A 57,671-nucleotide genomic window follows, 5' to 3' on the forward strand; every position below is an offset into this window, starting at 1 on the left:
GTTATGTGGGTCGGCCGGGATTGACGGCGCAGCGGTTTGTGGCTGATCCGTTTGGTGGGGGCCGGTTGTATCGCACGGGTGACCGGGTGAAGTGGGCTGCCAGCGGTGAGTTGGTGTTCGCTGGGCGCGCTGATGAGCAGGTCAAGGTGCGTGGGTTCCGGGTCGAGCCGGGTGAGGTCGAGGCGGTGCTGGCCGGGCATGAAGCGGTGTCGCAGGCGGCGGTGATCGTGCGGGAGGACCGGCCCGGTGACAAGCGCCTGGTCGCGTACGTCGTTCCCGCCGAGGGCCAGGGCGACTCCTCGCTCAGCCGGCGCCTGCGCGAACACGCCGCCGACGCCCTGCCTCCGTACATGGTCCCCGCCGCCGTCGTGATCATGAGCGCGCTCCCGTCCACGGTGAACGGCAAGCTCGACCGGGCCGCCCTGCCGGCCCCCGACCTCGCCGGCGTGCTGACCGAGCGTGGCCCGGCCACCTTCGCCGAGGAGGTGCTGTGCGGCCTGTACTGCGAGGTACTGGGCCTGGAGCGGGTGAGCACCGACGCGTCGTTCTTCGAGATCGGCGGCGACTCGCTGCTCGCCATGAAACTGATCGCCCGGATCCGGGCCGTCTTCGACGTCGAGCTCGGCATCTACGACCTCTTCGCCGCGCCCACGATCCTCGAACTCGGCGGCCGCATCGATGAGGAACGGGAGAAGACCGGCCAGGGCACCCGGCCGGCACTGACCGCGGGACCCCGGCCGGAGCCGATCCCGCTGTCGTACGGCCAGCAGCGGATGTGGTTCCTCAACCGCATCGAGGACGCCCGCGGCCAGGCCGGCTACAACATGCCGCTGGGCCTGCGCATGAGCGGCGATCTGGACATCGCCGGCCTGAAAGCCGCGCTGCGCGACCTCGCCGACCGGCACGAGATCCTGCGGACGATCTACCCGGACGTGGACGGCGAACCGCACCAGCAGATCCTCGACGGTGACGCCGCCTTCCCGGAACTGACGATCGTCCGTACGGCCGAGGACCGGATCCAGGCCGAGTTCACGGCGGTGGCCGACACCCGCTTCGACCTGAGCACCGACCTCCCGTGGCGGGTGACGTTGCTCGAACTGGGGCCCACCGACTTCGTCCTGGTGATCGTGACGCACCACATCGCAATGGACGGCTGGTCCATGGGTGTGCTGGGCCGGGAGATCGGTGCTGCCTACGCGGCCCGGTCCGAGGGCCGCCGGCCCGAGTGGGAACCCCTCCCGGTGCAGTACGCCGACTACTCGGTGTGGCAGCGCGCGGCCCTGGGCGACCTCACCGACCCGGACAGCCTGATCAGCTCCCAGATCGGCCATTGGCGCAACGTACTGGCGGGTGCTCCGGACGAGATCATCCTGCCGTTCGACCGGCCGCGCCCGGCCATGCCGTCGTTCCGGGGCGGCACGGTCCCGGTGGAGGTGAACAGCCGTACCCACGCCCGCCTGGTGGAGATCGCCCAGCGGGGCCGGACCACCATGTTCATGGTGGTGCAGACCGCGCTGGCGATCCTGCTCTCCCGGATGGGCGCCGGCAAGGACGTCTCCATCGGTACGGTCATCGCCGGCCGGGCCGACACCGCGCTGGACGGACTGATCGGCTTCTTCGTCAACACCCTGGTGCTACGCACGGATCTCAGCACGGCCACGACCTTCAAACAGCTGCTGGACCAGGTCCGGGAGACCGACCTGACGGCGTTCGACAACCAGGATCTGCCCTTCGAGCGGCTGGTCGACGACATCAAGCCGACCCGGTCGCTCGGGCGCAACCCCCTCTTCCAGGTGGCCCTCGCGATGCAGACGCTCGGGCCCGCACAGGGTGGGGGAGGAGGCGCGCTCTGGGATCTGCCGGGCCTGCGGGTCCGCCGGCTGGCCGGCAGTGAGGAGTTCCTGACCGCACGTACCGATCTCTCCGTCGATCTCGGCGAGCGCCGCGACGGATCGGGCAACCCCGACGGCATCGCCGGCATCATCCTGTACGCGGAGGATCTGTTCGACGAGCGGACCGTCCGGGCTTTCGCCGATCGCCTGGTGCTGGTGCTGGAGCAGATCGCGGCCGATCCGTCGAAGCGGCTGGACGCGATCGAGGTGCTGGACCGGGTGGAATGGTCCCGGGTCGTCGGCGAGTGGAACGACACGTCGTGGCCGGTGCCGACGGAGACCCTGGCGAGCCTGTTCGAATCCCAGGTGCGCCGGTCACCGGACGCGACGGCCCTGGCCGGTGAGCAGACCGAGCTGACGTACGCCCAACTCGACGTCGCCGCCAACCGGATCGCCGCCGAACTGCGGTCGAGGGGTGCCGGGCGGGGCGACCGGGTGGCGCTGCTGATGCCGCGGTCGACGGACGTGTTCACGGCGCTGCTCGGCGTGGCCAAGGCCGGCGCGGCCTTCGTGCCGGTCGATCCCGACTATCCCCAGCAGCGGATCGCCTTCGTCCTGAACGACGTCGCACCCACTCTGGTGGTGTGCATCGCTGCCACTGAGCCGCTGCTGCCGCCCGGCATGCCGCGCCTGGTCCTCGACGACCCCGAGGTGACGGCGTCGATCAGCGCCCGCTCCGGTGACGTCGTCGCCGGCGGCGCCGGTGTCGACGACATCGCTTACGTGATCTACACCTCGGGCTCGACCGGCACCCCCAAGGGCGTCGCGGTCTCGCATCGCGGCCTCGGCAACCTGTGCACGAGCCTTGTGGAACGGCTGGACGTGACGCCGGACGCGCGTGTCCTCCAGCTCGCCTCCCTGAGTTTTGACGCCTCGATCTGGGAGCTGTGCATGTCGCTCCTGACCGGTGCCACCCTGGTGGTGGTCGGTGGCGATCAGCTCCCGCCGCACCGGTCGCTGGGCGAGGTGACCGAGAAGTTCCGGGTCACCCACATCAATACCCCGCCCACCGTGCTGAGCACCGCCGACGAGCTTCCCGACTGCGTGCGGACGATCGTGGTCGGTGGTGAGGCATGCCCGCCCGCGCTGGTCGAGCGCTGGTCCGGCCGCCGGCTGATCAACTCCTACGGCCCGACCGAGGCGACGGTGGGCACCACCATGAGCCAGCCGCTGACCGAGGTCACCTCGGGCACGGTCTCGATCGGCCGGCCGCTCTACAACCTGCGCACGTACCTGCTCGACGAGTTCCTCCAGCCGGTGCCGACCGGCGTCACCGGTGAGCTCTACGTCGCCGGGCCGGCCCTGGCCCGCGGCTACTTCGGCAGGTCGCGGCTGACGTCCGGCCGGTTCGTGGCGTGCCCGTTCGGGACCGGGGAGCGGATGTACCGTACCGGCGACCTGGCCCGGTGGACCGACGGCGGTGAGCTGCTCTTCGCCGGCCGCTCCGACGAACAGACCAAGATCCGCGGGTACCGGATCGAGCCGGGCGAGGTGCAGGCCGTCCTGACCGGGCACGATTCGGTGGCCCAAGCCGCGGTCGTGGTCCGGGAGGACCGGCCCGGCGAGCGCCGGTTGGTCGCCTACATCGTCCCGGCAGATCAAGATCAAGACCTTTCGGCGGTACGGGAGCACGCCGTCGCCCATCTGCCGGACTACATGGTTCCGTTCCTGGTGGCGATCGACTCCCTACCCGTCACCGTCAACGGCAAGCTCGACATCGCGGCACTGCCCGAGCCGGACCACGTCGCCTCCGCCGGCCGTGACCCGGAGACTCCGCTGGAGGAGTCGCTGTGCGCCCTGTTCGCCGGGTTGCTGGGTCTGGAGCGGGTCCCCGCCGACGGTTCGTTCTTCGAGTTGGGCGGTGATTCCCTGCTGGCGATGCGGCTGATCGCCCGGATCCGCTCCGCGCTGAGTGTGGAGGTGAGCATCCGCACCGTCTTCGCGACGCCCAGTGTCGCGGGGATCGCGGCCGCCATCGAGGCCTCGGCCGGGACCGTTCAGACGGCGTTGACGGCGCGGGAGCGTCCGGCGGTGCTGCCGCTCTCCTACGGCCAGCAGCGGATGTGGTTCCTCAACCGGCTCGAACGGGCCGACTCCAAACCCGGCTCCGCCTACAACATGCCGATGGCGCTGCGGATCTCCGGTGATCTGGACGTGGCCGCGCTGGAGGCTGCCTTGGGTGATGTCGCGGAGCGGCACGAGGTGCTGCGGACGATCTATCCCGAGGTGGACGGGGTGGCGTGCCAGCAGATCCTGGACGGTGCCGCGGGCCGGCCGTCGCTGCCGGTCAGCGAGGTTGCCGAGAGTGATGTCTCGTCGGTGGTAGCGGCGTTCTTCGGTCGTGGCTTTGACTTGAGTGTCGAGTTGCCGTGGCGGACTCGTCTGCTCTCGGTGGCGCTGGGTGAGTTCGTGCTGGCGATCGTGGCGCATCACATCGCGTTGGACGGCTGGTCGATGGGTGTGCTGACCCGGGATCTGCGGGCGGCCTATACGGCCCGCCGTCAGGGCCAGGCCCCGGCCTGGACCAGTCTGGACGTGCAGTACGCCGATTACGCCCTCTGGCAGCGCGAGGTCCTGGGTGACCTGGATGACGAGTCGAGCCTGATCGCGGGCCAGTTGCGTCATTGGCGGGAGGCTCTGTCGGGTGCCCCGCAGGAGCTGGCGTTGCCGTTCGACCGGCAGCGCCCGGCTATCCCGTCGATGCGGGGTGCCGCGGTGGATCTGTCCGTCGACGCGGGGACGCATGCGCGGTTGGTCGAGTTGGCGCAGCGCAGCGGTTCGACCATGTTCATGGTGGCGCACGCCGCGCTGGCGGTGCTGTTGTCGCGGATGGGCGCGGGCATCGACATTCCGTTGGGTACGTCGGTGGCGGGTCGTGGTGACGCGGCACTGGACGATCTGGTCGGTTTCTTCGTCAACACGCTGGTGCTGCGTACCGACCTGTCCGGCGATCCCACCTTCACCGAACTGCTGGCCCGGGTGCGGGAGACCGATCTGGCGGCGTACGCGAACCAGGAGGTCCCGTTTGAGCGGCTGGTTGATGAGCTGAGCCCGGTGCGGTCGCTGGCGCACAACCCGCTGTTCCAGGTCATGTTCGTGGTGCAGAACCTGCCCAAGGGCTCGGGCGGCGGCCTGAACCTGCCTGACGTGCTGGTCCGCCCGTTCACCGGCGAACCGGGCGAGGCGACCGCCAAGTTCGACCTGTCGGTGACGCTGGTCGAGCGCCGCGACGAGGACGGTCGTCCGGCGGGCATCAACGGCGGCATCCTGTACGCCACGGATCTGTTCGACGAGTCGACGGCCCTTTCGCTGGCGGATCGTCTGGTCGCGGTGCTGACGCAGGTGGCCGAAGATCCGCAGCTCACGCTCAGTCAGGTCGATGTGCTGACCGGTGCGGAGCGGGCGTTGGTGACGGGGGAGTGGAACGACACGGCGGTGCCGGTGGCGGCCGTGTCGGTGCCGTTGATGATCGCTCGGTGGGTGGCGGAGACGCCGGATGCGGTCGCCGTCCGTGGTGGTGGCCGGTTGTTGACGTATGGGCAGTTGGATGGTTGGGCGTCCGGTGTCGCGGCCGGGTTGGCCGGGGCTGGTGTGGGCCGGGGGGATCGGGTCGGGTTGTGTCTGCCGCGGGGTGTGGAGATGGTCGCGGCGATGCTGGGTGTGTGGCGGGTCGGTGCGGCGTTCGTGCCGCTGGATCCGCAGCTTCCGGCGGCGCGGCGTGAGTTGATGGCCGCGGGCACGTCGCTGGTGCTCTCCGACTGGGACCCCACTTGGGAATCGGGCGGCGAGGTCCCCGCAGTCGTTCTTGACGGCCGTGATCTGGCGTATGTGATCTACACGTCGGGTTCGACCGGGACGCCGAAGGGTGTCGCGGTGGCGCATGCGGGTGTGGCGAGTCTGGCGCAGGTGATGGCCCCGGTGCTGGACGTTTCCGCAGGCACTGCCGCGTTGCAGTTCGCGTCGTTCAGTTTCGACGCCTCGGTGCTGGACGTGGTCACAGTCCTCGGCGCTGGCGGCACGCTGGTGATCGCTGACGATGAACAACGCCGTGACATGGCCGCGTTGTCGCGGCTGGTGCGGGATGCGGATGTCCGGGTGGCCAGTGTGGTGCCGTCGTTGCTGGCGGCGTTGGATCCGGCGCAGGTGGCGGGGATCCGCCGGTGGGTGCTGGGTGCGGAGTTCTTGAGCGCGGATCTGGCGTCGCGGTGGTCGGCGGGTTCGCAGGTGTGGAACACCTACGGTCCGACCGAGGCCACGGTGATCACGACTGCGGCGCCGGTGACGCTGCCGGTGTCGGGTGCGGGTCCGTCGATGGGCCGGCCGATCGGCAATGCCCGGGTGCTGGTGCTCGATGAGTTCCTGCAGCCGGTCCCGGTGGGCGTGGTCGGTGAGGTATACATCGGTGGTCTCGGCCTGGCGCAGGGGTATGTCGATCGTCCGGATCTGACCGCTCACCGGTTTGTGGCCGATCCGTCGGGTGTCGGTGGCCGGTTGTACCGCAGTGGTGACCTGGCCCGCTGGGACCGTGAAGGGTTGCTGCATTTCACGGGTCGTTCGGACGATCAGGTGAAGATCCGTGGGTTCCGGATCGAACCCGCCGAGGTCCAGGCGGTGCTGCAACAGCATCCGCAGGTCGCGCAGGCCGCCGTGATCGCCCGTGACAACCAGCTGATCGGCTACCTGGTCGCCGCCGGCAACGAGCTGGACGTGGCCGCGGTGCGGGAGTTCGCTGCCGAGCGACTGCCGGAATACATGCTGCCCACGCTGCTCGTGCTCGATGCCCTGCCGCTGAACGCCAACGGCAAACTCGACCGGGCGGCTCTCCCCAACCCCAACCTGCCCACCACCGGCCGGGCCGCGGCCACCGCGACCGAGGAGATCCTGTGCGAGCTGTTCGCCGAGATTCTCGAGGTGGAGAGTGTCCCCGCTGACGCGTCGTTCTTCGAACTCGGCGGCGACTCCATCACGGCGATGCGGCTCATCGGCCGGATCCGGTCCGTGCTGGATACCGAGATCAACGTACGGGCGCTGTTCACCACACCGACCGTGGAGGCGGTGGCGGCGCTGCTGACCAGCCAGGCGGGAACCGAGGACCTCGGCGAGATCCTGCCGCTGCGGCCTGAGGGCGACGGGACCCCGCTGTTCTGCTTCCCGCCGAGCTCGGGGCTCAGCTGGTGCTACACGAGCCTCGCGCAGCGGCTGCCGGTGGACGGTCCGGTCTACGGCCTGCAGGCGCGCGGCTTCGGCGAGGGGGAGACCCTGCCGGAGAGCATCGAGGCGCTGTCGGCCGAGTACGTCGACCGGATGCGGACCGTCCGGCCAGCCGGACCGTACCGGCTGCTGGGCTGGTCGTTCGGTGGCGTCGTGGCGCACGCGGTCGCGACCCGCCTGCAGGAGCTGGGCGAGACCGTCGAGCTGCTGGCGATCCTCGACGGCTATCCCGTCACCCCGGAAAGCCGGCCGCGGCCGGCACCGGAATCGCCTGACCGGCCCCGGCCCGAGAAGCCGGCCGAGCCGCTGATGGACGGCGGTGTACTGACCGAGATCGCGCGGGTCAACGCGAACAGCCATGAGCTGATGAGCCGATTCGAGCCCGCCGTGTACCGCGGCGACCTGTTGCTCTTCGTCGCGGAGGGACGCCCGTCGGCTCCCGGCGGTGATGATGCGGCCGAGCCGGTTCGGCCCGCGCCCACCGAGGACGACGCGGTGAGTGGCGAGCCGATCGAGGGCCGCGCCGCGCTCGTCGAATCCGCTGTCGGCGACCCGGAAATCTGGCGGCCCTACGTCGACGGCGACGTCGAGACACATCGCCTCGGCGTGCCGCATCACGCCATGTTGAGTGGCATGGCGCTGGACGACCTGATCCGTGTGCTTCAGAAAGGGCGCGATAGTGATGGAGACAACGCCGACGGCTGATGGAGAAATGGAGCGTGCCGGGGAATCCGGTGCGGTCGTCGATACGCCGGACCCGCCGAAACGGTCCCGGCCCCGGTATCTGGTGCCCGTCCTGGTGGCACTCGCCGTTCTCGTGGTGGCCGGCAGTTTCGGGGCCGGAATATTCCTCGGAAGGTCCCCGGAAACCGACAACGTCGCCGGGGCCACGGCCGGCCCGAGCGCCGATCCGCGTTTCACCGAGGCGATGAAGTTCGTGACGTGCATGCGGGGAAATGGGGTTTCCAATTATCCGGCCCCGCAGCCCAACGGCGAGTTGCTTCTCACCAACGAAAGCGGAGTGGATATCGCGTCCAAGGCGTATCAGAGTGCGGAATCCGCCTGTAAATCGTTCCTTCCCAGCGGCATGTCGCAAGGAGGGGAACAGCCCGGCGGGGCCGGCGGTCCGGCTGGGGCCGATGCGGCGTCCGGGCAGCCGTCACTGCCTGCGCGTGACCTCACGAAATACGTGAAGTGCATGCGGGGCGAGGGCGTCACGCAATTCCCTGATGCCGATGCGCTCGGCAACTTCAGCGATGTCGATCCCAACTGGCCCGGGTTGCAGGACGCGCAGGCCAGCTGCGCGAAGTACCTGCCGCCGGGCTCACCCGGGGCACCCCGGTGAGCTAGCTCACCCCGCCCTTTCCCGGTTCGTCGGCCTGCTGCCGACGGGCCGGGAATTGCCTGTTCAGAGGGTTTTCCGGCGCTGTCGGGGCAACGGTCTCCGAGCGCCGGCAGAGACGGTTTGCCGTGAAACGTCGCTGAAACCGGTCCTCCGGTAGAAAAGTCGTCGGGGCAAGAACCCCGGTCGCAACAGGAGGACAAGATGTTCACGATCAAGAGCGCCAAAGCGTCGCGGACCGGATGGTTTCGCAATACTGGTGTCGTCGCTTTCATGCTGGTGACGGCCGCGGTCAGCGCGGGCTGCAACAAGGATTCCGGCGATGGAAACAATTCGGTGGCGTCGTTGCCGGACAATTCCACCGCGTCGGCGCCCGCCGTTTCCGGAAGTGGTACCGGGGACCTCGCTGCGTACGCCAACTGCCTGCGGAGTAACGGTCTCCCGGACTTCCCTGACCCGGAGAACGGCGCTCTCGCCCTGCCCGACGGGGTCAACCCGAACTCCAAGGAGTTCAAGGACGCCGAGGCGAAATGCGTCCAGTACAAGCCCGAGGGCAAGCCGCAGAACGGCGGCGACGCGGGCAAGCAGACCTGGTCGCAGGAGGAGAAACTCAAGTACGCGAAGTGCATGCGTGAGAACGGCGCGACCGGCTTCTCCGACCCGGACGCCAACGGCGACTTCGCCAACCGCAAGGGCGATGGCCCGGACCCGGATTCGGCGCAGTACAAGGCCGCCGAAGAGGCGTGCAAGCAGTACAAGAAGAACATCCCTGAGGACGCGCCGCAGGGTGGAGCCGGTCAGTGAGCCAGACCGAGGTCTCCACTGAAACCGAGGCCAGCGCGCCGGTAGCGAACGGCTACCGGCCGCGGCCCCGGTCGCGACGCCGGTGGCCGGCGGTGGTGACAGTCCTGCTCCTGCTGAGCGCCGGGGCCGCGACAGTCGTGGTCCTTCGCCCCTGGGAGAAGGACGCCGAGCAGGCGGCGTACCAGAACAAGACGGCGTTCGCGCTGGCGGACGTCACCAAGGGCGATATCTCCGCGACCTCGCTGCAGAACGGCAAGCTCGGCTACGCCGGCTCCTACAAAGTGGTCAACAACGCCGACGGCAAACTCACCGACGCGCCGTCGGCCGGGCAGGTGATCAAGTCGGGGAAGCCGATCTACCGGGTGGACGGCAAGCCGGTGATCTTCATGACGGGGTCCTACCTGCCGGCGTACCGGGCGCTCAACTGGGGCCTCAAGGGCGCCGACGTACAGCAGCTGAACGCTGCCCTGGTGGCGTTGAAGTACGCCACCAAGAGCCAGATCGACCCGGACTCCGACTACTTCGGCAAGCAGACCTACTGGGCCGTGTGGCGCTTCCAGAAGGCCGTGAAGCTGGAGAAGACCGGTTCGGTGCCGCTGGGACAGGTCGTCTTTCTGCCGGCGAAGGAACTGCGCATCACCTCGGTCGCCGCGACCGTCGGCGCCGGCGTCACCCCGGGAGCGACCGTCCTGGAGGCGTCGTCCACGGAACGCCAGGCCACGCTGAAGCTGAACGCGAGCCAGCAGTCGCAGGTCAAGGTCGGTGACAAGGTGACGGTCACGATGCCTACGGGCAAGTCGACGCCGGGTGTGGTGTCAGCGGTCGGCAAGATCGCGTCCACCGTGGGCGACAAGACGACCGTCGACGTCTTCATCAAGCTGTCCAAGCCGAAGGAGACCGGCGCCCTGGACAAGACCCCGGTGCAGATCGCCATCGTCTCCGACGTGTCCAAGGACGTCCTGTCGGTTCCGGTGAGCGCGCTGCTGGCCCTCGCCGGTGGCGGGTACGCGGTCGAGGTGGTGGACGCCGCTGGGGCACACACCCTCGTGCGGGTCGAGACCGGACTGATCGATGACGGCGCAGGCCGGGTCGAGGTCTCCGGTGACGGCCTGGCCGAGGGACAGAAAGTCGCGGTGCCGGCGTCATGATGGGAAGGCGGACGGCCACGGACGAGAGGGAAGTCGCGGAGGAGGCGGTCACCGCACCGCCCCGCGACGAAACCGCACCGCCGCGCAGCGAACCGGTGCTCCAGCTGGACAACGTTCAGAAGATCTACCCGGGTCTCTCCCCGGTGGTGGCACTGGACGGCGCCAGCTTCACGATCCGTCGTGGTGAGCTGGTCGCCATCGTGGGCCCGTCGGGCTCCGGGAAGTCCACCCTGCTGCAGGTGATGGGCACTCTGGACAGGCCGACCGCCGGGACGGTCCGGGTCGTCGGTGACGACGTGGCCCAGATGTCCGACCGCGATCTGGCCTGGCTGCGGGCGACCCAGATCGGCTTCGTGTTCCAGCAGTTCTTCCTGGCCGACTACGCCACGGCCCTGGAGAACGTGGCCGACGGGCTGTTCTACTCGGGAGCCCGGTACCGCGACCGGATCAACGCGGCTGACATCGCACTGCAGCGGGTGGGCCTCGGTCATCGGATGCACCATCGTCCGGCCGAGCTGTCCGGTGGTGAGCGGCAGCGGGTCGCGATCGCCCGCGCGCTGGTCGGTAACCCGGCCATCGTGCTGGCCGACGAGCCGACCGGAAATCTGGACAGTGTCTCCGGCGGGTCGGTCTACCAGTTGCTGCGCCAGCTCAACGAGGAGGGCACGACGATCGTCGTGATCACCCACGACCGCGATCTGGCGGCCAAGCTGCCGCGCCGCATCGAGGTGCTGGACGGGCACATCGTCGCCGATGTCGCTCAGGACGAGCACCAGGCCTCAGGGGAGGGGGACTGACATGCCGGCGACGGCTACTGTACGGCTGCACCCGGTCGACCTCGCCAGGGTGGCGAGCGTGGGGTTGCGTACCAGGCGGGTCCGCGCCGCGTTGTCGGCCCTGGGCATCGCGATCGGGGTGGCGGCGATGGTCGCGGTGCTGGGCCTGTCCGCCTCTTCCCAGGCCGGCCTGCTGTCCGAGATCGACAAACTCGGCACCAACCTGCTCACGGTCGAGCCCGGCCAGACGATGTCCGGCGAGACGGCGAAGCTGCCCAAGGACGCGGTGCCGATGATCTCGCGGATCGGCCCGGTCCAGAACGTGCAGAGCACCGGCGAGGTCACCGCCAAGGTGTACCGCACCCAGTACATACCGGAGGTCAACACCAACGGTCTGTCGGTACACGCCGCGAGCCTCGGCCTGCCCGCCGCCGTCAGCACCTCGGTCGCTCAGGGGGAGTACCTCAACGCGGCTACCGCGACCCAGCCGGTCGCCGTGCTGGGTGCCGACGCGGCGCGACGGCTGGGCATCTACCACCTGATCCCGAACCAGCGGATCTGGGTCGGTGAACAGTGGTTCTACGTCGCGGGCATCCTGAACCCGGCGAAGCTGACTCCGGAGATCGACACCTCGGTGCTCATCGGATACGAGTCGGCAGCGCGCTACCTCAACTTCGACGGCTACTCCACCAAGGTGTACGTGCTGTCGCAACCCGACCAGGTCACCTCGGTCTACAACGTGCTCGCCGCGACGGCCAACCCGGCCACGCCGGACGAGATCACCGTCAGCCGGCCGTCCGCGGCGCTGATCGCCAGGGCCGCCGCCCAGTCCGCGTTCAACGGACTGTTCCTCGGTCTCGGTGCGGTCGCTCTGCTGGTCGGTGGGATCGGTGTGGCCAATACCATGGTCATCTCGGTGCTGGAACGCCGCTCCGAGATCGGGCTCCGGCGGGCCCTCGGTGCGACTCGGGGTGACATCCGAACCCAGTTCCTGTCCGAGGCGATCCTGCTCGCGGCGATCGGTGGCGCGGTGGGGGTAGGTGCCGGGGTGCTGGCCACGGTGGCCTACGCCCAGGTCAAGGGCTGGGAAACGGTGGTACCCCCACTCGCGTGGGCGGGTGGGCTGGGTGCCTCGATGCTCATCGGTGCGGTGGCGGGACTGCTGCCGGCCCTCCGCGCGGCCCGAATGGCACCGACCGAGGCGCTCCGAACGGCGTAGGCCGTAGCCCGCGGCAATGCGGTGTGACGAAACGGATCCGGGAAACAGCCCGGAGGATCACACCGCTCGCCGTGGTTTCCGAATGTTGATTCTTGCTGCGCGGAGGAAGTTGTGTTTCGAGCAATCTGCTTGTTCCTCGGGGGTGCCGGCATCGTTGTTCTGTTGAGTTCCTGTGGCGGAACATCATCGAGCCAGGAGCACCCGGCATCATCGGAGGACCAGGCCAGGGCGGCACCTTCGGCATCTGCTTCCGAAGGCCGGCCGACGTTTGCGGCGTGCATGCGCCGAAACGGGGTGGACAACTTCCCTGACCGGGCCTCGGACGGTGGATACCACTTCGGTTCACCGAACGACGTCGACCCGTTCTCGCCGGTTTATCAAGCCGCCTACGAAGCGTGTGAAGACCTTATTTGAGGACGCGAGTGCGGCAGGATCCCGCCCCACTCCGTTCATCTCTGCGCCGGTTGATCTCCCCCGTGCCGGCCAGGGTCGGGCTGGTTGGACTGCCCCGGGGCAGTCCAACCAGTTCGCATTGTTCCGCCGCGTGACGGTCAGTTGGACAGCATTGTCCGATCCTCAGTGGCCATGTGATCCTGTATCGGGCGGGAAGTCGTTCCCATTACCGGTTCTGGAGAAATTAGGAACCGAGTTCGCTACCGCCCGAAATCAGGCTGCACAGGCGTCATTCGATGGTGTCGTGGCATACGCGCGAACCGAGAGGTAGGCCATGAGCGCGGTTCAGGAAGAAGAATTCGACGTAGTAGTGGTGGGCGGTGGCCCGGCGGGGTCGACTCTCGGCTCGCTGGTGTCCATGCAGGGGCATCGCGTGCTGATCTTGGAGAAGGAGACCTTCCCCCGGTACCAGATCGGGGAGTCGCTCCTGCCTTCGACGATCCATGGGATCTGTGAGCTGCTCGGAGTGACCGAAGAGCTCGCGCAGGCCGGTTTCCCGCGGAAGCAGGGCGGCACCTTCCGCTGGGGTGCCAGTACCACCCCGTGGAACTTCTCCTTCTCCGTGTCGCCGAAGATCGCCGGGCGGACGTCGTTCGCGTACCAGGTCGAGCGCAGCAAGTTCGACAAGATCCTGCTGGACAACGCGGCTCGTAAGGGTGCCGTGGTCCGGGAGAACAGCGCCGTCCTCGACGTCTTCGAGGACGGCGGCCGGGTGGCGGGAGTCGTCTACCGGGACGTCGACGGTGCCGAGCACCGGGTGCGCGCGACCTATGTGGTGGACGGTTCGGGCAACACCAGCAATCTCTACAAGCGGGTGGGTGGAACCCGGGAGTACTCCGAGTTCTTCCGCAGCCTCGCGCTCTTCGGGTATTTCGAGAACGGCGCGCGGATGGACGAGCCGTACCGCGGCAACATCTTCTGCGAGGCGTTCCCGAGTGGCTGGTTCTGGTACATCCCGCTCAGCGACACGCTGACCAGCGTCGGAGCCGTGGTCCGCCGGGAGGACGCGGCGAAGATCCAGGGCAACCCGGAGACCGCGCTGAACAACCTCATCGCCGAGAGCAGCACTGTCAAGGGGTTCCTGTCCGGTGCCACCCGGGTCACCGAGGGACAGTACGGCGACATCCGGGTACGCAAGGACTACTCGTACCACAACACGTCCTTCTGGCGTCCGGGCATGATCCTCATCGGTGACGCGGCCTGCTTCGTCGACCCCGTCTTCTCGTCCGGCGTTCACCTGGCGACCTACAGCGGGCTGCTCGCCGCCCGGTCGATCAACAGCGTTCTGGCCGGTACGGTCGACGAGAAGGACGCGTTCGACGAGTTCGAGGCCCGCTACCGCCGTGAGTACGGCGTGTTCTACGAGTTCCTGATGTCCTTCTACGACATGCACGTGGACGAGAACTCCTACTTCTGGTCCGCCAAGAAGGTCACCAGCAGCAGCCACACCGAGCTGGAGTCCTTCGTCGAACTGGTCGCCGGCATGTCCACCACCGGCTTCGAGCTCAACGACGCCGAGGCCGCAGCCGTGCGCTTCAAGGAGAACTCGACCGAGTTCTCCGACGCCATCGACACCATGAACGCCCAGAACGAGCAGAACATGGCGCCGCTGTTCAAGTCCGCGGTGGTCCGGAAAGCCATGCAGGAAGGTGCCCAGGTGCAGACCCGGGCGCAGCTCGGCGAGGACGCGGGCGACGAGTCGCCGCTCTTCCAGGGCGGCCTGGTCGCGTCGTCGGACGGGCTGTTCTGGGTACGTTCCGAGTGATCCGGCGCCCGCACCGGTAAAGCGATTGACCGGTACGAACGTTCCAAACTTGAAAAGCAAGTGACGTGGCCGGGTCCGGCGGTGTATCGACGCTTTGTCAACACCGCCGGACCCGGCCACGCCCGTGTGCTGCCCCATCTTCGCTGACCGCTATTCGTCATACCGCGGACACCGGCGTGACGCCTTTTACCCAGAGCTGGTCATGCCTGCCGGCGACCGGCGATCACCAGCATTCCCGGGTGCGTTCACGATCCAATGGAATCGATCATCCGGAAGGTGATCACAGGGCTTCGGAGATCGTTTTCGCCAGTGTGTATCCCGAGCCCGAAGGTACCCCTGTCGGCGCCGGTGTCGGATATCCGGCATGCCTTCCCGCATCGCATCGCGGATGCCACTTCCTTTAACGCCTGTGTGCAATTTGTGAACCAGCTGTCCGGAACCTGTGCAATGACAAACCCGGCATCTTGGGCTAGGGGTTGAGGGCCTGATGCCGCTCCGTGGGATAGGGGTTACTCAGCGCCCGGCATCGATGTAATTTCGGACGGCTGGTAAAGCTTTCACCCGCGGGTGGCGCTTTGAAGCCCGGCGCGGGAAACTGACGGAAAATGCGGGGGGGAAAAGATCATGGATCCTGTTCTGACGATGTGACTCTGGTCCCGCCGCGGTGGCTGTGGACCGGCACGCGATCAGTGCTCTCGTCCACGAATGCCGCAGCGGCCGGCTGAGCCTGCGTATATCTATTTCGTCATCTGGCTGTGTGAGCCTTGTCACCGGTGCCAGCGGGCTGCGGCTGATCGTCGCGCCCTGTCCTGGAGTGTCCTGCGCGGAGACCGATCATCTGCTCCGCCCGTCTCGGCTGCCCGGATAACACCATCTCCGGTGCCGCGTACGACCCGGACACGAAGCCGAAGGCGAACCGTCAGTTGAGTCGGCTGGGCCTCTCTGTTGCCCAGCCATCGCGGCCAAGCTTTGACTCACGCGCGCGTAGGTTCCCGCCGCGTGCGCGTCACTCGTTTAGGAGTTTCCTTGACACCCGAGGAAGAGGACATCAACCGGCAGCCTGTCGTTCAGATGGAGATCGGTTCACTCAACACGAGCGGATCACCCAGGCTCGCTGGTGCCAACCCGATGCATGTGGAGACGATGGTCGCCGTTCAGGGAGAGTTGCCCCCGATCCTGGTGCACCGCCCGACGATGCGTGTCATCGACGGAGCGCACCGGATCGAAGCGGCGATCCGGCGCGGCGAGACGACGATCGCCGGTCGATTCTTCGACGGTCCCGAGGACGAGGCGTTCGTCCTGTCGGTGTGGCTCAACGTCTCCCACGGACTACCGCTGGCCCTCGCCGACCGCAAACGTGCGGCGGAGCGCATCGCCGTCTCGCATCCGCAGTGGTCGGACCGCCGTGTCGCCGCGGTGACCGGAATCTCGCCGGGCACCGTCGCCGACATCCGCCGGCGGGTCGCCGGCTCGTTCGCTCCCGACAGCAGCCGGATCGGTCAGGACGGCCGGGTTCGACCGCTGGACTGCAGCGCGGGCCGCCTGCTCGCCGGGCGGCTGATGACGGAGAACCCCAACCTTTCTCTCCGTCAGGTCGCGAAGGCCGCGGCGATCTCTCCGGAAACCGCCCGTGACGTCCGCAACCGCCTTCTCAGCGGCGCCGACCTGGTGCCGGCCCGGCGTACCCGGGACACCCCGCAGGTGACCGCCAAGAGCAAGACCCGGGGCCGCAACTCGCCCCTGAACCTCGTCCGTAACGGTGACCGACAGCAGCCGGTGATCGATCATGCCGTCGTCGTCAACCGGCTCATGGGTGACCCGGCGCTGCGTTACACCGACACCGGACGAAACCTGCTGCGGCTTCTGACCCTGCACGCCCGCTGGACCCAGGAGTGGGAGAGCATCGTCGACAACGTGCCGCCGCACTGCACCGACGTGGTCGCTGATCTGGCCCGGCAGTTCGCCAGCCTGTGGGCGGACTTCGCCGTGCGGGTCGGCCCGGGACAACGGGTGGCGAGTTGACGACCTCTGTTGAAGCGATCTGATCGCTGACTCGGTGGCCGGCCGTTCGGTATCGACGGTTCGGCCGCCGAGTCGTCGGACCGGAGCCGGCACCCCGGTGGGAAGGGGGCATCGGAACAAAGCCACCCCGTACGGTCCAATGACCGATCCGGTACATCTGTCGCCAGCCGGCGCACGGATCGGGTGACGCCCGGCATCGACAAGCGGGGTAACAGACTGTCCAACTGAAACGGTTACCAGCGGCTGGACGGTTCGGGACCGGACGGGTGGCGACGTCCGCACCTTCCCGCAGGCATGTCCGGCAGTCGGTACGGGGCGGCCGACCGATCCTGTGACCAGCGCCTACGACGCCTGGGCGGGGCCCGGGACAGTGACTCTGACGATGTTCTGTGCTTACCTCCAGAGATCTTTGAGGTTCCCGGCGCCGATCCAGGATGTTGCACTTGACCTGGGAAAAGTCGGCTGTGTCCGCGGTAGATCAGCGTTTCCCTCATTTGCGACGCTTCGGTAGGATTCGATCCCATGCGGTAGCGATGATGTCCGGCGGGGGAGCCTGTGACACTGAGTAGGCGGAACTCGACATTGCTCTTGTTCGATCAGGTGTGCCAGGCGTCCACTCGGGATGGCAGGGGCGCGGTGCTGCTCATCAGCGGTCCGGTGGGTAGCGGCAAGACGGCCCTGTTGCAGGAGATGGCGGCATGTGCCGGACGCCGGGACGGCCGCGCTTTCGTGGTCACCGGCTCGGCACGCGAGCGTCTGCATCCGTACGGCGTTCTCGCGCGTCTGATCCAGTCGATGTGCGTGGCCGGAATGGCGGATCCACTTCCCGGCGGCCTGGGCGCCGACGAGGACTTCTTCGAGATGATGCACCGGGTGAGCGCCGCGTTCCGGGACTTCTCCGCCCGGTGTCCGGTCGTCGTCGGCGTCGACGACGTCCACTTCGTCGACGAGCCGTCGCTGCGGGCCCTCAGTTACCTCATCCGGCGGATCGAGACGACCGCCGCGGTCGTGGTCGTGAACGAGAGCACCTCGTATGAGCGCGACATGGTGGACTTGCGGGCCGAGTTGCTCCACCTGCCGTTCTGTCACCGGGTCCGGCTCGCCCCGCTGACCCGCGACGACATCGCCGAGCAACTGCACCAGCGCCTCGGCGCCGGATCCGGCGGCGCCTACGCGCGGTTCTGTGCCCAGGTCACCGGCGGGGTCCCGCTGCTGTTGCAGGGTCTGATCGACGATCTCGTCACGGCGCCCGGCCCGGTCGGTGGTGAGCCCGGCCCGAATTTCCGGCAGGCCGTGCTGCGCGGCCTCCACCGGTGCACGTCATCGACCGCCGAGGTCGCGCGGGCGATGGCGGTCCTCGGCGACTTCGCGGCCCCGGAACTGGTCGCCGAACTCGGCAGCGTTGACGTCGCCCTGGTCGGCGAGAGCATCCGGGACTTGCGGGAGATGGGCCTGCTCGAACGGAAGTCGTTCCGGCACCCGCACATCCGTGCCGCGGTGCTGGCCGGCATCCCCGGGCCGAGTCTGCCGGAGATACACAGCCGCGCCGCCGTGCTGCTGCATCAGAGCGGCGCGCCGGCGCACGCCGTGGCGGAGCAACTGATCGCCGCGCAGGACGGCGGCAAGGCGTCGTGGCGGGTCAGCATCCTCTGCGAGGCGGCCCGCGAGGCGCTGGCGTCCGGTGACGTGGACAGCGCGGTGCTCAGCCTGCGGCACGCCGTCAGCGCGAGTGCCGACGAGTCGCAGCGGGCCTACGCCGGCGTACATCTCGCGGAGGCGCTGTGGCACACCGATCCCAGCCGGGCGGCGCGCGGGCTCGACGAGCTCGGCAAGGACGCCCGGGCCGGCCTGATCACCGGCCCCGAAACCCTGATCGCGGTCAACCAGCTGCTCTGGTGGGGTGAGTTCGCACAGGCCGATGAATTGCTGTGGCTCGTCGACGATGAGGACTACGGCGACTCCACCCTCGCGCACCTCTGGACCCTGTTCTGCCAGGTGGGCGGAGGCGCGGGACTGTGCGACGAGAGCCGCCCACCGGTCGACTCGCAGCTGGCGCAATCCGGTGCGATGGCGGCGGCCGCCTACCTCAGCTCGGCGGCGAGCCTGATCTTCGACGGCGCGCCGACGGATCGGCCCGACCGGATGCTGCTGGGCCTCCGGGCCGGAGCGCCGCTGACGCCCGCCCTCTACGCCCTCGTCCTCCTGGTGCAGACCGGGCGGTTGGACGAGGTGGTCTCCTGGTGCGACCGGTTGCTGAAGGAGGAGTGGATCCACCGGTCGCCGATGCGGCGGGTGATGATCAGGACGGTCGAGTCGGTGGCGCTGCTGAGGTCCGGCGACAGCAGCGGTGCTCTGCGCGGTATCCGGGAGGTGTTCGGCACCGTACCGCCGGCGGCGTGGGGCGTGGTGGTGGGCCTGCCCATGTCGGTCGCGGTTCGTGCCAGCACCGATCTGGGCGACACGCACGCGGCCCGGTCGTATCTCGCGGTTCCGGTGCCGCCCGCGATGTTCGACACCCCGTTCGCGGTGCCGTACCTGCTGGCCCTCGGCTGGTGCCACCTGGCCATGGGCCATCCGCAGAGCGCCCTGATGTACGCCCGGTCCTGCCTGGGGCTGACCGCGAAATGGGGCGTCGACGCCACCGGGATCGCGGCCGGGCCGCTCGGGCTGGAGATATCCCGGCCCCTGCCGCCGGCCGCGGAGCCGGTGGACTCCGATGAGGAGGCCCCCGGCTGGAACCGGCGGGAGCCGTCGCCCGCGGCCACTGACGACAGCGCCGGACTCACGGACGCCGAACAACGGGTCGCCGCGCTCGCCGCGGCCGGCAGCACCAACCGCCAGATCGCCGAGCGTCTGTTCATCACTGTGAGTACCGTCGAGCAGCACCTCACCAAGGTCTATCGCAAGCTCAACGTGCGCAGCCGTTCCGGACTGCGGTGAGCCGGCTACTGATCCGCGCCCGATTTATTCGAGATTCTTCCGCCTGGGCGGTTGGACAGTCGTTTGACGCTGATGAATTTTGAAACCTAACGTCTCGGTGTCAGGTCGCTCGGAATTCCTCGGAGGTTTCGAGATGACTGCCCAGCCGGTCAAGAAACTGTTGTCGTCCAAGCGGCGCATGTGGGCCAGGACCTCAAGGAACGTGCCCGCCGTGACGCGGCGGGGCACGCCGGCGTCCTCGTTCGGCGGCCGTGGCCGGCCCGGATGGCCACGGCTCACCGAGCGGTTCGGTTTCAGCAAACCGGTGATCGCCGGGGTCGACGGGTACGCCCTCGGCGGCGGCTTCGAACTGACCCTCGCCCTGCGATCTGATCATCGCCTCCGACCGGTCGGAATTCGGGTTGCCGGAGGTCCGGCTGGGCCTGGTCCCGGCCGCCGGCGGAGTGTTCCTGCTGATCCGCCAACTGCCGCAGAAGGTGGCCATGAGCCATCCGCTGACCGGGCGGCGGATGGACGCCGGGACCGCCCATTCGTACGGCCTGATCAACGCCGGCACAGCACCGACGCGGTCGAAGGGCCGCGGGCCTTCGCGGAGAAGCGCTCCCCGAACTGGTCCGGGACCTGACCTTCAGGAGACTTCGGTTCGAATTGAGGAGTCGTCAGATGACGTTCCAAGCACCCCCGGCATCGCTCGGTGGACATTCGCTGCTCGTGTTCCTGGTCGCGGTGGCGACCCTGCTGCTGGTCGCGCAGCTTCTCGCCCGCCTCGCGGAACGGGTTCACCTGCCGGCCATCGTGGGCGAACTGGCGACCGGCGTGATCCTGGGGCCCTCACTGCTGGCCCACATCGCGCCCGGGGTGACCGCTTGGATCTTCCCGCGTACTCCCGAGCAGATGCACCTGCTGGACGCGGTCGGCCAGATCGGCATCCTGCTGCTGGTCGGCCTCACCGGAACCCACCTGGACGTCGCCATGGTCCGGCGGCGTAAGGCCACCGCCGCGCGGATCAGCCTGGGGGGCCTCCTCCTGCCGCTGGCTCTCGGCCTCGGCGTCGGCTATCTGCTCTCCGGTTGGCTCAGCGGTGACGTGGTGGACGACAGACTGGTCTTCGCCGGCTTCATGGGCGTCGCATTGTGCGTGACCGCGATCCCGGTGATCGCCAAAACCCTCTCCGACATGCGGCTGCTGCACCGTGACGTGGGCCAGCTGACCCTGGCGGCGGGCACGATCGACGACGCGGTCGGCTGGTTCCTGCTCTCCGTGGTGTCGATGGCCGCGACCGCCGGGCTGAGCGGGGGCAACATCGCGAAGGCGGTCGCCTATCTGCTCGGCTTCGTCATCTTGGCCGTGCTCGTCGGCCGGCCGCTGGTCCGCCGCGTCATGCGGCTGGCCGACCGCAGCGAGGCGCCCGGATCCAGCATCGTGGCCGCCGTCGTCGTGGTCCTGGTGGGTGCGGTGATCACCCAGGCGCTCGGCATGGAACCGATCTTCGGCGCCTTCGTGGCCGGCATCCTGGTCGGCCTGCCCAAGGCGGCGAACCAGGCGAAGCTGGCGGCGCTGCGTACCGTCGTGCTCAGCGTGCTGGCGCCGCTCTTCCTGGCGACCGCGGGCCTGCGCATGGATCTGACCGCGCTGGTCGACCCCAAGGTCGCGCTCGGTGCGGTGGTCGTTCTGTTCGTTGCGATCGTCGGCAAGTTCGCCGGGGTGTACGCCGGTGCCAGGCTGAGCCGGCTGAGCCGTTGGGAGGGCCTTGCGATCGGCGCAGGCATGAACTCCCGCGGCGTGGTCGAGGTGGTGGTGGCGCTCACCGGCCTACGGCTGGGCGTCCTGAGCACCGCGACGTTCACGATCGTCGTGCTGGTCGCCGTCGTCACGTCGGTGATGGCCCCGCCAGTGCTGCGCTTCTCCTGCGCACGCATCACCCAGAACGAGGACGAACGGCTTCGCAAGATCGATCACGACACCTGGAGCGGTGTTTCCGTCGCCCGCGAGGCATCGTCGAGCGCGGGCGAGAAACCCTGACAATCGCCGCCCGCTGGACGGTCTGGAGGCGGCGATCCGGGCCGAGCGGGCCGCCGCCCACGGGCGCTCTACCTGGTGCCCGACCACGCCAACCCGTCCGGCTCCAGGCTGTCGGTCCCGGACCCGGAGCGTCTGTTCGACCTGGCGGCGCTGACGGGCCTGCTGATCCTCGAGGACACCCCGTACCGCCTGGTCAGCCCGGGTGAGGCGGTGCCGACACCGAAGGCGCTGGACCGGCATCGTTCGGTGGTGCATCTCTGGTCGCACTCGAAAACGATCTTCCCGGGCACGCGGGTGGGCTTCGCCATGGTGGACCAGACGACGGCCGGATACTACGGCGATGCGGCTCTCGGTCGGTTACCTGTCACCCGAGGAGATCGACGAGGGCATCACCCGGCTGGTGGCCTTCATCGACGCCGAGACCAGTCGCCATCGGGGCCGGCCGGCGACCTCCCGGCGGGGCGTCCGGCAGGCCGTCCGTGGGGCTGTCCAAGCAACGAATTACCCCTAGTTGGACGATGGAGACCTATGACATTGAAATACGCACGATCGACCACCTGGAGGTATTCACCGAGGGCGCCGACGCGGCCGCCGCCCGGTTCTGCACCGGATTCGGCTTCACCGCCCACGGCCGCGGGGGCCCGGATACCGGGCGGTGGTCGGGTTCGCCGTCGACGACGCCACCGCGGCGTTCACCGAGGCGGTCGGGCGCGGTGCCGCGCCGGGCTCCTGCGTGACGTGGACCACCTGGCCGTCTGCCTGCCGCCCGGGCAGCTGGACGACGCCGTCGACCGGCACTGCCGGGTGTCCGACTTTGAGCACGCCTTCGAGGAGCAGATCTTCGTCGGGCGGCAGGCGATGCTCTCCAAGGTGGTGCAGAGCCGATCCCGGGGCGTCACCTTCACCATCATCGAGCCGGACCTCACCCACGACCCGGGGCAGATCGACACGTTCATCGCCGACCACGACGGTGCCGGCGTGGCCAACCCCATGGCGTCGTGCAGCTCGGCGGTGAACACCGCCGTGCCTCGGCCTCGCCCCCGGCGGCCAGACCCTACATCAGCGGCCGCGTTCTCCCCGTCCGGGTGCAGCCGCCGTTGGTACGCCACCGGGGCGGCGGCCAGGAATGGTGCCACCGGCCGTCCCAGCAGCGTCGAGGCGGTGTCGCAGGAGGAGACGTCGCGCAGCACGCGAGGCACCACGAAACACCCGGTCCAGCGCGGCCCGGTCGGCGTCCAGCGTGGTTTCCCGGCCGCTGCCCCCGGCGACGAAGTCCCACACCTCACGAGGCAGCACGGTGTCCGGCGTCGCCGACGCTGCCGGACTTCGGCGCGGTCGTGAAATCCATCCGGCCCTCCTCGGCTTCCGTCCCGGGTCGGGAGGCACGTGGCGGACTGTAGGCGCGAGCGGGCATGTTGGCGAACATCGGCTGGACATGGTGCGGTGTAACCGGAGCCGACGATCGAGGGCGGTGGTGTTCGATGGTTCGCAGTCTGCTCGTGATCGGAACGGGCCTGGTGGGTACGTCGGTGGCGCTGGCGGCCCGGCGCGCCGGGGTCACCGTCTTCCTGGACGACATCGACGCTCACGCGGCCCGGCTGGCCGAGGCGCTCGGTGCGGGCCTGGCCGAGCCGCCCCGGCACCCGGTTGATCTCGCGCTGGTCGCGGTGCCGCCCGCACAGGTCGGCCCGGTGCTGCGGGACGCGCAGCAACAACGGGCGGCTCGCAGCTACACCGATGTGGCCGGGGTCAAGGGTGAACCGGAACGCGACGTGCTGCGGCTGGCCCCGGATCCCGCGGCGTACGTCGGTGGACACCCGATGGCCGGCCGGGAGCGATCCGGCCCGATGGCCGCCACCGCGGATCTGTTCCTCGGCAAGACCTGGGTACTCTGCCCGTCCGAGCGGACCGGCGCGGAGGCCTTGGCGAGCGCTACCGCGCTGGCCGAGATCTGCGGAGCGGTGCCGCTGCGGCTGGACAGCCGGGCGCACGACGGCCTCGTGGCGCTGACCTCGCACGTCCCACATCTGATGGCCAGCCTGACCGCGGCCCGCCTGCACGAGGGCCCGGCCGGCACGGAGCCGATGGCCGGGCAGGGCGTCCGGGACGTCACCAGGATCGCGGCCGGTGAGCCGGGGCTGTGGACCGACATCGTCCGGTCCAACGCTCCGGCGATCGCGGCCGTGCTCCGTGCGGTGTGCGGTGACCTCACCCGGTTGCTGGCCGCGGTCGAGGTCCTCGCCGGGCCCGGTGCGGGGGCGCGGGGCGAGGCCTTGCGTACGGTCACCGACCTGCTGGAACGAGGAGCGGCCGGTACGCTCCGGACCCGGCCGGCCGCGGCCCGTACCCCGCTCCGGGTGGTCCTGGACAGCACCCCCGGCGACCTGGGTCGGCTGTTGTGGACCGCGGCGCCGTACGGCGTGACCGCGGACCCGGCCGGGACCGAGTTCGACGACGACGGCCGCCTGGTGGTCCGGCTCGAGGTCCCCGACGCCGCCGCCACTGCCGTGGTGGCCGAGCTTGCGGCGGCCGGCTGGTCCGCCGACCGCTGCGCCCACTCCGCCACGGCACGCTGACCAGCGGCTCGGGGACACGAGTAGCGTTCCTTTCGCATGATCGACTCCAGCCCCTCGTGAGCTCCGGAGACCCGGATCGCCGTTTGGGGGCGTCCGAATGGCTCGCGAACGTTCGTTACCGGCCAACTCGTCCACGCGCCGGAGCACCACCTGCGGCCAGTGCCGGGCTGACACCGGCAACGGCACTCGCCACCGCCAACCGTGCTCCAGAAGTCCACCCGTCACTCGTATGGGTGGCTGGTGAGACATTCCGGCCGTCTGCGCCCTCAAACCAGGCAACCGATGTTCGCCTGCGGTCCATGGTCCTGGAGCGCATTCCACAGGAGGGGCCTCTCATGAAGCCGATCCGTACCGTTGTCACCGTCCTGACCACCGTGGGGCTGGCTCTGGCGGCGTCCGTTGCTCCGGCGGCCGCAGCCGGGGAGACGACCCGCACCGGGTCACTGACCGGGACCGTCCGCATCTACGACTTCTGCGGTCCCAATGTCTCAAAGCGCCTGGCCGGCACCTACGACTACGCCATGCCCGGCAAGCTGATCATCGGTAGTCCGATCACCGATGAGCCGAACAGGTTCCACCTGGCGTTCGCGACCAACGACCTTGCAGCGGTCGGGGCGGTGGGCCTCGACTCGGCGGTCCGGCTGAACGCGGGCAGCGGCCCGGTCACCCTGACCTACTGGCGGCTGACCACGAACGGCACCAGGTTCACCGGCGAGCTGACCGACCCGCATCTCAACGAGGCCGCCGCGATCAACCTGTTCAACAACCAGCAGCCGCTCATTCCCTGTCGACCGGAGATGGGCCAACTACCGATGCCGCTGGCGCTGGCCGCCGGTTCCCGGATCTCCGGCACAGCGGACTCGTTCGACCTGAAGGCGGTCACCACCGACGGCATGACAGAACTCGGTCTGCACTTCACGGCCTCGTCGTAGTGGCCGGCCCAGACGATGCCTGCCCGACCGGCAGAGTCGTGCAGACGATCTATCGCGTACTCACTCGACGTTGCCGCGGGCGGTCTCCGGTGGGAACGGTCAGCTCGGCGAGCATGTTGCGTACTCGCTCGCCGTCCGGATGACGCAGGTCGGTGCAGATCTCCAGCGCGTCCTGCCATGCCTGGCGTGCCAGGTCAGCCTGACCAGCGGCCCGTTGTGTCTCACCCAGGTGTATCAGGGTCTGCGCCAGGTAGTAGCGGTGGCCGAGGGCGCGGTACAGCACCATGGCTTGCTGATAGCAGTGCACCGCCCCCGCGTGGTCGTCGAGATGGTGCAGGGCGAAACCGATGCTGTCCCAGGCGTCAGCGGCACCGTCGTCGTCACCGATTCGGGTCATCAGGGCCAGCGCCCGCTGACAGTGGGCGCGAGCCTCGACGTAGTCACCGAGCAGTGCGTACAACCAACCGAGTCCATTGAGCAGGCGGCCCTGAAGGAACGCGTCGTCGACGGATGCGGCCATCTGCAGGGCCAGATGTAAGTGTTGCATGGCGCGCTCGGGGTCATCCTGCCGCTCGAACGTGATACCGATGATCTGTTGCGTCCGGGCCGCCGCCGCGGTGTCGGCCAAGTCGCTGAACCCCTTGTACGCCTGTTCCAGATGGTGGCGCGCCTGTACATGATCTACATCCACCATCGCCCGGCCTAGGAAGTGGTGCATGTACGCCAGTGCCACCACGTCCCCGAGTCGCTCCGCCGCCCGCAGCCCCCGACGGTGGGCGGCAATCGCCTCGTGCCAGTTGCCCCGGCGGTGAAGGAAGGTGTGCATGTTTGCCGCCAACTGCCAGACGTGCGTGTGGAAGCCGCCCTCCGCGGCGAGCCGCGTGACGGCGAGCAGTGTGGCGATCTCAGCCGTGAACCAGTCGGTCGGGTCGTGTTTGGCGGGTGGAACGACGGGTGCCGGACCTGAGAATGCCGGAACCATCGGTGGCCGGCGGTGCACTTCCATCGCCTGGGCAGCGGCGTGACTGGCCTGTAGGTAGTGGTCGAGCATCCTCCGCACCGCCGAGTTCCGCTCCGACGGAGTTTCGGTCCGGTCGCCGAGCTCGCCGGCATAATCTCGCATGAGATCGTGGACCGCGTAGCGCCCGGGAGCGACCTCGGTGATCAAGCTGGAGTCGACGAGCTCCGTCAGCGCCGCTCGGGCCTGTTCTACGGTGCTGCTCGCCAAGCTGGCCGCCGCCGTTTCGTCGATGTCCGGGCCCGGGTGCAGGCCCAGTAGCCGGAAGAGTCGTTGCGCCAAATGCAGTTGTCGGTACGACCAGGAGAAGACGGTCCGCACGTCGCTGACCGCGTCGCCGCCCTGCAGCCGGTCAAGCCGATTGTCGGCGCCGCCCAACTGCTCAACGATGCTGGCCAGAGAGAAGTGCGGACGTAGCATGGCGCGGGCGGCGACAACGGCGAGCGCCAGCGGGAGGCGGGCGCAGCAGTCGATCATCGCGTCGACCGCCGCGGGTTCGGCGACCACCCGGCGCGCACCCAGCCTCGCGGTCAGGAGCGTTCGCGCCTCGTCGCGGGTGGGTAGATCCAGGGGGACGGCGATCGCGCCCTCCACGGCGACCAGGCTGGTGAGCTGTCGCCGGCTGGTGACCAGCACCAGACAATCCGAGGTGCCGGGGATGAGCGGACGGACCTGTTCGGCATCGCGGGCGTTGTCGGCCAGCACGAGTATTCGCCGGCCGGCCAGGACAGTGCGGTAGAGGGCGACCTGCCCGGCGAGGTCTGCGGGGATCTTCCCCGCCGGGACTCCCAAGGCTTGGAGGAGGCCCAGGATCGCCGCACCGGGGCTCACGGCGGCCCCGGCCGGCCCGAATCCTCGTAGATCCACGAAAAGCTGCCCGTCCGGAAACCGGTCCGCGTTCTGGTGGGCCCAGTGGACGGCAAAGGTGGTCTTGCCGACGCCGGCGGTGCCCGATACCACGACAGCCCCGGGTCTCCCGTCGTTCAGCAGGGCAGTCAACTGGTCCAGGTAGGCGCCGCGACCGGCGAACGTCGACACCGGAAGTGGAAGTCCGCGCGGTACGCGGGCCTGTGCCGGATCGTCCAGCACCGGCGCGGTCGGTTCATCCGGATCGGTGGGCGTCTCCGCCGGCTCCATGATGCTCGCGCAGTAGTCGTCCCGTTCCTGCCCGGAAAGCCTCAGCGCGTCCGCCAGTAGCCGAACGGTGGCCGGTCGGGGTGTCCTGCGTCCTGTCTCGATGGCCCGGACTGCTCGGGAGCTGACGCCCGCCCGTTCCGCGAGTTCCTCCTGCGAAATAGCCAGCCGGCCGCGGTATGTACGCGTCAGTTTTCCGATCAACAGTGTCCCTTTCGACGACCATTTCGATGCTTGGACATCGAAGCGACAAGGTCGCTCACAGGTGAGACCGGCACCAAAAAGATCCATTCAAAACGTCCGGTCGACGTCCGGTGGACGTCCTGTTCACGCGGTCGACCTTATCCGACAGTAGATAGGTCTTCACCGATCGGTGAGACATCCCACATAAGACCCATGGGAGGGTTTTAACGTGCGCAAAATGATCCGGGCCGCCGCGCTGGCCGCGCTTACCCTCATCGCTGGCGCCGCCGTGCAGACGGCCGCGACAGGAGCGGCGCATGCCGACTACAGGGACTGCCCCGATCGCTACCTCTGCCTCTGGGGAGACGGCAACTATGAGGGCCGTTACACGTTCTATCCCGAGGGCAACCTATTCGTACGCAATATCGGCGATCGTATGAACGACCTCACCACCTCGATCTGGAACCGCACCGGTCGCACCGTCTGCTTCTACAACGACATCAACTACCAGGGCCAGCTGTTCTGCATGGGCGCAGGCGGCTCGAGCGCCAACGTCGGCTCCGGCGCAAACGACCGGATCAGCTCTTTCCAGCCCTTCTGACCGACGGTCCGGTCGGCTGGCACCAGGCCGTCACCGCCGCCGGCGGCGAGCAGACGAAGCGCCCGGTCGACCCTCGCGGGGTCGACCGGGCGCTTGGCGTGGGTAAATTTCGCCACGACCATAATGCGACGTCGACAGAATCCGAACGCGACGACTGGATCGAGGTGTGCGATCCGCTCAAGATCAGCCATTCAGAAGCGGCTCGCATCGCACCAGCGGGTTAACAAGAGAACGTATCGGGTCGTCAATGGTGAACAAATCGAGGGCCTCTGGCGGCCGATTTCATCCGCGACGGCCCCACCTGTTTTCTGACGGACCTGCTGATTTTCGCTGACGGCACGATCGAATGCCGGGACCGGGCAGATCTCGACGAATATGACAGAAGCTGGGGTCGGGATGGGTCGCCACGCATCTCGAACCGGATATGCAAGCTTCGGCTCACCATCTCGCGAGCCGGCGCTTCGACGAGCCGTAGATGTGGGCGACAGCCGAGGAACCCATCGGAGAGGCCGCCGACGAGATCGATCGACTGCGGCTGCAACGCACCCGGAACCCGCTCGACGAACTCGGCTTCGATGCCGAGATGGTTAATGAAGGGGATGTTGACCACCCTCTTCCGAGCTCATGATCCTCGCAGATCGGAGGTGCAGGCCAATGCCGTCGCCTCGCTGGCCCCGCGCCCGGACGGGGTGCCGGCGGATGGTCCGGCGGCACCCCGGTATGCGGCCCTCAGGCCGTACTGCAGGCGGTGCCGTTGAGCGTGAATGTGGACGGAGTGCCGGTGTTTCCGGCGTGGGTGGCTTGGAAGCCGACGGTTACCGATCCGCCGGCCGGGATGGCGCCGTTGTACGCCGCGTTCCTGGCGGTCACCTGGCCGGAGGTCGGCGAGTAGGTGGCGTTCCAGCCGGAGGTGATGGTCTGCCCGGCCGGCAGGGTGAAGACCAGCGACCAGCCGTTGACGGCGGCGGCGCCGGTGTTCGTGATGACGAGGTTTTCGGTCAGGCCGGAGTTCCACGCGTTCACAGTCGCCGCGACGCGGCACGCGCCCGTGGCCGGCGGGTTCGACGGCGGGTTCGACGGCGGTGTGGAGGTCGGCGGGGTGCCGCCGGTGAGGCCGAAGAACGAGATCGCGTACGCGGCCATGCCGGTGGCCGGCAGGCTGTGCCCGGCGCCTTGGATGCTGTACGCCTCCACCTGAACCGTCCCGGAGCTGTCGGTGTAGCGGCGGCGGTTCCAGCTGGACTGCGGCGTGTCGGTCGAGGCCGGTGTCTGGCTCAGCCCGAACACGTTGGTCCATTGTTCGATCTCTTCTTGCAGCAGCGAGTACGGCACGAGGGTGTCGCTGGTGCCGTGCCACAGCTGCACGCGTGGGCGCGGGCCGGTGTAGCCCGGGTAGGCCTGCCGGACCGCGTCGCCCCACTGCTGCGGGGTCCGGTCCATGCCGCCGCCGGTGCATTTGCTGCTGCCCGGGGGATAGTCGGCGGCGTTGGCGAAACAGGTGAACGGTACGCCCATGAACGCGGCCCCGGCTTTGAAGACGTCGGGGTAGAGGGCGAGCATCTCGTTGGTCATCATGCCGCCGGACGAGCTGCCTGTCGCGTAGACCCGGTTCGGGTCGCCGCCGTACTGCCGTTCGGCGTAGGTGACCATCGAGACTATCGACACCGGATCGCTGCCGCCGCCGCGGCGTTTGGCGGCGTCCGACCAGGTGTCGAAGCAGTTGCCGAAACCGGCCTGCTGGGTGGCGGTGGGATAGATGACCAGGAACCCGTAACGGTCGGCCAGTCCGGCGAATTCGCTGCTGGAGTAGAAACCCGGCCCGGAGCCGCCGCAGCCGTGCATGGCCACCACGATGGCGGGGTTGGCCGGGCGGCTGTCCGGGACGTAGATGTGCATGCGCATGCCGCCGGGGTTGTCGCCGAACGCCGTGACCTCGGTCAGCGAGGCGGCGAACGCGGGCCGCGCCGCGGGGACGGCCAGCCCGGCGACGGCCAGCGCGGTCGCGGCGGCGAGCAGGAGCGTTCTTCGGATCTTCATGGCTTGACTCCTTCGTTTCCCGCACGCAGACGGGGATGGCCGCCCGCGCGGAGGACGGCGCGGAGGCTGCCGCTGTGGCAGGTGGGGATAGGGGCACACATGGCGCGCCGGCCGAGAGAAGGCCGCGCCGAGGTGGTGCATGACATGCCGCGGTAACCGGTCCGCCACCATTGCGTGACACATATCTTTCACCTGGGTCAGGAAACTGTCAATCGACGATCCTCGATCAAGTAGGGTTGCGAACCCTTAGAGTCGTCCATGTGACCAGCCCGTACGACATCGACGAGATCTTTCCGCAGGACTCGACCGGCCCGGTGCGGCTGCCGCGGCGGCAGGCCGGCAACTCGCCGCAGGGCCTGGCGGTCACCTTGCTGGCGGACTACACGCTGCGGTCGAGAGCCTGGCTACCGTCCGCGGCCATCGTTGCCCTGCTTGCCGAGGCCGGGGTCAGTCAGGCGGGCGCCCGGACGGCGATCAGCCGGCTCGCCCGTCGCGGCGTGCTCGAGAGTCACCGCCAGGGCCGGCGCAGCTCCTATCGGCTGACCCCGGCGGCCGCTGCCTTCCTGGTGGTCGGTGGCTGTGCCATCGTCTCGCCGGTCGGAACGCGGCCGTGGGACGAGCAGTGGACGCTGATCGCCTTCTCGCTGCCGCAGGAGGAAGGTGCGCTGCGGCGGGGGCTGCGCGGCCAACTGCGGTGGATGGGCTTCGCGCCGCTGTACGACGGACTGTGGATCTCCCCGCACGACCTCAGCGAGAAAGCCAAGTCCCGGCTCGCCGAGCTCGCCCTCGGCACCCTGACCGTCTTCCGCGCTCGGCACGTGGAACTGGACGCGGCGAGCCGCCGGAATCCGCTCGACGCCTGGGACACCGGCGACATCTCGCGGCAGTACGAATCCTTCATCCGCCAGTGGAGCGCGACCGCGCCTCGCGCGGCCGCCGGGCAGATCGCCGGCGCCGAGGCCGTCCGCGCCCGCACCGAGGTGATGGACACCTACCGTCGGCTGCCCATTCTCGACCCTCAGCTACCCGCCCGGCTGCTGCCGCCGGGATGGTTGCGGGAACCGGCCCGCGAGCTGTTCACCGCCGTCTACGACGGCTTGGCCCGGGCCGCTGAGGATCATGTGCGCTCGGTGGCCGGCCGGTACGCCGAGGAGCAGATCGCCGGCTTGGGCGCGCACACGGTCGCCGACCTGGCGACCGGCTTCTCCTGAGCGCGCCGGGCGGGAGCTCGGGGATCGACCTGCCAGGGTAGAGGCCTGGCAGGTCCTGGCTTACGGGTCGACCTTCAGCGTCCGTGTACGGGGGACGCCGGCCAGGATGTACCCGCTCTTCCAGGCGCCGATCGCGCCGGTCAGAGCCACCAGAGCGATCGCCGCCCAGCTCAACGGCGGGTCGGGCCAGTTGTCCCACCCGACACCCGCCACGAGGAAGGGCAGACTCATCGCGGCACCGCACGCCGCCGCGCAGGCCGATCGGCCGAGGACCGGACGCCGGCGCAACCGGGCTGCCGCCGGCATCAGGACCAGACCGGCCACGAATCCCGTGATCGCCCCGACCAGGGCACCGACGATCGCCGCCAGCACGAAACCGCTCATGTTCCCGGTCATCCGGATCTCGTCGTCGCGGTAGCCGCTGACGAGCAACCCACCAACGAGGAAGAGGCACAGGACGGTGAATCCGGTGACGGCCCCCGTGACGGCTCCGACAGCGACTCCCCGGCCGACCACACCGGTGTCGATCTTCTGCACGCAGTCACCCTAGCGACTCCCGGCAATCCGATCTCCGCTGCACGTCCACGGCCTCAACTCGGACGGCACGGGAGTCCTCGGGATCGGGCCCGCGCTCTACCAGGCCGCTGCGCTCGCTGCGGTCCACCAGGCCGGTCGGGCTCGACTTGGCCAGGCCCAGCACCGCACCCAGTTCGCTCATGCCGTACGGCCGCGCTATCGGGCATGAGCCATCGATGGTCAACGGAGTGCCTGCGGGTCCCGCCGATCGGCACGTACGGGTTCAGCCGCCCACCAGCCGGGTCACGTCCGGAACGGTTTTCAGGTAGCCGTACTTGAGCGCGAGCTCCGCGGTACGCCGCAGCAGAGGAGCGCCTACGTCGGTGCTCCATTCGGGCAGCACGACGCGGGCGGCGACCTCCGGCGTGAGTTTGACGTAGTTCGGCAGGATTCCCCGGACCTCGTCGGGATGGCTCTGTGCGTACGCCAAAGATTCGTTCATCCCCTGCCGGAAGCGGTCTACGACGTCCGGATCGGACGCCGCGAACGACTCGCTGGTGAAGTAGGAAGCGACTGGGAAGTGGGGCGCCACCAGCGGATAGGGGCGCAGCACCAGCTTCGCGTCGCCGGCCGCCTTGATGGCGCTCGCGAACGGTTCCACGGCGAAGACCGCGTCCACCCGGCGCTGTGCCAAGGCGGCAGCCATGTCTGGGAACGGGATCTCGACGTACTTGATCCGGGCGATGTCGACACCGCTCGCCTGCAACGCCGCGTTGATCGACAGGGGTCCCACATTGTTGAGGTTGTTGACCGCGATGCTCTTGCCCGCGAGGTCCGCGGGCGAGCCGATCGCGCTGTCCCCGGGTGCGAAGACCGCCGCGTAATCGCCCTCGGACGCCTGGTTTCCCGCCGCGACTATGCGCAACGGAAGGCCCTTGGCGGTCGCGATGAGCAGCGAGGTGTTGTTGGAGAAGCCGATGCGCTGGCTGCCGGCGACCACCGCCGCAATGATGATGGAGCCGCCCTGGCTCGGCTTCGGCGTCACCTCGAGTTTCCGCGAGGAGAAGAAGCCCTTCGCGATTCCGAGATAGAGCGGGGCGACGTCGATGACGGGCACCACTCCGACCTCCAGCCGGGTGACGGAGTCGTCGGCGGAATCGGAGCACGCCGCCGCGCCGGTGACCAGCAGGGCGGACAGCAGGGTGGCCAGCGCGCGGCGGACGGGGATCACGTCATACCCCCAAGTCACGTGTTCCTCTTTTACCGGACGAGCCTAGCGATAAATCGTCAGCCGTCAATTTCTAGACGATCGGCGACTCCAGCGTCTCCGGGGCGAACAGCTCCTCCGGCTCCAGCCGTCGGGCCGCCAGCCCCTGGGCGTACGCGTAGTCCAGAAACGTCCGGAGCACGTGGCGATTGGGTTCCAGCCCGTACGGCCAGTAGTCGTCGCCGAGCAGCGCCCGGGTGCGGGCCACCTCCTCGTGCAGCCACGGCAGCATGTACCGCGCCGCGGCGGTCTCCTCGATGCCTTCCACGCACAGCGTCCGGGCCTGCTCGAACGCGTCGTACAGCGACCGTGCCAGCCAGCGGTCGCGCTCGTACACATCGCGGCGCAGCACCACCACGTGCATGATCGGGAAGATGCCGGTCCGCCGGTAGTAGTCCTCCTCGACCGGGCGCGCCGGTTCGAAGAGCCGCCGCACCCCGCGATCGCCGCGGGCGAAGCACCCCGGCGTGCGCGGCGAGTAGAGCGCGTCGATCTCGCCCGTCGCGAGCGCCCCGGCCAGTGTGCGCCCCGGGCCCAGCGGTTCGACGCGGACATCGGGCGGGAGGTCGAGGTGCACCTTCTCGGTGCGCCCGGGGGCGTGCAGCCCGCCGGTGACATAGGTGACCGACTCGACGGGCACGGCGTACTCGTCGGCGAGCAGGCCGCGGATCCAGACGTTGGCGGTCAGCTGATACTCGGCGACGCCGACCCGCCGGCCGGCCAGAGCGATCGGCTCGCCGATGCCGGAGGCCGTCGAGACGTAGATGCCGCTGTGCCGGAACATCCGCGACGGGAAGACCGGCAGAGCTATGAACGGCGCGTCCCGGGTCAGCCCCACCACGTAGCTGGACAGCGACATCTCCGCGGCGTCGAACTCGCGGAACCGGGCCATCCGGAAGAACGTCTCCTCGACCTGTTGTGGCAGGTAGGTCAGGTCCACGCCGGCCGGCGTCACCCGGCCGTCGCGTAACGCTTCCGTGCGGTCGTACCGCTCGCACGCCAGGGCGATCGAAATACTCACCCGTCCACCGTATGCATATATCTACTTCAATTCCTGGTTGCGGCTGGGCGCATGACGAGAGAGTTCGCCACCGGCCGTCCGCCGATCTGGTCGACGGTTGGAAGGCGGTGCGATCGCGGGCGGGGTGAAACCGCCACCCGCGGCGAGCGGGGGCCGCGATCGCGGTGGGTGGCGGCGTCGCGGCGGAGCCGATCGGTCCGGGCGAGTCACCGCACGAACGGGGAGTCGGTCAATACTCACCAAGTTGGCAAAGTGCCAAAAGCTGGTAGAAGCCGATACAGCTGACATAGTCGCATGTCGATACCTTGCCCTCGCTGACGAGTCCCGCCAGGCTGAGTCCCGGCCGAAGTCCGCTGACGGGGAGTGCTCCGACATGCGTGAAAAGATCCGGACATGGCGTGTCGCCGCCGCCGTGGCCGCTCTGCTCCTGACGATGCCGATGGTGTTCACGCCGACCGCCGCCCGGGCGCAGACCACCAACATGGTCATCACCTGGGCCGTCCACTCGCAGACCGCGGCGTACGAGGTGGCACGCCAGGCGCCGTACATCAACGGGCGCACCTTCGCGATGGTGCAGGGTGCGGTGTACGACGCGGCCAACGCCGTCTCCGGCACCCCGTACAAGCCGTATTTGATCTCCCCGCCAAGCCACCGCGGCGACTCGCTCGACGCGGCCGTCGCCACCGCCGCCTATCGCGTGCTGCTCTCGCTCTTTCCCCAGCAAGCGGCGACGCTGGGCGCACAGTACGAGCAATCGCTCGCCCCGATCCGCGACGGGCGATCCAAGCGTGGCGGCATCGCCGTCGGCGAGGCCGCCGCGGCCGCGATGATCGCGGCACGCGAGAACGACGGCGCGACGCGCCAGGCAAGCTGGACGGTCGGCACCGAACCGGGTCAATGGCGGCCCACCCCGCCGGCGTTCGCCCAGGACGGCGCGCAGGTCGCCGACATCAAGCCGTTCGTCATCCCCCGCGGCGACCTCTTCGGTACGGCCGGACCGCCGGCCCTGAACAGTGCCGCGTACGCCCGGGATCTCAACGAGGTGAAGGCACTCGGCTCCGTCGGCAGCACCATGCGCACCCAGGACCAGACCGAGGCGGCGATCTGGTGGCACGACCGGCGGCAGACCGAGTGGGAGATCAAACGGCAGCTCGCACAAACGCAGCGGCTCAGTCCGCTGCAGACCGCCCGGATGTTCGCGATGACCGACGTCACCCGCGCCGACTCGACGATCGCGTGCTTCAACCAGAAACGGACCTGGAGCTTCTGGCGCCCGGTGACCGCGGTGCAACTCGCCGACACCGACGGCAACCCGGCCACGGCCGCCGACCCGGCCTGGATGCCACTACTGATCACCCCGCCGTTCCCGGACTACACATCCGGACACTCCTGCTCGACCGCGACGATCATGACAGCCTTGCGTCGGTTCTTCGGCCGCGACGACATCCCGTTCAGCGCCTACAGCACCGACTCCGGGACCACCCGCCACTTCGGCAGCTTCTCGCAGGCGCTGGCCGAGGTCGTCGAGGCGAGGATCTGGGGCGGGGTGCACTTCCGCACCGCCGACGTGCAGGGCACGCGGCTCGGCGAGCAGGTCGCGCGGTACGTCCTCGCCCGGGAGTTCGGCCGCAATCGATGAGGCCGCGGTCAGCGGCGACTGGGCGTCAACCTGCGCAGACCATCGGCGACTGCCGCCCGCAACTGATCGCCATACGCATCCGCGGGTAACGCGCCGGCATACTCGGCCGCTCGCTCGAAGGAGGCGCACGCGGCGGCGATGTCGCCCAACTGCTCGTGAGCCATCGCCACACCCACGAGCAGCGAGGGATAGAAGGCGGCCACCCTTTCGTCGCCGACGGCGTCAGCATGCCGCAACGACTCCTGGTTCCAGTGAAGGATCGCCGCGGGATCGTCCTGCCGTCGGGCAAGGTAATGCGCCGCGACGCAGGCGTCGTAGTCGTCGGTGCGCGCCGCCCACGCCTGTTCGAACAACGCCCGAGCGTCCGGCAGCCGCCCCTCCACCTCCGCCCGCATTCCTTTCTGGCACAGCTTCAGCACCGGATTGTCCAGATCCATCATCACTCCCACGATCACCAACTGGCTGACGACACGATCCTGTGGCCTCCACCAGGTCGAGGGTCAAGCAGTGGAATATTTCGACGTCGCCAGCGGTGGGGCGATGTCGAGCACGTCGGTGAGCGTCAACACGTGCGCCGCCGGTGGCGTTGACGAGGTGCAGGTCGGTGCTGCTATCGCTGCGCCTCGAAGTGATCCTTCATCGACGGGTAGTAGTCGTTGAAGTCCGGCATCGGCTGCCCGTCGCGGGAGGCCACCAACGCGTCCAGGTAGTACTCCCAGCCGGGGCCGACCTCGCCGACGCCCTCGGTGCCGGTCAGATGCTGGGTGAAGCGAAGCTCGGTCACACCCGCACGCTCGGTCAGCATCAGGTCCAGGTGCCAGCGGTCGGGTTCCTCTCCTGCGGAGATTGCCAGCCTTCGTGGTGGCTCGCACGCGTCGATGGTCATGTCCATCCACGGTCCGCCCTCCTCGTACGCCATCTGAACCTTGATCGTGCGGCCCGGCGCCGCGTCGCCCTGCCACGGGCCGAACCAGCGTGCGGTGCGCTCGGGATCGGTGACGCTCGCCCAGACATCGTCGGCGGACGCGCGGAACGTGCGGGTCAGTACGAGGTCGTTGCCGAACAGCCGTCCGGTGGGTGTCGGGCTCATGCGGTCTCCTTCTGCGATGGCTGCCTCGCGGCGGCGGTGTGCCGCTCGCGGCGGGTGCGATAGACCTCGGTCTCCAGCGCGTCGAGCCGGTGCTGCCAGCCGGACGGGCGGGTCAGCCGGCCCAGCCACCCGGCCAGCTCGTCGAGCGGCGCGGTGATCAGTGTGTAGACGCGCCGGCGCCCGTCAGCCGCGTCCCGGACCAGGCCGGCCTCGCGCAGCACGCGCAGGTGGCGGCTGACCGCCGGCCGGCTGATCGCGAACCGGTCGGCGACCTGGCCGGCCGAGAGCGGCTCGTCGCGCAGCATCAGCAGGATCTCCCGCCGCACCGGATCGGCGATCGCGGCCGCTACCTCGTCCACGCCGAAAAGAGTAACCAACTGGTTACGCGTCTGGCAACCAGCGCTGAACAGGGCGTCCTCGCCGAACAGGCCGTGCAGCACCTGTTGGTTGGCAGCGCTGGTGCGGGCCAGCGCCCCGAGTCGAACACCGACCCGTCCGGGTCGGGGCTGCATTACCGGCTCAGCGGCCCAAGGATCAGACAGAGCACCTGGGACTGCGGCCACGGCAGCGCGACAGTGCTGGCGTGATCCTCGATAGGGGTGGCGAGGAGCGCCCGACCCAGATACTCACCCTTACGGCCCCGGCCGCGAACCCGTCGTGACAGGCGGGGGATCCGCGCTCGTGCGCCTGTCCCGATGGATCGGCCGATATATCCGGCACCTGCGCGACAGGTCCCCGGCGCCCGGCTAGCACGTCGGCGAAGGCCCGCCCGAGGCCGGAACTAAGCATTGTCCTGCTTCTTCAGCCTGGCGCCGGCGCGCGAGGTGACCGCGACGTCCACGAGTTACGGACACGAGGCGGCGCGGGCATCAGTGGGCCGCGGCCTCCGCACAACCCGCTGCCATATCTTGACCGTGGTGGGCGGCGTTGACCGTACATGTGTTCGTTCCATATCTGCCGTGGCCGTCGGTGGCGCGCCACATCACCGCAACGCCTGAGTTCGCCGACCGGTACCTCACAGAGGAGTCGTCATTGATGTCACGGCGGCGCATCGCTGCCGTGCTGGCAGCCCTGATGTGCTTCGGGGCGACGATCGCGGCCGCGGCCAGACACTCCAGCGACACCGGCGACGCTGTCTGGGTACGGGGGCTGGAGCCGACCCTGCCGATCGTCGCGCGGTATCGGTTCGACGGCCCCGGCGAGGCGGCGTGGTCCGACGTTTCCGGCAACGGGCACACTCTGACCCCGGTTGCCGGCAATGACGGCGTCGCGGTACTCACCCCGCACGGCGCGGGCACTGCCGTACGTTTCCCGGCGCTGTGTGACAGCGAACCGTGTCCCCGGCTTGCGCTGCGTTCCCCCAGTACGGCCGCGCTCAACCCCGGCAGCCAGCCGCTACGTTACGGCGCGTCGGTGCTGCTCGACCCGAGTGACACCAGCGACGGGCAGAACGTCCTGCAGAAGGGCTTCTCGGCGGAAGGCAGCCAGTACAAACTCCAGATCGACGGCCGCGCGGCCCACCCCAGCTGCGCGCTGGTCGACACCGAACGGACCATTCATCTCGCCGTTGCCGGCATCACGGTGGCGGACGGCTCCTGGCACGCCGTGGAGTGCCGTCGTGAGGCAACCGCGTTGACCGTTCTGATCGACGGATCAGCGCAGGGAAGTGCCCGGATTCCGGCAGAGCTTTCGATTGACAACGATCAGCCGCTCAGTATCGGTGCCAAGAGCGCCTACGGCGACAACGACCAGTACCGCGGGCTGCTCGACGACGTGTGGGTCGCGATCGGGTGAATCGGACTGTGTCTGTAGACGTACGACCTGGTGAAGTACTGCTCGGTGTGGAGGTCGAAGCTGCTCAGGCCGTACCCGAGCGGGTGTTGGGGGTTGATGTCGACGAAGCCGCCGGGACGGCAGAGGAGTCGGCCGCCGACCATGAACTGGTTGCGGGGCGCCTCGTAGCCGGTGGCGACGATCCCGCCGTTCCAGCCGGCGAACCCGGCACCGGCGCGGACGCGCTCGACCAGGGCCTGCTTCTGTTCCTCGGTGAAGCGGGCCCCGGTCCAGCACCGGATTTATCAGGTCGAAGTGGTCCGGGTCGAGACAGGCGTCGAGGGTGTCCGCGGTACGCAGGGTGAGATCCTGGCGCTCCAGGAAGTCACGGAACACCTTGGTGCAGGCGACCGGCTCGTGTCCGTCCGGCCGCCCCGCACGATCAATGCCTCACTGATGTCCCGCGGATCACCCGCGACAGGGTCAGCAGGCCGGCGCCGCGCCGTTGGCCGGCTTGTGGGTGGCGGCCGCCGCCACCGCGTTGTACTGCTGGGCGTACGCGGCGTGCACCTCCGGGTTCTCCATCTGCAGCATCACCTCGTCGGAACCGCGCAGGCTGCCGCCCTTCCAGTTCAGGCTGCCGGTCCAGACGATCTTCCGGTCGCCCTTGCCGTAGTACTTGCCCTCGATGGAGAAGTTCTTCGAGTGGATCCAGATCGGGTCGCTGTCGCAGTAGTACCGGACGATGACCCCGTTGTACTTGTCGGTGGTCTTGGCCAGCAGGCTCTTCAGCGCGGTCGTCTGGTAGGTGTTGTCCGGGTCGTAGCGCAGGTTGACCAGGACGTAACAACCGGCCTTGTCCAGCGCGACCAGCTTGTCGGCGATGTAGTCCAGGGCGAACTCGGTCACCGTGACCCGGATGATCGTGCGGTGCGTGCCGTCGCTCTGCACACCGACGGTCGTGTTGCCGAAGCACTCGGTGTTGTTGAGGATCGTCATCACGGTGTCCTCGCTCGGGTCCCCGTAGAGGGTGTCGCCGGCGCGCGGGTAGTAGAACACCTTGGCGGCGCCGGCCTGGACCGGCACCCGGGTGTCGTAGTAGTTGTTGTTGACCTTCTTCGCGGCCAGATCACCGAAATAGCCGGTGTACGAGTCGAAGAGCGCTGCGTTCCCGGTCACCTCGAGCGCGTCGTTCCAGCCGGTCCCGCCGTCCCGCCAGGCGGTGCCGCCCATGTTGGCCGTGGTCTGCACGACCACGTCGTCGACCCCGAGGGTCCGGCTGAACAGGAAGAACTTGTTGTGGTTGATCGAGTAGTCGTAGCCGGCGATGCAGCCGCGGCCGCTCGGGCAGGTGGTGAAGAACGACGCCTGCGTGGTGTCGGTGCCCAGCCCGGTGCGCAGCACGTCGTAGCTGGCCGTGTTGGCCACCGTCTTGACGTCCGCGACCACCCGCACCTTGACGCCCCGGCCCTTCGCCGCGACCAGCGCGTTCGGGATGGTCGTGGCGTAGAAGTAGTACATCGACACGCTGATCGTCGACCCGGCCTCGGCCCCGTCGATCAACTCCACCAGCCGGGTGTAGATCCGGTCCTTGGCGGCGGTGTCGCCCGTCGGGTCGGTGAAGATCGCATGGGTGTACGGCGTGTCCGCCGCTGCCGCCGGCCCGGTCGGCGCGACCGCTGCGGTGAGGCCGGCGAGGACGGCCGCGGCCACTGCGAGCCAGCGTCGCGGACGTTCAGTTCTTGTGTTGTTCACGTGATGACTTCCTGACATCCATGGAATTGCCCCCGGTCGATGCCACCGCAGCATTGATCAACGATCGCCCGGTGTCAAACCACGGTGACGAAGGTGACGGGTTCCGGATGCCGGAGGTGGGGGCTCGGGCAGGGCCTCTGCAAGGCCGTCGTATGTGAGGAAGTCGTGCGGGAGGTAGCGCCAGGCGATGCCGGTGCGGTTGACGTGGAGGATGGCGTTGAAGATCTCCCGCAGATCATGGGCGGGGGCGCGGCCCTTGATGCCGATCTCGGTGCGGGCCTGGCGCCAGGCGGTCAGCCGGGGCGCGTGCGCTATTCGGTTAGATCGGTCAGCCAGATCGCCGCTGCTCTATAACGCCATTAACCCTTATAGAACGTCCAGTCAGACACCTATCCAGCTACGACAATTGACTGATCAATCCACTCCCGTCGGGAGGACGTCTGGCATGATCTTCCGGTGCCGGTCACCTCCAACTCGTCCGCAGGCTCCACCGAAGTCGACGCGCTCACGCTGACGCTGAACCGGCGCCGCCGCGGTCAATGGGTCTTGTTTCTGCTCGGACTCACCCTCAACATTCCGGTTCTGGTCGTGCTCGCCGCGCTTTTCCTCACCAGCGCACTGGAGTTGGTGTACCTCCAGGCCCCAGGTCTCATCGCCCTCCTGACCATCCCCTGCACGGTGGCCTGGTACGCCCGGCCGACCCGGCTGCCGAAGGCGGAACCGGTACTCGACCGGGCCGGCATCGGGCTCAGCGCCGGCGGCCGGCACGTGCGCCGGGATGTCGTGCTCCCCTGGGACCGGGTGAAATTCCTGTCGATCGGTAAGCGCGGCGTCTCCATCGAGCCGGTGGCGTGGACCGATCTCGCCGGCGACGACGAGGCCGAGCGCAGACGCTGGGCGAAGCGCGAGGGCAGACGCCGCAACAGCCGCTGGGCGCTGCATTACGGACTGGCCAAAGGTGGCCGCCCGTCCAAGGGACAGTTGCGTGACATCGTGGCCGACCTGAGCGGCGGGCAGGTCAAGCTGCGCTGAGGCGGATCCGGACGGCCGCGGTGACCGGCTCGTCCACGATCGGCCGGCAACAACCCCGCGTTGCGGCATCCGGATGTCTGGCGACCGCTCGTGTCCGCCCTGCACGGCCACGCGCCGTCCAGGACCGCGGCGTCCGAGTTCCGGGGGTGCCGTCCGCCGCCGGTTCGTACGGCGCCTCGAACTTCGCCGCCAGCATCGACCGCGTCTCATTCGTGACCGCCATGACAGATCAGCGACCAGCGATCCCGGAAGCTATGGCTTGTTTCTCTGTGACGCCTTCGACGAGATTCTCGCGTCAGGGATGGGCGGCGAGGAGAAGGAATGCACCCAGCAGGATGAGATGAACGAGTCCTTGTAGCCGAGTTGCTCGTCCAGGGACGGCAGTCAATGTGGCGACGGTGACGGTGATCGCGAGTAAGACGATCTGATTGGCGCCGAGGCCGAGCGACAGCGGCCCGGGGAGCCAGATCGATGCGATGGCGATGGCGGGGATGGTCAGACCGATGCTGGCCATGGCGGAACCGAGGGCAAGGTTGAGGCTGATCTGGATGCGGTTGCGTCGGGCGGCGTTCGTCGCGGCAAGACTCTCGGGAAGCAGCACGAGCAAGGCGATTATCACGCCGACGAACGAGTGTGGCAGACCGAAGCCGGCGACGGCGTCATCGATGGCCGGGGACAGAACCTTGGCCAGGCCGACGACCGCGATCAATGCGGTGAGCAGTAGTGCCAGACTGCTGACGGCGGCACGGCCGCTGGGTGGGTCGGCGTGATCGTCGTCGCCGTCGGCATCGTTGATGACTACGCCGTCCTTCGTGACCGGCAGGAAGAAGTCGCGGTGGCGACCCGTCTGGGTGCTGACGAACGCGGCGTAGAGGGAAAGCGACGCTATGGCGGCGAACGCCAGCTGCGCCGGGGAGAACTGCGGTCCGGGGCGGGCGGTGGTGAAGGTCGGCAGCACGAGGCAGACGACAGCGAGAGTGGCTACCGTGGCCAGTGCTGCGCCAGTGCCTTCGGCGTTGAACACGGCGAGCCGGTAGCGCACGGCACCGACGAGCAGCGACAGCCCGAGGATGCCGTTGCAGGTGATCATCACAGCGGCGAAAACGGTGTCACGGGCCAGCGAGGCGGTTTCGGTGCCGCCGGCGACCATGAGAGCGACGATCAGGCCGACCTCGATGACGGTGACGGCCACGGCCAGTAGCAACGACCCCATCGGTTCGCCGACGCGGTGTGCGACGACTTCGGCGTGGTGGACTGCGGCCAGCACCGCGGTACCCAGCACCAGGGCGATGGCCGGGAACAGCAGCATCGGCAGCTCCCGTCCCCACGATGTAGCCAGCACGACGATGGCGATCGGTGGTGTCAGGAACCTCCAGTCCGCGTATATACGGCGGGGACGCTCGTGACGCGGCCGACCGGGTGGGTCAGGTGGGCCGGGGGAGGCGTCACTGGGTTTGCCGGGTTCGAAGTCACTCATGCCGAGGTCCCGCCGGGGGCACGGTTGAGGTGGCGGTAGCTCACGGAACGGGGAAGCAGCGAAGAGGTCGGCGATCTGCTGCACAGTCTCAACTCCTGCATGCGGTCGAGTCTATGGGCCAGCGTTGCCTGGTCACGGCCGATTCTCGGGGCCGCCGACGTCGACCTGGACCGGCATCCAGCGCATTGCGGGTCGTCTGTGTGGCCGGCGCGAACCTGAACACCAACCCCGGTCTTTCGTACGTCCAGCGGGTCTGGAGGTGGAGGCAGGTTGCCGACGGTCGGTAAACAGCGGCACGGTTCATCGCCGTCGCGGGCCGTAGCTGTTTGGTTACTTTCTGGTGATGCTTGATGCAAGCGATCCGCTGTTTCTTTCATGAACTGTCGGTCCGGGCATGGTCGGGGCCGCGCCGGTTCGAGGAGGTGTCGACATGCAGGGCAAGACCAGCGACGAGGCGAGGCACGAGATCGAGGACATGCTGCGCGGTCGGATGTGGATTCATCCGGAGCAGGTGCGAGTGGTTGTACGGGGTGGGGTCGTCACGCTGACCGGTGCGGTGGACCGGCGTTCGACCGCCGGCATCGTCGCCCGGCTGACCGCAGACGTGCCAGGGGTCTCCCATGTGGTCGATCAAGTGCGGTTCGACTTCGACGACACGGATCTCCTGGTCCGTTCCCGGGTCAGCCGAACCCACCCGTTCAGCGCCGATTCGCTCCCGCCGGCCGGTATTCGCCGGCGGTCGAGGAAGCGCGGCCGGCGCCTGCCGTGTCAGGAGGCCTCGATGAGGTGACACCGGCCGGTAGCCAGATCGCGATGATTTACCCTTTGGGAGGCATCATGACCACCACGTTGCAGGTTCCGGCCGCTTCTTCCGCCGAGCTGATGCGGGGCATGCTCGAGGAGCATTACGCCGTGGACACCGACCAGCTGACCCGGATGACGGTGCACGCCGCGCTCCCGCAGCACTTCGGCCGTGACCTGCGCACCCTGGCCATGCGGACCGCGTCCGTCCGGCAGCGGATCGCCGAGACGGCACAGGCGCTCAGGCGCATGTCCGAAGGCACCTACGGCCTTTGCGAGGACTGCGACAAGGCGATACCGCTCGGCAGGCTGCGAGCCACGCCGCAAGCAGCTCAGTGCGCTGCCTGCGAACGCCGCAAGCTAGGCGATGCGTTCGCCGTCGCGGCAGGCTAGACCGGACGGCGCCGGATCACGCCGGTACGGGCAGTGGCTCCTGCGGGCTCTTACCAGAAGCCGGCCGAGCGAGAACAGACATCAGTGGATTTGCCGGTAGGCAGGGGGCTCATCGCTGTGCACGTATTCACCTAAACGACTAGATAATCGGTGTAAACCAACTATTTCGGAAATAGTTTAGGTGCGCCAACTATTGGGGGTGGCAGTCACCATGGTCGGCAAATCAAGCTTCGCAGCAAGCGCGTGCCGCTCGGAGTGCGGCAACGGCTCCGCCGTGCCCCGTCGCACGGCATGGCCGGCCGGTCGTGCGAGTCTGGTCGGCGCGGGCCTCGGCGGCTGGCTGGGCCTGCTCATCGGCGTGGTGGCAGCGCTGGTTCCCGGCGTCTCGTATGCGGTCGCGCTGCTGAGCGGCCCTCCGATCGGGGCGGTTGTCGGCGCCATGATGGGACTCCTGGTCCACTGCGCCACCGACGCCCGCCTCGGCATCAACGGCGGAGGCAGCCCCTCCGCGCCTACCCGGCCGACGCCGGCCCAGCACCGGTGGTTCCAGGGGGTGAGCCCCACGACCTCGGCGAGTGTTTCGGCGACGGCTCGGGCACGGCTTCGACGAGCGCGCGCCGACGGTCTTGTGCGCCTGGAGAGGGCGACCTTGCCCCGGCTGGGGATCTCCTACGCTTTCGACACGACCGGTGGTCAGCGCATCGGCGTGCTGGCACACCGCAGCGGGCGCCGGCACGTGATGTCTTTCGACCCGGACGACGTCGACCGGGTCCTGCACACCACGGAACTGAACGAGACCGAGGCGTACATCGTCGCCAACCTGCTCGGCCTTCCGGTGTTGACGGACGAGGAGACGGTGCCGCCGCACGGGTTCGACACGGTCCGCGCGGTTCGTGTCCCGGTTGCGGCCGGGGTGCCCGACTGAGGGCGGATCACTTTCGGATGGGGGAGTGCCGCTGTGACGATGATGTTGTCCGTCGCGATCGTCGGCGCCGGGCCGGTCGGCATTTACGCCCGAGGAAGGGGCTTGCCGAGCCGGTCGTCATAGATCGGAGATCATGCGGCAGGCCGCGCCCTCAGTCTGCCGTGACCTGACGGCTGAGCAGGATGTAGCGCAGCAGCGGGACGTAGATCCGCGCCGAATCGGCTAGGCCGCTGAAATGCGAGCCCGCGTTGCCACTGAGGTAGGTGGCCGGAATCGGCACCTCGTCGATCGGGTGGCCTCTCGCCGCGGCGTGCAGCAACACGTTCATCTCGTACTCGAAACGCTCTCCCGGCACCGCGCAAAGCTCGCCGATCAGGTCGGCGGGGTAGGCACGCAGGCCGGTCTGGGTGTCGGTGACGGTCCGGCCGGTCGCCCCCCGGAACACGGCCTGGGTGACGGTGTTGCCGAACCGGCTGCGCAGCGGCATCCGGTCGAAGCGGCGCACGCCCAGAACGATGCGTCCGGGTTCGCCACGTTCGGCGACCGCGCAGATGTCGGTGACGCTGTGCTGGCCATCACCGTCGGCGCAGACCACGGCACAACCGGGATACCGGGACAGGACGTGCCGGAACCCGGTCTTGAGGGCGACGCCCTTACCCCGGTTCACCGGAAGCCGTAGCACCGTGCAGCCCAGCGCTTCGATCTCCGTCAGCCGGGCGTCGGCGGCCAGGCCGCTACCGTCGTCGACGATCACCACTTGGGCCGGCCGGGGAACCTCGGTGAGCAGCGCGGTGACTAGTTCGGACAGATGCGGGCCGGGCTTGAACACCGGGAGCACGACGATCGTCTTCTCGAGGTGCGCCACCGGCTCTCCTTCACTGCTGTTCGACGGTATGGCGTCTATACCCAGTCCGGCCGTTGATCACCCGCCGGGCCAGATGGCCGACGGCAACCATCCCCCGTTCGCGTTGCAGCAGTTGGTCGGCTCGTGCGCCGAGGAAGCCGAGCCGAGCCAACAGCAACGCACCGCGGTCGTCGTGCATCTCGCCGCCGTGTGCCGGCACGTCCCGCAGCGCCGCCCCGGTCAGCCCCAGAACCCGGCCGGCCAGGAACCGGACCCGCGGCAGGTGCCAGGCGTGCGTCACCAGGCCGAGCGGGGTCTGCGCATCGAACGCGTACCCGCTCAGCAGCCCGTCCTCCACCGTGTGCAGCAGGTTCTCCAGGGTGCTGCGCGAGCGCGTTTCGGCGTACAGATCGGCGTGCTCGTCCAGGCCGGACTCGTACGCAGCCTGCCGCATGAGATCTCCCTCCCGCGCGCCCACCGGCGGCGGGGCGGCGCCGGCGCTGGCCTCCGGCCAGCCGCCGGTGAAGACGATCCGGATCCGGTCGCCGCCGGCGAGTACCGCACGGTGAGCCGCTACGTAAACGCTGGCCGCGCGCACCCGCGCGGCTCCACCCGGCGTTAGAGCGAAACCCTTCTCGGTACGCACGACGCCGCGCCCGAACACCAACAACACCCTGGCCGGTGCCGACATGGGTCCCCTCCGATTCGCGGGCGCACCCTGGTCGCTCGCCGCAGCCATTGTCCGCGACGTGGGCCGCGCGGAGCGTCATCACGGGCGACTGCGATGGGTACGACGGCGAGCTCCGCGCGGGCAGAGGTGAGGCCGATCCCGCGTGTACGCGCGTTGGTCCCCGTGCCGGTGGGCGTGAAGGCCGCCACCCCGTTGTAGTCGGCGGTGGCGACACCAGCGTCCCGTCGCTGATGGCCGTGCCGTTCGGCGTGTTGGTGCCATCGGAATGTGGGTCCCAGAAATCACCGTCGACCGTGTCCACCGTTTTGGCGTTCTTCGCCATGGTGGGCACGGTCGCGGTGCTGCGGCTGACGGTCGCTCCGGACAGGTATTTCACTCCGAGCGTCGGCGTGGTCAGGGCAGCCGGCATCGGCTGACAACCAACGCGGCGGCCCACCCCGGCGAAAAAACCTGGGTGGGCCGCTGCTTCCAGTGCAGGTTGTACGCGCGGTCACTTCTGGGCGATGGTGACCTTCTTGCCGGACGCCTTGAGCGTGTAGGCGGCGGTGCGGTGCGTCCACGGATTAGTGGCGTACACCCGAATGCCCCTGCTGACGCTCTTGGTCTTGATCATTTTCACGCCGAGGTCGGCGTTGTCCTCCGTGACGTCGGCCCGCGTCACCTTCCGCAGCAGCGACACCGTAACCCTCTTCCCGTGGGCGGCCTGCAGCGTGTCGGTGGCAGCATCGCCGGCGACACGCTTGACCGCGTTCGCCATGTCCAGGTAGGCCAGCCCGACGCGCAGCGTGTCGGCACCGATCGTCGCGCTCGCCGACGGCAGGGTCACTCGCTGAGGCCCGTATCCGTACCCGAACCTCACCCGGTACGTGCCCCCGTCCGTGCCGGCGGACGCCAGCAGTCCCTCGTCGTGAGCGGACGCCAGTAGTTCCTTCGCGTCGGTGGACGTCTGTGTCACCGCGTCGGCGGAGGCCAGCAGCCCGTCCACGGTGACGTGCAGCGTCACGGTGGCGTCGTCTTCGCTGAGCTGGTAGTCGATGGATCCGTCGTCGTGGACCGTCTTGGTGCCCGGGTAGTCGAGGTCGTCGTCCAACAGTCCCGGCGCTGCCGAGCCGAAATCGTAGGTGTCATTCAGCTCTACCGAATTGTCCGGGCTGAAGACGTACTGGACCGACGGGCGGTGCATCATCTTCACCGCCGCACGGGTCTCCCTGTCGGCGATGAGGTCGTAGGTTCCCTTTCCCGCGACGGTGTAGCGCGCCCTGACAAAACCGTCGAAGTTGAACCGGTCGAGAGCCACGCCGTGTACCGGGTCGACGACGAGGTATCCGGAGGCCTGGAATCCGTCGGTGGTCACTTGAATGCTGGTCTTCCAGCCGCCTTCCGCCGCCTTCGCGGAGGCCTTGCCCACAGCCGTGAGCTCGGCGGACATCTCGGCCGCGGTCAGCGACGTCGACGTGGAAGCGGCATACGCCGCACCGGGGCCGGCCAGAACGCAGGCAGCCATGGATGCGGTGGCCACCAGCAGGGCACCACGGGACACGACGGGCATGTTCACCTCAGGGATAGCGAGCTCGGAGTCGAGCAAGAACATACCGTCGTAAATCGGACAAAACATCATCTGTACGGTTTGCCAGAATAGCCTGATTCTGATCGCAGTCGCCCGACCGGTCGGCGCGAACGACCGTTCAGCCACTCCGCCGTCTTCCACGCCCTGCTCATCGAACCCGCCCGGCGCATCACCGACGATGGTTCTCCGCTTGCGCCATCCAAGGTCGCTGGCGACGACGGCGATCAGGAACGCTCCAGGGCGACGACCTTGAGGATGCCGACATCATTGCTCTGGCCGGGTCGGCTGTCGGGGAAGCCACGGGGCTGAGGGCCATGGTCGAGGCGATCGGGGTCTGCGGGGAATCGACGGTCACGCTTTCGGCCGACGCGGTCGTGCAACGCGAAGCAGACGGCGTCGGGTTGCCCGATCCGCTCCTCGCTGACACGGGACGCCAACGCCGTACAGTCAGGACGGTGATTGTGTAAACGACCGGCGGTACGCCGTTGGTGTCAGCCCGACGCGCCGCAGTAGGTGTTGACGCAGTGAGTCAGCGCTGCCGAGGCCGCTGCGGAGGGCGACGAGATCCATCGGCAGGTTGGTGGATTCGAGCAGTTCGCGTGCGCGGTCGACGCGCTGGTGGAGCAGCCACTGCAGCGGGCTCAACCCGGTCTCGGCGCGGAACCGCCGAGTCAGCGTGCGGATGCTCGTCTGGGCGTACCGGGCCAGGTCGGTCAGGGTGAGTGGCTCGTCGAGCCGGTTCAGTGCCCAGGCCCGGGTGTCCGCCAGCGATGTGCCGTGCTCCGGGGGCAGGGCCGTCTCGATGAACTGTGCCTGCCCGCCCGGGCGTACCGGAGCGAACACGGCCAGCCGGGCGACAGCGTTGGCGACCGCGGCGCCGTGGTCGGCGCGGATCATGTGCAGACACAGATCGATGCCGGCAGCCAACCCGGCTGAGGTCAGCACCGGGCCGTCCTCCACGAAAAGTACGTCCTGCTCCAGCCGCACCATCGGATACCGCTGACGGAACTCCGCTGACCGCGCCCAGTACGTGGTCGCCCGGCGGCCGGCGAGCAGCCCGGCCTCGGCGAGAACGAATGCGCCGGTGCAGATCGACGCGATCCGCTTGCCCGCCTCGGCAGCGGTGCGCAGAGCCGCCAGCACCCGCGGGTCGGTGCTGTCGCGAGCGGCGGTCCCGGTCACCATGACGGTGTCGGCGGCCTCGACCGTGTCGAGTCCGTCGGACACCGCCACCGCGAGTCTGCCGCTGCCGGGCAGGACACCAGGCTCGGCCGTGCAGATCCGCACGTCGTACACAGGCCGCCCGTCGACGGCGGCAGCCGTGAAGATCAGTTCCGGAATCGAGAGGTCAAACGTGGTGACGGGCGGGACCGCGATGACCGCGACACGGTGCATGGCCTGATCCTCCGGATGTATGGCACACGGGCCACTACCGTACCGCTGCTCGGCCCGGCACCGTGAAGGCCGATCCCACCGACCAGAGGAGCACGATCGCATGTCCTTCGTCGTCGTCACCGGTGCCGGCGCCACCGCCCGGGCCACCGCCAACCAGTTCGCCGACAGCGGGGAGCGGGTCCGGCAGCTCACCCGCAGCGGCGCCGGCGTGAACCACCCGCTCGTCGAACGGCTTGCCACCGATGTGACCGACGCCGACCGGCTCACCGAGCTGACAAAGGGTGCTCGCGTCCTGGTCAACTGCGCCATCCCGGCGTACGACCGGTGGGCCACGGAGGTGCCGCCGATGGCCACGGCCCTGCTCACCGCCGTCGAACGCACCGGAGCGGGATACGTCATGCTCGGCAACACCTACGGGTACGGCCACGTCGCCGGGCCCATCACCGAGGACCTGCCGATGGCCGCCACGACGGTAAAGGGAACGGTTCGGGCCCGGATGTGGCTCGACGCGCTCGCCGCGGACGAAGCGGGCCGGGCACGGGTCACCGAGGTGCGGGCCGGGGCCTTCCTCGGCGCCGGTGCGATCAGCGGCTACACGCTGTTTGTGCCCGGACCGGTGCTCGCCGGCGAGGTCGCGGGATACCCCGGCGACCTCGACGTGGCGCACAGTTGGGCCTACACCGAGGACGTCGCCCGCACCCTCGTCGCGGCGAGCCGCGACGACCGTGCATGGGGCCGGGCCTGGCACGCTCCGGTCACCTCGACGCTGTCGGTGCGAGCGCTCACCACACGGCTGGCCGAGCTGGCGGGGGTGCCGGAGCCGACGTTGACGCGCATCCACGCCGGCCAGCTGACCGCGATGGCGGCGGAGACTCCGCTGTTCGCCGAGCTCCTGGAGATGCTGTACAGCACCGAGCACCCGCACCTACTCGACGCCACGTACACCGAGGCGATGCTGGGCGTCCACCCCACACCCCTCGACACGGTGCTGCGGGAAACGGTGGACGCCCTGCGCACCGTCGAGGCGGCCGGATGAACGCCTCGCGGTTGCTGCTCCGTGCGGGGATGTCGCGCGCTCCGCGTGAGTGGCTCGTGGTGTGGCCGTCAGGTCCGGGCGGGAGGAGGAGGAGGAGGAGGGTCGCCGATGCGTTCGCCGGGTGAGCCGGGATCGGTGACGGTGGCCGGCTTCGCGGCGTGGTCGTTTCGCGCGGGGGCGGGCTTGAGTGACCCAGCCCGGGCGGACAGGTCGGTGGCGTCGCCGATGCTGCTGGTCGCGGCGAGCGCCGCGGCGAACAGGAGGAGCTGGTTGATGATGTTGAGGGAGAACAGCAGTCCGACCGTTCCGGCGACGGCCTGATACGTCGGGTTGGCTTCGACGTTCTGCACGAGGACGCGGCCGACGGTCTTGAGCAGTTCGAGGCCGAGGGCCACGAGCAGCGCGGGACCGACGACGCGGCGCGGCGGCATGCGCAACCGTGGCAGCCCGGTCAGGACCGCGGTCGCCAGCAAGGTGTTCACCCCGATGCTGACCGCGGAGCCGACCGCTGAGAGCAGCCACTGGCTCTGGGTGGGGCTCGCGATGGTCGGCTCGATCAGAAGATTGGCTGCGGCGACGGTGAGGAACGCCGTGGTGAGAGAAGCGGCCAGCAGCAGGCCGAGCCCGATCAGCGCGAGCAGGTCGATGAGCAGGCGGGGCACGAAGGTGCCTGGGTATTCGGGCAGCCGCCACACCTTGCGGATGCTGGAGCGCATGGCGTCGGTCCAGAACCATCCGGTGACCGGTAGGCCGAGGAAGGCGATGAATCCGATGGTGCCGCGGGCTACGCGCAGTTGCTGCACGTCGAGGCCGGGCAGGTTCGCGGCTAGGTAGTGCTGCAACGATTGTTGTACCGCGGGTTTGTCCAGGGCGAAGCCGAAGGCCGCGAAGCCGAGCAGGGCGAACGCGAACGTCGCGAAGAACGCGTAGTAGGTGATCGCGGCGGCCAGCCGGCCACCGTCGGCTTCGTCGTAGCGCACGACGGCGCGTGCGAGATGGTCGAGCCAGCCGTGGCGGCGCCGGGCAGCCTGCCACGCCGCGGCGGCTCGCCGCATCATGCCACTTGCCATAACGCCGCCCACCGTGGCCAGTGATCACATGAATTCGTCCAGAAACCCTAAGCCAACTGAGGCTCGCTGCGTGCCGAGGTTTCCGAATCCGGGATCGAGCAAGGCCCTGGTCGGTGCCGGCCCACTCACCCTACGCCCATCCGGCATAAGCACGAGCCGTCAGCTGCGCTTCCTGGATAGGTTCGATGACATGGCGACTACAGTGCTGCGCGTCCGCCTTATCGGCGGCGACCGAATGGACATCACCTACGATCGACCGGACCTCTCCAGCGAGGATGAGTTGATCGAACATGTCATCGCGACGCTGTCCGACGATTCGGGAGCACTGCACGGTAAACACGGTGACCGGCTCGTCGTGCTTTACGGCCGAGGAGTCGCCGCTGTCGAGGTCGCTCCCCGCGGCGCTGTTCTGTGACGACGGCCGTGCCTCACCGGGTGGAGATGAGAGCAAGAGTCGACTCGGCACCCTGGTTCAGGTTGGGTCCGTGCGGGGTCAGCCCGTCATAGCCACCGCCGGTTGCCGGGTCCCACATGATGTACCCATGAGGAGACCGGGCCGGGCCTGCTGCACCACCGGTCCAGGCAGGTTCGGGTGCGTGCCTGTCGCCGGATCGGTCACCGCGGTGAAGTGACAGCCTGCTTGACCTCGACCGGAAGCGGTCCGCCCTGGATAGCGGTCAATGGTGCCCGCATGATCGGCGTGATAACCGAACTAAAAGTGCTAGACGCCGTAGACCTTCGTGACGGGCTGACTAACCTGCTGCAGCAGGCCGGGTACGAATAGCTTGACGTCCGGCGACTATTGACTTCTGCCAACGGTGTAGTACTCGGTTTCGCTACCGTTCTTGAAAGCGCACCGGCCATGAAATAGTCTAACAATTATGATTCGGTAATTCGGCCGCCAGGTGGCGCGTCCGCAGGCGGCATCCATGAAGAAAAAAGCGAACTGAAATGGGGCGTTCATGCGTGGGATTTCACGCCGTAGCCCCGACGCCACAAGGGAGATCGCGATGAAGACTCACAGGCATGCACCGGTGATCGCAGGCGTGCTGATGGCTGGTGTCCTCGGCCTCGTGCCGGCCATCAACGCCTCACCGGCCATTGCGGCACACGCGACGACGGGCGCCGATTCCGCCGTCATAAACCCTGTGCCGAATAGCGACGACTACCGCGACGGCTACCGGAAGGGATATCGGGACGGCTGGAAGATAGCCAGGAATGAATGTCACACCTTGTACAGTGCTCGCAACGGGGACACCGAATGGGCACGCGGCTACGACAACGGCTTCAGAGCGGGGTACGCCTCCGGCTTCGAGGAGTACTGCGACTGAACACCCTCACGGGGTCTGCTCCGGACACGCCTTGAACCCCGCCACGGGCGGGGTTCTTGTGCGGTCCCAGAGCATGGGAGGTTCGGACGACTGCTCAGGCGGTGGTCGCCGCCCTGCCTCGCTCGATCATCGCCTCGGCGGCGGCCCGGGCCCGGGCCCGGTCGGCTGGCACAAGACCGATGCGGGTACGCCGGTCGAGCAGGTCGTCCGCGTCGAGCGCTCCCTCCCGAATGACGCCCCAGAGCAGCTCCGCCCCGGTCACCGCGAGACCCTCGGCGACCGGGCGAGCCAGGTCCGGGTCGTGCTCGGCGAGGGCGGCCAGTTCCGCGGCCTCGGTCCCGTACCGAGCGACGAGCCGGGCGGGCGGGCCCAGCCGGGCCAGGTCTTGCGCTGGCGCGGCCCCGACCAGGGGCAGCCGGGCGGTTCGGCACCGGCCCACGGGCAATCCGGCCGCGGTGAGGGCGGCGTCCACGGCATCGCGGGCCATCCGACGGTATGTGGTCAGCTTGCCGCCGACGACGGTGGTCATCCCGTCCGGCGAGACGCGTACCGCGTGTCGCCGGGACAGGTCTGCCGTGCTTCCGGCGGCGCCGGCGAGCAGGGGCCGCAGGCCGGCGAACGAGCCCACCACGTCGGCGTCCGACAACGGTGTGTCGAGCACCGTGGCCATGACGTCGAGCAGGAAGCCCCGCTCGGCGGCGCTCGGCTCGGCGACGTCCGGCACCGGGCCCTCGACCGGCTCGTCGGTCAGCCCGAGATAGCTGTAGCCATCCTGCTGGGGCAGCACGAAGACGAACCGGCTCGTCGTACCGGGAACCGGCACGGTGAGGCCGGCGAGCTGCCGGCCGAGGGCGCCGGGGCGCAGCACGAGGTGCGTGCCGCGGGACGGGCGTAGCCGGACTCCCGGGTCGAGCTGGTCCGCCCACACGCCGGTGGCGTTGATGACCGCGCGGGCCCGCAGTTCGTGGTGCTCGCCGGTGAGCGTGTCGAGCACGGTGGCGCCTCGGCCGTGCAACTGCTCCACGCGGCACCGGGTGATCACCCGGGCTCCGTGCCCGGCGGCGGTACGAGCCAGCGCGACGACCAGCCGTGCGTCGTCGACGAGTTGGCCGTCCCAGCCGAGCAGGCCACCGCGCAGACCGCTGCGCCGCACCGCCGGGACCAGCCGGTGCACCTCTACCGGCGCGATCCGCCGGGACCGGGGCAGGATGCCGGCCGGGGTGCCGGCCGCGGCCCGCAGCACGTCACCGGCGGCGAAGCCTGCGCGGGCCAGCGCCGCCGGTACGGCGGGCGTCAGCGGGGTCAGCGGCAGTACCGAGGGCAGCGGGCTGACCAGGTGCGGGGCGACGCGGCGCAGCAGCACGTCCCGTTCGGCCGCGCTCTCGTACGCCAGGCCGATGTGGCCGCCGGCCAGGTAGCGCAATCCTCCGTGGACGAGTTTGGAGCTCCACCGGGAGGTGCCGAACGCGAGGTCGTGAGCGTCCACGGCGGCCACGGTGAGCCCGCGGGAGGCGGCGTCGAGGGCGACCCCGGCCCCGGTCACCCCCAGGCCCACGACGAGCAGGTCAACGGTCCCACCGGCGGCCAGCTCGGCGAGGTCACGGGCGCGGCGCGCGGCGGTCAGCGCGGTTGCGACGGTCACGGCGCCAGGTACCGGTCGAGGAGCAGGCGCAGCTCGCTGTCGAGGTCGGCGGAGGTGACCTGGTCGGTCATGGTGCCGATGGAGATGACGAAGCCGTGCAGGGTCAGCAGCAGGCCACGGCCGAGCAGCTCGGGCGCACCGGGCCGGACCGAGCCGTCGGCGTGGCCCTCGGCGATCGTGGCGAGGAGCACGGCGAGCATCCGGTCCTGGCTGGTGCCGCGCCGGTCCACCAGGTAGGGCAGCAGCACCTCGGGGTCCAGCTCGACGATGCGGCGGAAGACCGGGTTGTCGCGGAGTCGCCGGGCCCCGCCGGTGAGCCCGTCCACCAGGCGTTCGCGGGTGTGCCGGCCGGTGGCGCTCGCCTGCGCCTGGAGAGCGAGCTCGCCCCACTCCCTGGTCATCAGGTCGGCGACGAGCGTCGCCATGTCGGGCCACCGCCGGTACATGGTCATCCGGGAGACGCCGGCCCGGCGGGCCACGTCGGTCAGTGTGGTGCGGCGCAGCCCCACCGCGAGCACGCAGTCGCGCGCCGCGTCGAGAAGGGCATCTTCATCTGTACGGCTTCCAAGGGTGTGACGATTCAACGTCATGTGTCACAGTGTAACTCATGAATGAATTGCGCGACGTGGCGCGATGGGGAACCCCCGCTGACGCCGTAACCCTGTCCTCCGGCGTACGCGGTCTGCTCAGCGCGGCTCTCGGCATCACCAGCCCCCGTCCCGCGGCCTCGACCGCCGAGCTGCCGGCCGGCACCCTGAGCGAGACGGTTCTGAAGGAGCTGCGCTCGGTGTGCCCCGCGGTGTCCACCGACGACGAGAGCCGACTGGCGCACGCCGCCGGCAAATCCACCGACGACCTGCTGCGACTGCGGGCCGGGCGAGCCGACGACGCGCCGGACGCGGTGGCCCGGCCGGCTACCCAGCAGCAGGTGGCTGACCTGCTGGCCGCCTGCTCCCGGCACCGGGTGGCGGTCGTCCCGTTCGGCGGTGGCACCTCGGTGGTCGGTGGCCTCGCCGCCCGCCGGGAGGGTTTCGCCGGCGTGCTCGCGGTCGACCTCGCCGCACTCGACCGCCTGGTGCACCTCGACCGGGTCTCGCGGACCGCGACCTTCGAGGCCGGCGTGCGCGCACCACGGGCCGAGCAGCTGCTGGCCGCCGAAGGTTTCACGCTCGGGCACTTCCCCCAGTCCTTCGAGTACGCCAGCCTCGGCGGCTTCGCCGCGACCCGGTCCAGCGGTCAGGCGTCCGCCGGGTACGGACGGTTCGACCGGATGGTCGTCGGCCTGCGAGCGGCCACACCGATCGGCTTGCTCGACACCGGCCGGGCCCCGGAGTCGGCCGCCGGCCCCGACCTGCGCCAGCTCCTGCTGGGCTCGGAAGGCGCATTCGGTGTGATCACCGAGCTGACCGTGCGGATACACCCGGCGCCGCAGGCACGCCACTACGCAGGATGGAGCTTCCCGTCGTTCGACGTCGGCGCCCACGCGGTCCGCGCGCTCGCCCAGGACGGTCCGCTGCCCACCGTGCTGCGGCTGTCGGACGAGGCCGAGACGGCGATCAACGCGGCGACCGGCGGCCCGCAGGCCGACGGCTGCCTGGCCGTGGTCGGCGTCGAGGGCACCGCCGAGGATGTCGCCGGCCGCACCGCCGCGCTCGAACAACGGCTGACCGCGCTCGGTGGCACTCCGCTGGGGACCGCGCCCGGCGACGCCTGGCAGGAGGGGCGCTTCCGGGCGCCCTACCTGCGCGACGCCCTGCTCGACGCGGGAGCGATCGCCGAGACGCTGGAGACGGCCACCTTCTGGGACCGGCTGCCGGCGACCTACGCCGCCGTGCGCGGCGCCCTGATGGAGAACCTCTCCGGCGCCGGCACGCCACCGCTGGTGCTGTGCCACATCTCGCACGTGTACGACAGCGGTGCCTCGCTGTACTTCACCGTGGTCGCCGCCCAGACCGAGGAACCGATCGCGCAGTGGCAGGCGGCCAAGGCCGCGGCCAGCGACGCCATCGCCGCTTCGGGGGCGACCATCACCCACCACCACGGCGTCGGCCGCGCGCACCGCCCCTGGTACACCCGCGAGATCGGTGACGTCGGCGTGGCGGCCCTGCGAGGCGTGAAACAGGCGCTCGACCCGCACGGCATCCTCAACCCGGGCATCCTGCTGCCGTGAACCGCGACCAGTTCACCGCCGTGGTCAATCCGGCGGCCGGTGCGGGCACGGCCGCCGGCCACATCACCCGGCTGGCACGCGCGCTGCGGGAGAGCGGTGCCGCGGTGACCGTGTCGTACACCCGCTCGCTCAGCCACGCCACCGAGCTCGGCGCCGCGGCCGCCGCCGCGGGACACACCGTCCTGGCGGTCGGCGGCGACGGTGTCGTGGGCGCGGTCGCCGCCGGGCTGGTCGGCTCCGATGCCGAGCTGGCGGTCGTGCCCGCCGGGCGGGGCAACGACTTCGCCCGCGGCGCCCCGCTGCCCGCCGATCCGGCCGCTGCCGCTCAGGCCCTGCGTACGCTGCCCGGCCGGCCGGTCGACGTGGCGGAGGCGGACGGCCGGGTCGTCGCGGGAAGCGCTTGCATCGGCGTCGATGCGGCCGCCAACGACCTGGCGAACCGGCGCCGGCTACCGCGCCACCCGATCGCGTACCAGCTCGCCGGCTTGGCCGTCATCGCGGGGTGGCGCCCGGTGGAGTACACGCTGACCGTGGACGGGCAGACCACCTCGTTCACCGGGCACACCGTCGTGGTGGCCAACGCGCCGTGGTACGGCGGCGGCCTGCGGGTCGCACCGCACGCCCGGCTCGACGACGGCCTGCTGGACATCGTCACCGTCGGAGCCCTGCCGCGGGTCCGGATGCTACGGGCGCTCGCCGCGCTCCGGCACGGCACCCACCTGGAGCTGCCCGGCATCGAAACCCGCCGAGCCCGGACGGTCACCGTCACGGCGAACCGCCCACTACCGGTGTACGCCGACGGTGAACCACTCGGTAGCGGCCCGGTCACCGTCTCGGTCCGACCGGGGGACTTGAGGCTCATCGGCGTCCCCCAGCCCGCCTGAACCGCTCAGGCAGGGGCTTCGGGTCTTGGCCGACAGCTGTCCTGCCTGGAGCTTGCACCCATCGAT

48 protein-coding genes and 2 pseudogenes are annotated in these 57,671 nt (G+C 69.0%); 29 read left to right on the forward strand and 21 right to left on the reverse strand.

The genetic code is table 11. The annotated features are described in order from the left end of the window. Positions 1 to 5: 5 nt before the first annotated feature. The 12 genes and pseudogenes from CHC09_RS42375 (at position 6) to CHC09_RS46975 (ending at position 22,105) form a co-directional block, all read left to right on the forward strand. A complete protein-coding gene (locus CHC09_RS42375; protein WP_280523928.1) occupies positions 6 to 7,808 on the forward strand; it encodes a non-ribosomal peptide synthetase in 7,803 nt (2,600 codons plus the stop codon). Next, the gene (locus CHC09_RS42380) at positions 7,786 to 8,448 is read left to right on the forward strand and encodes a hypothetical protein (RefSeq protein WP_143232901.1); all 663 of its coding nucleotides are present in this window, start codon (positions 7,786 to 7,788) and stop codon (positions 8,446 to 8,448) included. The genes CHC09_RS42375 and CHC09_RS42380 overlap by 23 nt, the downstream gene beginning before the upstream one ends. Positions 8,449 to 8,649: 201 nt before the next feature. After that, positions 8,650 to 9,249: a hypothetical protein gene (locus CHC09_RS42385; protein ID WP_089298931.1), complete on the forward strand. Its 600-nt coding sequence runs from the start codon at positions 8,650 to 8,652 to the stop codon at positions 9,247 to 9,249. Further along, on the forward strand, positions 9,246 to 10,397 hold the full coding sequence (locus CHC09_RS42390) for a peptidoglycan-binding protein (protein WP_089298932.1): 1,152 nt from the start codon (positions 9,246 to 9,248) through the stop codon (positions 10,395 to 10,397). The genes CHC09_RS42385 and CHC09_RS42390 overlap by 4 nt, the downstream gene beginning before the upstream one ends. Before the next feature lie 95 nt (positions 10,398 to 10,492). After that, a complete protein-coding gene (locus tag CHC09_RS42395) occupies positions 10,493 to 11,194 on the forward strand; it encodes an ABC transporter ATP-binding protein (RefSeq protein WP_203833437.1) in 702 nt (233 codons plus the stop codon). A gap of 1 nt (position 11,195) precedes the next feature. Then, on the forward strand, positions 11,196 to 12,392 hold the full coding sequence (locus CHC09_RS42400) for an ABC transporter permease (protein WP_089298934.1): 1,197 nt from the start codon (positions 11,196 to 11,198) through the stop codon (positions 12,390 to 12,392). Between the two features lie 727 nt (positions 12,393 to 13,119). Next, complete coding sequence (locus CHC09_RS42405; RefSeq protein WP_089298935.1) at positions 13,120 to 14,610, forward strand: tryptophan 7-halogenase; 1,491 nt, start codon at positions 13,120 to 13,122, stop codon at positions 14,608 to 14,610. 1,026 nt (positions 14,611 to 15,636) lie between these two features. Next, complete coding sequence (locus CHC09_RS42410) at positions 15,637 to 16,632, forward strand: ParB/RepB/Spo0J family partition protein (protein ID WP_203833436.1); 996 nt, start codon at positions 15,637 to 15,639, stop codon at positions 16,630 to 16,632. Positions 16,633 to 17,232: 600 nt separating this feature from the next. Then, positions 17,233 to 19,572, forward strand: a complete 2,340-nt coding sequence (locus CHC09_RS42415) for a helix-turn-helix transcriptional regulator (protein WP_275407978.1) — start codon at positions 17,233 to 17,235, stop codon at positions 19,570 to 19,572. A 374-nt stretch (positions 19,573 to 19,946) separates the two neighbouring features. Further along, positions 19,947 to 20,111 (forward strand): annotated as a pseudogene (locus CHC09_RS48990) (enoyl-CoA hydratase-related protein); the annotation flags it as partial. A 124-nt stretch (positions 20,112 to 20,235) separates the two neighbouring features. Beyond that, complete coding sequence (locus CHC09_RS42425; protein ID WP_089298938.1) at positions 20,236 to 21,594, forward strand: cation:proton antiporter; 1,359 nt, start codon at positions 20,236 to 20,238, stop codon at positions 21,592 to 21,594. A gap of 340 nt (positions 21,595 to 21,934) precedes the next feature. Then, a complete protein-coding gene (locus CHC09_RS46975) occupies positions 21,935 to 22,105 on the forward strand; it encodes a hypothetical protein (RefSeq protein ID WP_179277528.1) in 171 nt (56 codons plus the stop codon). A 181-nt stretch (positions 22,106 to 22,286) separates the two neighbouring features. Here the strand turns inward: CHC09_RS46975 and CHC09_RS48995 are convergent, their stop codons facing one another. After that, positions 22,287 to 23,183, reverse strand: a complete 897-nt coding sequence (locus CHC09_RS48995) for an alpha-hydroxy-acid oxidizing protein (protein WP_373872024.1) — start codon at positions 23,181 to 23,183, stop codon at positions 22,287 to 22,289. On the opposite strand from CHC09_RS48995, the gene CHC09_RS42440 reads away from it, so the two are divergent. Beyond that, positions 23,076 to 24,170: a prephenate dehydrogenase gene (locus CHC09_RS42440; RefSeq protein WP_089298940.1), complete on the forward strand. Its 1,095-nt coding sequence runs from the start codon at positions 23,076 to 23,078 to the stop codon at positions 24,168 to 24,170. The genes CHC09_RS48995 and CHC09_RS42440 overlap by 108 nt on opposite strands. A 335-nt stretch (positions 24,171 to 24,505) precedes the next feature. After that, a complete protein-coding gene (locus tag CHC09_RS42445) occupies positions 24,506 to 25,102 on the forward strand; it encodes a hypothetical protein (RefSeq protein ID WP_089298941.1) in 597 nt (198 codons plus the stop codon). Positions 25,103 to 25,151: 49 nt separating this feature from the next. Here the strand turns inward: CHC09_RS42445 and CHC09_RS42450 are convergent, their stop codons facing one another. Beyond that, positions 25,152 to 27,458, reverse strand: a complete 2,307-nt coding sequence (locus tag CHC09_RS42450; protein WP_179277529.1) for an ATP-binding protein — start codon at positions 27,456 to 27,458, stop codon at positions 25,152 to 25,154. A gap of 217 nt (positions 27,459 to 27,675) precedes the next feature. On the opposite strand from CHC09_RS42450, the gene CHC09_RS42455 reads away from it, so the two are divergent. Then, the gene (locus CHC09_RS42455; RefSeq protein ID WP_089298943.1) at positions 27,676 to 28,038 is read left to right on the forward strand and encodes a peptidase inhibitor family I36 protein; all 363 of its coding nucleotides are present in this window, start codon (positions 27,676 to 27,678) and stop codon (positions 28,036 to 28,038) included. Positions 28,039 to 28,513: 475 nt separating this feature from the next. Then, on the forward strand, positions 28,514 to 28,666 hold the full coding sequence (locus CHC09_RS46980; RefSeq protein ID WP_179277530.1) for a hypothetical protein: 153 nt from the start codon (positions 28,514 to 28,516) through the stop codon (positions 28,664 to 28,666). A 101-nt stretch (positions 28,667 to 28,767) separates the two neighbouring features. On the opposite strand, the gene CHC09_RS42460 is transcribed toward CHC09_RS46980, so the two are convergent. After that, complete coding sequence (locus tag CHC09_RS42460) at positions 28,768 to 30,075, reverse strand: extracellular catalytic domain type 1 short-chain-length polyhydroxyalkanoate depolymerase (protein WP_089298944.1); 1,308 nt, start codon at positions 30,073 to 30,075, stop codon at positions 28,768 to 28,770. A 260-nt stretch (positions 30,076 to 30,335) separates the two neighbouring features. Between CHC09_RS42460 and CHC09_RS42465 the strand changes: the two genes are divergently transcribed. Continuing rightward, positions 30,336 to 31,286, forward strand: coding sequence for a PaaX family transcriptional regulator (locus tag CHC09_RS42465; protein WP_089298945.1), 951 nt, complete (start codon positions 30,336 to 30,338; stop codon positions 31,284 to 31,286). Positions 31,287 to 31,346: 60 nt separating this feature from the next. On the opposite strand, the gene CHC09_RS42470 is transcribed toward CHC09_RS42465, so the two are convergent. From CHC09_RS42470 to CHC09_RS42485, 4 genes are all read right to left on the reverse strand, one after another. Next, positions 31,347 to 31,823, reverse strand: a complete 477-nt coding sequence (locus CHC09_RS42470) for a hypothetical protein (RefSeq protein WP_089298946.1) — start codon at positions 31,821 to 31,823, stop codon at positions 31,347 to 31,349. 4 nt (positions 31,824 to 31,827) lie between these two features. Continuing rightward, positions 31,828 to 32,004 carry a MarR family transcriptional regulator gene (locus tag CHC09_RS42475; protein ID WP_143232903.1) on the reverse strand — a complete coding sequence of 59 codons (177 nt, stop codon included), beginning with the start codon at positions 32,002 to 32,004 and terminating at the stop codon, positions 31,828 to 31,830. Positions 32,005 to 32,085: 81 nt separating this feature from the next. Further along, complete coding sequence (locus tag CHC09_RS42480) at positions 32,086 to 33,051, reverse strand: ABC transporter substrate-binding protein (RefSeq protein WP_089298947.1); 966 nt, start codon at positions 33,049 to 33,051, stop codon at positions 32,086 to 32,088. 52 nt (positions 33,052 to 33,103) lie between these two features. Then, positions 33,104 to 34,090 carry a substrate-binding domain-containing protein gene (locus CHC09_RS42485; RefSeq protein ID WP_089298948.1) on the reverse strand — a complete coding sequence of 329 codons (987 nt, stop codon included), beginning with the start codon at positions 34,088 to 34,090 and terminating at the stop codon, positions 33,104 to 33,106. Positions 34,091 to 34,463: 373 nt separating this feature from the next. Between CHC09_RS42485 and CHC09_RS42490 the strand changes: the two genes are divergently transcribed. Then, a complete protein-coding gene (locus tag CHC09_RS42490; protein ID WP_089298949.1) occupies positions 34,464 to 35,729 on the forward strand; it encodes a vanadium-dependent haloperoxidase in 1,266 nt (421 codons plus the stop codon). Positions 35,730 to 35,737: 8 nt separating this feature from the next. Here the strand turns inward: CHC09_RS42490 and CHC09_RS42495 are convergent, their stop codons facing one another. The 3 genes from CHC09_RS42495 to CHC09_RS42505 form a co-directional block, all read right to left on the reverse strand. Continuing rightward, positions 35,738 to 36,169, reverse strand: coding sequence for a hypothetical protein (locus CHC09_RS42495; protein WP_089298973.1), 432 nt, complete (start codon positions 36,167 to 36,169; stop codon positions 35,738 to 35,740). 170 nt (positions 36,170 to 36,339) lie between these two features. Continuing rightward, positions 36,340 to 36,819: an SRPBCC family protein gene (locus tag CHC09_RS42500; protein ID WP_089298950.1), complete on the reverse strand. Its 480-nt coding sequence runs from the start codon at positions 36,817 to 36,819 to the stop codon at positions 36,340 to 36,342. Continuing rightward, complete coding sequence (locus tag CHC09_RS42505; protein WP_307833957.1) at positions 36,816 to 37,331, reverse strand: metalloregulator ArsR/SmtB family transcription factor; 516 nt, start codon at positions 37,329 to 37,331, stop codon at positions 36,816 to 36,818. The genes CHC09_RS42500 and CHC09_RS42505 overlap by 4 nt, the downstream gene beginning before the upstream one ends. A 457-nt stretch (positions 37,332 to 37,788) precedes the next feature. Here CHC09_RS42505 and CHC09_RS42510 point away from each other — a divergent pair, with 457 nt between their 5' ends. Next, positions 37,789 to 38,613 (forward strand): LamG-like jellyroll fold domain-containing protein, encoded by an 825-nt coding sequence (locus tag CHC09_RS42510; protein WP_239138894.1) that lies wholly within the window; start codon positions 37,789 to 37,791, stop codon positions 38,611 to 38,613. Here CHC09_RS42510 and CHC09_RS49000 read toward each other — a convergent pair. The 3 genes and pseudogenes from CHC09_RS49000 to CHC09_RS42525 all read right to left on the reverse strand — a co-directional run. Further along, positions 38,553 to 38,894, reverse strand: a complete 342-nt coding sequence (locus tag CHC09_RS49000) for a ThuA domain-containing protein (protein WP_089298951.1) — start codon at positions 38,892 to 38,894, stop codon at positions 38,553 to 38,555. The two genes, CHC09_RS42510 and CHC09_RS49000, sit on opposite strands and share 61 nt — an antisense overlap. A gap of 181 nt (positions 38,895 to 39,075) precedes the next feature. Next, positions 39,076 to 40,305, reverse strand: a complete 1,230-nt coding sequence (locus CHC09_RS42520) for a phospholipase D-like domain-containing protein (RefSeq protein WP_179277531.1) — start codon at positions 40,303 to 40,305, stop codon at positions 39,076 to 39,078. 201 nt (positions 40,306 to 40,506) lie between these two features. Then, positions 40,507 to 40,683, reverse strand: a pseudogene (locus CHC09_RS42525) (transposase); the annotation flags it as partial. Positions 40,684 to 40,803: 120 nt separating this feature from the next. Between CHC09_RS42525 and CHC09_RS42530 the strand changes: the two are divergent. After that, a complete protein-coding gene (locus CHC09_RS42530) occupies positions 40,804 to 41,379 on the forward strand; it encodes a hypothetical protein (protein WP_089298953.1) in 576 nt (191 codons plus the stop codon). Between the two features lie 295 nt (positions 41,380 to 41,674). Here CHC09_RS42530 and CHC09_RS42535 read toward each other — a convergent pair whose 3' ends face one another. Continuing rightward, positions 41,675 to 42,688, reverse strand: coding sequence for a calcium:cation antiporter (locus CHC09_RS42535; protein ID WP_307833958.1), 1,014 nt, complete (start codon positions 42,686 to 42,688; stop codon positions 41,675 to 41,677). Between the two features lie 598 nt (positions 42,689 to 43,286). Here CHC09_RS42535 and CHC09_RS42540 point away from each other — a divergent pair. The 3 genes from CHC09_RS42540 (at position 43,287) to CHC09_RS42550 (ending at position 44,975) form a co-directional block, all read left to right on the forward strand. After that, positions 43,287 to 43,646 (forward strand): BON domain-containing protein, encoded by a 360-nt coding sequence (locus CHC09_RS42540; RefSeq protein WP_239138895.1) that lies wholly within the window; start codon positions 43,287 to 43,289, stop codon positions 43,644 to 43,646. Positions 43,647 to 43,693: 47 nt separating this feature from the next. After that, a complete protein-coding gene (locus CHC09_RS42545; protein WP_179277532.1) occupies positions 43,694 to 44,050 on the forward strand; it encodes a TraR/DksA family transcriptional regulator in 357 nt (118 codons plus the stop codon). A gap of 274 nt (positions 44,051 to 44,324) precedes the next feature. After that, on the forward strand, positions 44,325 to 44,975 hold the full coding sequence (locus CHC09_RS42550) for a cation:proton antiporter regulatory subunit (protein WP_089298957.1): 651 nt from the start codon (positions 44,325 to 44,327) through the stop codon (positions 44,973 to 44,975). 151 nt (positions 44,976 to 45,126) lie between these two features. Here the strand turns inward: CHC09_RS42550 and CHC09_RS42555 are convergent, their stop codons facing one another. Both CHC09_RS42555 and CHC09_RS42560 read right to left on the reverse strand, forming a co-directional pair. Beyond that, the gene (locus tag CHC09_RS42555) at positions 45,127 to 45,840 is read right to left on the reverse strand and encodes a glycosyltransferase family 2 protein (protein WP_179277533.1); all 714 of its coding nucleotides are present in this window, start codon (positions 45,838 to 45,840) and stop codon (positions 45,127 to 45,129) included. A 10-nt stretch (positions 45,841 to 45,850) separates the two neighbouring features. Beyond that, complete coding sequence (locus CHC09_RS42560) at positions 45,851 to 46,483, reverse strand: YdcF family protein (protein WP_239138896.1); 633 nt, start codon at positions 46,481 to 46,483, stop codon at positions 45,851 to 45,853. 320 nt (positions 46,484 to 46,803) lie between these two features. On the opposite strand from CHC09_RS42560, the gene CHC09_RS48635 reads away from it, so the two are divergent. Beyond that, positions 46,804 to 46,926: a hypothetical protein gene (locus tag CHC09_RS48635; protein WP_275407977.1), complete on the forward strand. Its 123-nt coding sequence runs from the start codon at positions 46,804 to 46,806 to the stop codon at positions 46,924 to 46,926. Between the two features lie 74 nt (positions 46,927 to 47,000). Here CHC09_RS48635 and CHC09_RS42570 read toward each other — a convergent pair whose 3' ends face one another. Next, complete coding sequence (locus CHC09_RS42570; RefSeq protein WP_143232904.1) at positions 47,001 to 48,218, reverse strand: hypothetical protein; 1,218 nt, start codon at positions 48,216 to 48,218, stop codon at positions 47,001 to 47,003. A gap of 306 nt (positions 48,219 to 48,524) precedes the next feature. Continuing rightward, positions 48,525 to 49,472 (reverse strand): GlxA family transcriptional regulator, encoded by a 948-nt coding sequence (locus tag CHC09_RS42575; RefSeq protein ID WP_089298962.1) that lies wholly within the window; start codon positions 49,470 to 49,472, stop codon positions 48,525 to 48,527. A gap of 100 nt (positions 49,473 to 49,572) precedes the next feature. Here CHC09_RS42575 and CHC09_RS42580 point away from each other — a divergent pair, with 100 nt between their 5' ends. Then, positions 49,573 to 50,508 carry an NAD-dependent epimerase/dehydratase family protein gene (locus tag CHC09_RS42580; RefSeq protein WP_089298963.1) on the forward strand — a complete coding sequence of 312 codons (936 nt, stop codon included), beginning with the start codon at positions 49,573 to 49,575 and terminating at the stop codon, positions 50,506 to 50,508. Between the two features lie 68 nt (positions 50,509 to 50,576). On the opposite strand, the gene CHC09_RS42585 is transcribed toward CHC09_RS42580, so the two are convergent. Further along, a complete protein-coding gene (locus CHC09_RS42585) occupies positions 50,577 to 51,566 on the reverse strand; it encodes a YhjD/YihY/BrkB family envelope integrity protein (protein WP_239138897.1) in 990 nt (329 codons plus the stop codon). A gap of 202 nt (positions 51,567 to 51,768) precedes the next feature. Between CHC09_RS42585 and CHC09_RS42590 the strand changes: the two genes are divergently transcribed. After that, positions 51,769 to 51,993, forward strand: a complete 225-nt coding sequence (locus CHC09_RS42590) for a hypothetical protein (RefSeq protein ID WP_089298964.1) — start codon at positions 51,769 to 51,771, stop codon at positions 51,991 to 51,993. A gap of 595 nt (positions 51,994 to 52,588) precedes the next feature. Then, on the forward strand, positions 52,589 to 52,909 hold the full coding sequence (locus CHC09_RS42595; protein ID WP_143232905.1) for a hypothetical protein: 321 nt from the start codon (positions 52,589 to 52,591) through the stop codon (positions 52,907 to 52,909). A 94-nt stretch (positions 52,910 to 53,003) separates the two neighbouring features. Here CHC09_RS42595 and CHC09_RS42600 read toward each other — a convergent pair whose 3' ends face one another. Together CHC09_RS42600 and CHC09_RS42605 are read right to left on the reverse strand one after the other, a co-directional pair. Then, entirely contained in the window at positions 53,004 to 54,551 is a 1,548-nt protein-coding gene (locus CHC09_RS42600; protein ID WP_089298966.1) for a glycerol-3-phosphate dehydrogenase/oxidase, read from the reverse strand. Then, positions 54,548 to 55,141: a TetR/AcrR family transcriptional regulator gene (locus CHC09_RS42605; RefSeq protein ID WP_089298967.1), complete on the reverse strand. Its 594-nt coding sequence runs from the start codon at positions 55,139 to 55,141 to the stop codon at positions 54,548 to 54,550. Before CHC09_RS42605 ends, CHC09_RS42600 begins: the two co-directional genes overlap by 4 nt. 17 nt (positions 55,142 to 55,158) lie before the next feature. Between CHC09_RS42605 and CHC09_RS42610 the strand changes: the two genes are divergently transcribed. After that, entirely contained in the window at positions 55,159 to 56,721 is a 1,563-nt protein-coding gene (locus tag CHC09_RS42610) for an FAD-binding oxidoreductase (RefSeq protein WP_089298968.1), read from the forward strand. Next, complete coding sequence (locus CHC09_RS42615; RefSeq protein WP_089298969.1) at positions 56,718 to 57,605, forward strand: diacylglycerol/lipid kinase family protein; 888 nt, start codon at positions 56,718 to 56,720, stop codon at positions 57,603 to 57,605. Before CHC09_RS42610 ends, CHC09_RS42615 begins: the two co-directional genes overlap by 4 nt. Positions 57,606 to 57,671: the final 66 nt, after the last annotated feature.

The organism is Actinoplanes regularis, from assembly GCF_900188005.1.
Lineage (GTDB): Bacteria > Actinomycetota > Actinomycetes > Mycobacteriales > Micromonosporaceae > Actinoplanes > Actinoplanes regularis.

Excerpts from the sequence above, each read along its gene's own strand:
- CHC09_RS42425 (WP_089298938.1), top strand. The coding sequence starts at position 20,236 with ATGACGTTCCAAGCACCCCCGGCATCGCTCGGTGGACATTCGCTGCTC.
- CHC09_RS42605 (WP_089298967.1), bottom strand. The coding sequence starts at position 55,141 with ATGACGTTGAATCGTCACACCCTTGGAAGCCGTACAGATGAAGATGCC.
- CHC09_RS42580 (WP_089298963.1), top strand. The coding sequence starts at position 49,573 with ATGTCCTTCGTCGTCGTCACCGGTGCCGGCGCCACCGCCCGGGCCACC.
- CHC09_RS42590 (WP_089298964.1), top strand. The coding sequence starts at position 51,769 with ATGGCGACTACAGTGCTGCGCGTCCGCCTTATCGGCGGCGACCGAATG.
- CHC09_RS46980 (WP_179277530.1), top strand. The coding sequence starts at position 28,514 with ATGTGGGCGACAGCCGAGGAACCCATCGGAGAGGCCGCCGACGAGATC.
- CHC09_RS42500 (WP_089298950.1), bottom strand. The coding sequence starts at position 36,819 with ATGAGCCCGACACCCACCGGACGGCTGTTCGGCAACGACCTCGTACTG.
- CHC09_RS42575 (WP_089298962.1), bottom strand. The coding sequence starts at position 49,472 with ATGCACCGTGTCGCGGTCATCGCGGTCCCGCCCGTCACCACGTTTGAC.
- CHC09_RS46975 (WP_179277528.1), top strand. The coding sequence starts at position 21,935 with ATGCGGCTCTCGGTCGGTTACCTGTCACCCGAGGAGATCGACGAGGGC.
- CHC09_RS42380 (WP_143232901.1), top strand. The coding sequence starts at position 7,786 with ATGGAGACAACGCCGACGGCTGATGGAGAAATGGAGCGTGCCGGGGAA.
- CHC09_RS42535 (WP_307833958.1), bottom strand. The coding sequence starts at position 42,688 with ATGCTGCTGTTCCCGGCCATCGCCCTGGTGCTGGGTACCGCGGTGCTG.
- CHC09_RS42475 (WP_143232903.1), bottom strand. The coding sequence starts at position 32,004 with ATGAGCGAACTGGGTGCGGTGCTGGGCCTGGCCAAGTCGAGCCCGACC.
- CHC09_RS42585 (WP_239138897.1), bottom strand. The coding sequence starts at position 51,566 with ATGATGCGGCGAGCCGCCGCGGCGTGGCAGGCTGCCCGGCGCCGCCAC.
- CHC09_RS42385 (WP_089298931.1), top strand. The coding sequence starts at position 8,650 with ATGTTCACGATCAAGAGCGCCAAAGCGTCGCGGACCGGATGGTTTCGC.
- CHC09_RS42445 (WP_089298941.1), top strand. The coding sequence starts at position 24,506 with ATGAAGCCGATCCGTACCGTTGTCACCGTCCTGACCACCGTGGGGCTG.
- CHC09_RS42545 (WP_179277532.1), top strand. The coding sequence starts at position 43,694 with ATGACCACCACGTTGCAGGTTCCGGCCGCTTCTTCCGCCGAGCTGATG.
- CHC09_RS42460 (WP_089298944.1), bottom strand. The coding sequence starts at position 30,075 with ATGAAGATCCGAAGAACGCTCCTGCTCGCCGCCGCGACCGCGCTGGCC.
- CHC09_RS42455 (WP_089298943.1), top strand. The coding sequence starts at position 27,676 with ATGATCCGGGCCGCCGCGCTGGCCGCGCTTACCCTCATCGCTGGCGCC.
- CHC09_RS42400 (WP_089298934.1), top strand. The coding sequence starts at position 11,196 with ATGCCGGCGACGGCTACTGTACGGCTGCACCCGGTCGACCTCGCCAGG.
- CHC09_RS42490 (WP_089298949.1), top strand. The coding sequence starts at position 34,464 with ATGCGTGAAAAGATCCGGACATGGCGTGTCGCCGCCGCCGTGGCCGCT.
- CHC09_RS42405 (WP_089298935.1), top strand. The coding sequence starts at position 13,120 with ATGAGCGCGGTTCAGGAAGAAGAATTCGACGTAGTAGTGGTGGGCGGT.
- CHC09_RS42505 (WP_307833957.1), bottom strand. The coding sequence starts at position 37,331 with ATGCAGCCCCGACCCGGACGGGTCGGTGTTCGACTCGGGGCGCTGGCC.
- CHC09_RS42540 (WP_239138895.1), top strand. The coding sequence starts at position 43,287 with ATGCAGGGCAAGACCAGCGACGAGGCGAGGCACGAGATCGAGGACATG.
- CHC09_RS42595 (WP_143232905.1), top strand. The coding sequence starts at position 52,589 with ATGAAGACTCACAGGCATGCACCGGTGATCGCAGGCGTGCTGATGGCT.
- CHC09_RS42440 (WP_089298940.1), top strand. The coding sequence starts at position 23,076 with ATGGTTCGCAGTCTGCTCGTGATCGGAACGGGCCTGGTGGGTACGTCG.
- CHC09_RS42495 (WP_089298973.1), bottom strand. The coding sequence starts at position 36,169 with ATGATGGATCTGGACAATCCGGTGCTGAAGCTGTGCCAGAAAGGAATG.
- CHC09_RS42610 (WP_089298968.1), top strand. The coding sequence starts at position 55,159 with ATGAATGAATTGCGCGACGTGGCGCGATGGGGAACCCCCGCTGACGCC.